The organism is Xanthomonas sp. WHRI 6106 (assembly GCF_040202405.1).
Taxonomy (GTDB): domain Bacteria; phylum Pseudomonadota; class Gammaproteobacteria; order Xanthomonadales; family Xanthomonadaceae; genus Xanthomonas; species Xanthomonas cannabis.
In genome coordinates, this window is sequence record NZ_JBEGFC010000014.1 from 57,672 (window position 1) to 115,342 (window position 57,671).

A 57,671-nucleotide genomic window follows, 5' to 3' on the forward strand; every position below is an offset into this window, starting at 1 on the left:
GCGCGTGCGGTGTAGGTGACCTCCTCCAGACGGTCGCGGAAAGCGATCACGTCGGTGGACGGGCGCTCGTTGGTGCGGCCTTCGAAGATCATCCGTGGGGTGGCACCCCCGCCATAGGCGTTGAGGTCGGCGGCATCGTCGATCTGCAGCACCGCGCCGTCCAGCGCCACGCCGGCAAACAGCCCGCGTGCGCGCGACCACGACCAGATCTCGGCCTTGAGCTGGCCGTCGGTGGCGGCCGCGGCGTTCCGGCCGACCGGACCTGCAGCCACGCCGGCATCCGCGCCGAGGGTGAACTTGCCGTTGACGATGTTGTCCAGGCTGCGGTCGTTGCGGAACACCAGCACCACGTCAGACGACTGCACGCCGGCCTGGAAGCCGATGCTGCCGCCGGTGAGCTTGACGAATACCGGCTGCGACCAGCTGCCGTCGGCGTTCTTCATCGACATCAGGCCGTGGCCGCGACGGCCGCCGATCACCAGCCCGGCCTTGAGCGTGTCGGGGATGACCACGATGGCGCGCGCCTCGTCGAGCAGTTTGTCCGGAATGGACTGCTCGGGAATCTTCATGATCTCGTTGAGCACCCGCACCGCATTACGTGCGCGCTGGTCTTCTTCCGGGCCGGCCACGGCATGGCCGGCGGCGAAGGTCAGCGACAACAACAGGGCCAGGCGCGACAAACGAGGCATGACAAGCTCCAGGGGACGATGCGTCAAAGATAGCAATGCCGCGACGTTAGTGGTGGCGCAATGAATCGGTGGTGAGCGCAACCGGCTGCAAGACGCGGCCGATCGCCGTCATTGGTGCAGTGTTCTCGGCAGTGCTGCCCGGCTCTGCCAGAATGGCCCGCATGAACACCACTCCCGATACCGCCCTGCTGGTCGTCAACCTCGGCACCCCCGAATCGCCGACCGCCCCGGCCGTGCGCCGCTACCTGGCCGAGTTCCTCAGCGACCGCCGCGTGGTCGCCATTCCGCCGCTGTTCTGGAAACCGCTGCTGTACGGAGTGATCCTGCCCGTCCGCGGGCCCAAGTCGGCCGAAAAATACGCCAAGGTGTGGTTACCCGATGGCTCGCCGCTGGCGGTGTATACCCGCCGCCTGGCCGATGGCCTGAAACAGGCGCTGCCCGACTGGCACGTCGAGTGGGCGATGCGCTACGGCGAGCCGGCATTGCGCAAGACGCTCGATGCCCTGCGCGCGCGCGGCATCCGGCGCATCGTGGTGTTGCCGCTGTATCCGCAGTACTCCACCACCACCACCGCCTCGATCCAGGACGTGGTGGATGCGTGGCGCCCGAGCGCGCCGGAGATCGCGGTCGAGGTGATCCAGGACTATTGCGAGGACGCCGGCTGGGTGGCGGCGATCGCCGACTCCATCCGCGCGCACTGGCAGGTCCATGGGCGCAGCGAGAAGCTGATGTTCTCCTTCCACGGCCTGCCGCAACGGGTGGCCAATGCCGGCGACCCGTACCCGCAGCAATGCGAGCGCAGTGCGCAGGCGATCGTGGCGGCGCTGGGCCTGGGCGCGGACGAATGGCAGATGGGCTACCAGTCGCGCTTCGGCGCCGAACGCTGGTTGCAGCCGTATGCCGAACCGACCTTGTGGGCATTGGCCGAGAGCGGCGTGCGCAGCTTCGATCTGGTGTGCCCGGGCTTTGCCACCGACTGCCTGGAAACGCTGGAGGAAGTGGCATTGGGCTTTGCCGAAACGCTGGCCGAACGCGGCGCCACGCTCAGCTATATCCCCTGCCTCAATGCCAGCGATGCGCACGCGCAGGCACTGGCTGCACTGGCGCGTCGCGCGTGAGGTTGGAGCCGTTTGCGTGCGAGCTGGCCATCGGTCGTATCACCGGGTTGCGCAGCACCGAGCGCGGGCCGCGCCGGGTGCTGGCCCTGCATGGCTGGCTCGATAACGCGGCCAGCTTCGTACCGCTGAGCACGCATCTGCACGCGCAGGCGCTGGATCTGGTGGTGCTGGATCTGCCCGGCCATGGTCATAGCACGTGGCTGCCGGTGGGCGCCGAGTACACGCTCAGCAGCGCGATCCACAACCTGTTGCAGGTGGCCGATGCGCTGGGCTGGGACCGCTTCACGTTGTTGGGCCATTCGCTCGGTGGCGGCGTTGCCAGCCTGATGGCCGCTGCCGCGCCGGAGCGCATCGAGGCGCTGCTGGTCATCGAGGCGCTGGGCGCCCTGGCCGAGCCGGTGGAGAGCACGGCCGAACGATTGCGCGACTCGGTGCGTTCGACGCGCACCCTGGCGCAGCGGCCGCTGCGGGTGTTCGCCTCGATGGAGGCCCCGGTGCGCGCACGCATGATGGCCAACCAGCTCACCGAGCCGGCTGCACGGTTGCTGGTAGAGCGCGGCCTGCGCGCGGTGGAAGGCGGCTACAGCTGGTGCACCGACCCGCGCCTGACCCTGCCCACCGCCATCCGCATGACCGAGGCGCAGATCGACGCGGTGCTGGCCTCCATCGCGTGCCCCACCCAGGCCATCTTCGCCACGCCGGCGCAGCCGTATTTTTCCGATGCGCTGCGCGATCACCGCGTGGCGATGGTGCCCGACGCGCGTCTGACGCTGCTGCCGGGCACGCACCATCTGCATATGGAAACCCCGGCACCGGTGGCGGCGGTGATCAATGGGTTTCTTGCGGATCTGCCGCAACCGCAGAGGTGATGCAGGCAGCTGCAAGGAGCGTGATGCGTCATGCGGCGCGTGGGGATTGCAATTGAGTGCTTCGACCGGTGGGATGCGCCCTGGACGTTTGGCGGTGCGGTTCGTGCCGACCCAACGCTTGGGGCGGACGATCGTGCGTTGTTCGAACAGGTCTGGTCGACAGCTTGCAACGCACGTCATTGGACAACGGCCCGCTCCTCGGACGCAGGCGTTGCCATGGCCGAGCGCGCCCTGGCGCAGCAGTTTGCCTGGCTATCACCGCTGGCCCGAAGGCACCTCGCCTGGGCTGCAGCGTACGAATGGCGCTAGCGGCCTTGCCGCGCGCCAAGGCAGACCGCGCAGTGGCTTTGCATCGCTGTTGATTGGACTTAGCGCGAACGGATCAGCGCGAGCGCTGCGCACCTGGCAGACGGGCATCGCTGCGGCCTTGCATCAGGCGACCTGCAACAACCGCCGCAGCTGCGCCTTGAGCTGGCGGCCGTGTTCGTGAAAGTAGCTGCGTTCGTCGCGCCAGGTGGGGAAGCGCCGTTCCACTTCGGCCCAGAAGGCCGGCGAATGATTGGCCTGCAGCAGGTGGCAGAGCTCGTGCACCAGCACGTATTCGAACGCGGACGGGCGGCCGAGCACCAGTGCCAGGTCCAGTGCCATCGAGCCATCCGGGGCGAGCGAGCCCCACTGCGAGGACATCACCTTCAAACGCAACCGTGCCGGTGCGCGCGGCAGGCCGGGGAGATAGGTGGGCAACCAGCGGCCGACATCGGCGCGGGCCTGCGCTTCGTAGAATTCCTTCAGTGTGCGACGTAGACCGGCATCGCCCAGGCGGGTGGGCACATAGAACTGCGCACCTGCATCGGTGATGTCGATGCGCGCGTAGCGGCCGTCGTGCCAGCTCAACGGCAGCAGCGCCCCGCGCAAGGGCAGCAGCCCCGGCACCCCGCGCTCCAGCGCAGGAAAGGCATCGACCTGCTGGTAGCGCGACAGCTGCGTGCTCAGCCAATCCAGGTGCGCATGCAGGAAGCGCTCGCCGGACACCAGGCTTGCACGCAGCGGCAAGGTCAACCGCGCGCCGCGCTCGTCGACGCTGAGTTTGATGCGGCGCGCGCGCGGATCGCGGACGCGCAGCACGTCGATGTCGCGGCCGTCCAGCTGCACGCGCACGCAGTCGCGTTCGACAACCTGCGACGGCGGCGCAATCAGGCGGCGGACGGGTTTGAACATGGGCACAGGATAGCGCTGCGATGTGTCAGGTGGTGAGACGGCGCACGTGATGCATTCGATGTTGGCGCGACTTAGAGCGACTCACCAGACGACCATGCCCACTGGCAGATGGGCGCAGCCGAATTGGGTGGACATGCGGCCTGGCTGCATGGCCCTGCCCTCGACCTCCGCAGGACGCACCGACGATACGTCTTCAAGAAAGCAGCCGACCAACGCTCCGGTGCGGTGTCCTCGCCGCTTGCGGGAGCATTGGCGGCGTGGATGCGATCAACGAGCCGTCATGGACGGGTTTTACGGCGTTTCCCGTGAGCGGTAAGGCGCCGCGCCCTCGACGTCTTTGCGTTTGCTGCAAGGCCCTTGCCCGCCCACCATCGCAGGACACGCCGTGAATCCGTCCCTGGAGGCTCTGGCGCGGCATCCATGCCGCTCAAGGTCCCGCGACGGTGAGCGCGCAAGGACCAGTCGAGTTGGTCGGTGCGCAGAGTCTTCAAAAAGCGATTAAATAACTGGCGACGCGGTGTCTTTGCTCTTCAACAAACCACTAGCCAACTGTCTGGTGCGGTGTCCTCGCCGCTTGCGGGACCGTTGGCGGCATGGATGCCGCCACCGAGCCCCCATGGACGGGTTAACGGCGTGTCCCGCGAGCGGTGACGGCACCGCGCACTCGACCGAGGCTGCGCGTTTGCTGCAGGGTCCTTGCCCGCCCACCATCGCGGGACACGCTGCAAGTACGTCCTTGTAAGCTCTGGCGCGGCATCCATGCCGCTCAAGGTCCCGCGACGGTGGGCGGGCAAGGACCAGTGGAGATGGTCGGTGCGCATGGATATGAACCAGCGGCCAGCAAGCTGCGACGCGGTGTCTTTGCTTTTCAACAAAACCACCAGCCAACTGTCTGGCGTGGTGTTCTCGCCGATTGCGGGACCGTTGGCGGCATGGATGCCGCCACCGAGCCCCATGGACGGGTTGAAGGCGTGTCCCGCGAGCGGTGAGGGCGCCGCGCACTCGACTCACCGCGCTTTTGACGCACGCATCGACTCGCGCCTGCCAATGCCGCCACAGGTCGAAACCCGGTTACTCCGCCTTGCTGAGCTTCAGCGCGGTTTCCAGCAAGAGGAACAGCCGGCGGATTTCGGCGCTCATCAGCGCAAAGCGTGCGTCGAGTTCGGCGCGCGCGCCGTCGTCTTCGCTGTGCTCGAGCTGATCCAGCGCGCCGTCGAGGAACTTGAGCTTGCGGATCACCAGGTCGTCGCCGAGCACGAAGGAGAGGTTGTCATCCAGCACCAGCGCCAGCTTGGTGACCTGCTTGCCGGCTTCCAGGTGCTTGTCGATCTCGTCGCCGCGCAGTTCCTGATGCTGGCACTTGACCACCGCGCCGCCTTCGATCGGGTCCTTCATTTCGCATTCTTCGCCCAGGCTCAGGCCTTCGGGCAAGGGCTCGCCGGCGATCCAGCCGGTGAGGATGGCGCGCGGGGCGACTTCGGCGTTGAGCGGCAGCGCCGGGAAGCTGCCGAGCGCGCCGCGGATCTCGCTCATCACGTTCTCGCCGCTCTTGCGGCTGGAGGTGTTGACCGCGATGTAGCCATGCTGCAGATCCAGGATGGCGTCGGTGCGCGAGCTCTTGACGAAGGCGCGCGGCAGCAGCTCATGGATCAGGTCGTCCTTGAGGCGCTTGCGGGCCTTGCCGCCGGGGCGACGGCCTTCCTTTTCCTCGATCTCGGCGACCTTGCGCTCGAGCAGATCGTTGACCACGGCGCCGGGCAGGATCTTGTCCTCGCCACCGACGGTGAGCCACAGGAAGTCTTCCAGGCGGTGCGAAAGCACTTCCTGCTCATCGCGGCCGAACGGCGAGATGAAACCGCGCGAGTTCATTTCCAGTGGGCCGACCGGCTTGAGCTGCACTGGCGGCAGCAGCGTTTCGATTTCGGAAAAATCCAGCGTGGTCGGGAAACGGAATAAAGTGAGATTGCGAAAGAACATGCGTAAGACCGAAGAAGACAAACGTGGAGGTGGGAGACCGACGGCGACCGGGCGGGCGCGTCAGTCGCTGTTGTGTGGGCCGTCGCCGGCGGCCAGCCAAGCGCCGCTGGCGTCGGGCACGGCCGCGGCGGCCCCGGGCGCGCGGCCCAGGCTCAGGAAATCGAACAGGCGATGGTCGGCCAGTTGCTCGGGGCGCACATCGCCCAGCGCGCGCGCGATCTGATCGACCCGCCCGGGTTGCTCGCGATCCCATTGTTGCAACATGCGGCCGACCTGCTGGCGCTGCAGGTTTTCCTGGCTGCCGCACAGGTTGCAGGGAATGATCGGAAACTGCCGCGCCTGCGCGTAGTCGGCGATGTCGGCCTCGCGCGCATAGGCCAACGGGCGGATCACCACATGCGCGCCGTCGTCGCTGCGCAACTTGGGCGCCATCGCCGCCAGGCGTGCGTGGTGGAACAGGTTCATGAAAAACGTGGCGACGATGTCGTCGCGGTGATGGCCGAGCGCAATCTTGGTCACGCCATGTGCCTGCGCGTAGGCATACAGCGCGCCACGGCGCAGCCGCGAGCACAGCGAACACATGGTCTTGCCGGCCGGAATCACCCGGCTGACCACCGAGTAGGTGTCCTGCTCAATGATGTCGAACGGCACCCCTAGCGCGCGCAGATAGGTGGGCAGCACGTGGGCAGGGAAATCCGGCTGTTTCTGGTCCAGGTTGACTGCCACCAGCGTGAACGGCACCGGCGCCTTGCGCTGCAGGTGCAGCAGCATGTCCAGCAGGGTGTAGCTGTCCTTGCCGCCGGACAGGCACACCATGACCCTGTCGCCGGCTTCGATCATGCCGAAGTCGGCAATCGCCTGGCCCACCTGGCGTTGCAGGCGCTTGCCCAGGCGCAGCTGTTCGGACATCGGCCGCTGGCGCGGGTTGCGCGGCGCGGGGTCGGCCAGGGGTTGCGGCAGCGGCAGGACAGCGGTCATAAGCCCGCCATTGTAGCTGCCGGGGGGATTGGGATTGGGTCGTGAGGCCAGGGTGGCTGCCCCCATCCGCCCTTCGGGCACCTTCCCCCGTAAACGGGGGAAGGGAGCAAGCCCTTGTTTGTGGCGAGCGCCTCCCACCCAGCGCTCTCCTGCCGGCCCTCTCCCAGCAGCTCCCTACACCCCGGCGCATCCCTCACCCCGGCGCCTCCCTCTCGTGGCCATTCCCTCTCGTGGCAGCTCCCTCTCCTGGCAACTCCCTCGCCCCCCGGCAGCTCCCTCTCCTGGTGATCCCTCGCCCGGCGGTTCCTTCTCCTGGCGATTCCCTTTCGTGGCAGCTTCCTCTCCCCCCAGCAGCTCCCTCGCCCGGCAGTTCCCTCTCCCGCATGCGGGAGAGGGTGCCCGAAGGGCGGGTGAGGGCCGCACGCCCCCGGCCCGCCCACTACCGGCCATCACCACACCTGGCCGCCACGCCACACTGCGTATCTCGCAGCGCAGCAAGCCTTTCGGCGCCGGGCTGGGTAAAGTCGGGCAGACCGCTTCACTCGGAATCGGCATGGAATCTCCAGCTTCGCTCCATCGCGCGGCTTTTTTCGGTCGCAATTGTGGTAGCGCTAACATTTTGCGTGGTGTGGGTCAGATCTTGCGCGCGCAGTCCCCGTTGGTGCCGACCGCGCGCGCTGTTGGCGCAGCGGCGGTGCACATGGGCGTCCCCCGCGCTGCGCGACTGGCCACTCGTTTGCAACACCCTTGCCTTCCCTCGCCTCCTTGCAGGAGTTCCACCCCATGAGCAACACCGTTTTCATCGGCGCCAAAGAGTATTTCCCCGGCATCGGCAAGATCGGCTTCGAAGGCCGCGACTCCGACAACCCGCTCGCGTTCAAGGTCTATGACGCCAACAAGAAGATCGGCGACAAGACCATGGCCGAGCACCTGCGCTTTGCCGTGGCCTACTGGCACAGTTTCTGCGGCAACGGCGCCGATCCGTTCGGCCCGGGCACGCGTGCGTATCCGTGGGATATCGGCAACAGCGCGCTCGATCGTGCCGAGGCCAAGGCCGATGCCGCGTTCGAATTCTTCACCAAGCTCGGCGTGCCGTATTACTGCTTCCACGATATCGACCTGTCGCCGGACGCCGACGATATCGGCGAGTACGAAAGCAACCTCAAGCACATGGTGGGCATCGCCAAGCAGCGCCAGGCCGACACCGGCATCAAGCTGCTGTGGGGCACCGCCAACCTGTTCTCGCACCCGCGCTACATGAATGGTGCATCCACTAACCCAGACTTCAACGTGGTGGCGCGTGCCGCGGTGCAGGTCAAGGCGGCGATCGATGCCACGGTGGAGCTGGGCGGCGAAAACTACGTGTTCTGGGGCGGCCGCGAAGGCTATGCCTGCCTGCACAACACGCAGATGAAGCGCGAGCAGGACAACATGGCGCGCTTCCTCACCCTGGCACGCGACTACGGCCGCGCGATCGGCTTCACCGGCAACTTCCTGATCGAGCCCAAGCCCATGGAGCCGATGAAGCACCAGTACGACTTCGACAGCGCCACGGTGATCGGCTTCCTGCGTCAGCATGGCCTGGACCAGGATTTCAAGCTCAATATCGAGGCCAACCACGCCACCCTGTCCGGTCACAGCTTCGAGCACGATCTGCAGGTTGCCAGTGACGCCGGCCTGCTCGGCAGCATCGATGCCAACCGCGGCAACCCGCAGAACGGCTGGGACACCGACCAGTTCCCGACCGACCTGTACGACACCGTCGGCGCGATGCTGGTGGTGCTGCGCCAGGGCGGGCTGGCACCGGGTGGCCTGAATTTCGACGCCAAAGTGCGCCGCGAGTCGTCCGACCCGCAAGATCTGTTCCTGGCGCACATCGGTGGCATGGACGCGTTTGCACGCGGGCTGGAAGTGGCCAATGCGCTGCTGACGTCTTCGCCGCTGGAGACCTGGCGCGCCGAGCGTTACGCCAGCTTCGACAGCGGCGCCGGTGCCGACTTTGCCAACGGCACCAGCACGCTGGCAGATCTGGCCAAGTACGCCGCCGGCAATGCGCCCAAGCAGATCAGCGGCCGTCAGGAAGCCTACGAAAACCTGATCAATCAGTATCTGATCCGGTGAACGTTGCCACGCGCGCGGCGTGGGACGCGGCGTGGATGGGACACCCCGCCTGCATTGCCCTGGCGGCAATGCAGGCGATGCAGCCACGCATCCAGATCGACGCCAGCGTGGCGCGTACTACGCAGGGGACATCACGCCGGCCACCGCAGGGACGCACAGGACATGCACAACCCGTCGGCGACTGCGCCCGTACTGCGGCCGCGCCGTCGCTCCTCTTACTCGGCCGGATCGAAAGGTGTCGGTGCGGCCACCGAATCCCGCTTGACCAGCAGGTGCGCGACCACATGATCGACCATCTTCGCCGTGCGCTCCTTGGCACGTATCGTCTTCAACAGGATGTCCAGCGCGGCATCGGCCATGGCGGCGATGGGTTGCTGCACGGTGGTGAGTTCGGGCCATACCGCCGTGGCGGCAGAGGTGTCGTCGAAGCCCACTACCGACAGGTCGCGCGGCACATCCAGCCCACGGCGGTGCGCGACCGAGATGGCCGCGGCTGCCATGTCGTCGTTGCTGGCGAAGATGGCACTGGGGCGGCGTTTGCGTGCCAGCAGTTTTTCGGCGGCGACCAGGCCGGATTTGTAGGTGTAGTCGCCCGGTTGCACCAGATGTCGATCCAGGCGCAAACCGGCATCGGACAACGCGGCCTGAAACCCTTCGAAGCGTCGCGTGCTGGCCGACAGATTCGGATGCCCGGCGATATAGCCGATGCGCGTATGCCCCTGTGCGATGAGATGCTCGGTGATCTCCTTGGCGGCGGCGAATTCATCGATCCGCACGCAGGCCACATCGGGGCTGAAGTGATTGGAGGCGATCGCTACCACCGGCACCTTGGCGCGCACCAGCTCCAGCACCGCGGCCCTGGACTCGCACAACGGCGGCGGCAGGATCACGCCGGCCACGCCCTTGGCAAGCTTGCGTGCGGCACGGCGCTCGGCATCGGCATCCAGGTCGTCCCAGCAGTCGATCACCAGCTGGATCGAGGTCCGCGAGGCCACGCGCAACACACCCAGCAACAGCTCGCGCAAATACGCGCCGCTGGGATCGCTGTAGATCAACGCGATGCGGGTGCTCTGTGCAGCGGCCAGCGCACTGGCAGCGAGATTGGGCGTGTAACCGAGCTTGTCGACCGCGCGCATCACCCGCTCGCGGGTGGCATCGCGGACACTGCCGTTGTTGTTGACCACACGCGAGACCGTCATCGGCGACACCTTCGCCAGCGCCGCCACCTCGTCGATGGTGGTCGCGCGACTGGTGCGGCGGACCGACTTCCTGATCTTCTCCAAGCGTGGCCTCTTCAGGTGACTGCGACAGCGGGCGGATGCTCGCGTGCTGCTGCCGGTACACGCGCGGCAGCCCGACATGGCGCGATGCAAGCCATGGTACCGGGAAGCAGACAGAGCGGCGAGATGCACTCACGCGCCTGCAGCCTGCAGGAGCGCGCCGCATGAGCGCATGCCGGATGGGCCGCGCGCGCGCGCGCGGGCATGCGCTGGCGCTGCTGTGGCTGGCACTGCTGGGTGCCGTGTTGGTACCGGTCGCCCCCGTGCATGCCGAAGATGGCTACGAGTTATGGTTGCGCTACCACACCCTGGGCAATGCCGCGCAGCTACGCCAGCACGCAAACACCCTGGTGGTGGCCGGTGATTCGCCTACGCTACGGGCCGCGCGGGAAGAACTGCAACGCGGTGTACAGGGGCTACTGGGCACCGCGCTACCCACCACCGCGACCGTCACCGCCGATGGCAGCATCCTGCTGGGCGCCGCGACCGCCCCGCAGCTGACGGCATTGAAGCTGAAAACCGATGGCCTGGGCCGCGAGGGCTATCTGATCCGCACGGTCAGCGTCGATGGGCGTCGCAGCACGGCCATCGTGGGCGGCAGCGATGTCGGCGCGTTATATGGCGCGTTTCACTTCCTGCGCCTGCTGCAGACCGGCCAACCGCTCAGTGCGCTGGATGTGCGCGAGGCGCCGCGCCTGCAGCTGCGCATGCTCAATCATTGGGACAATCTCGATGGCGTGGTGGAGCGTGGCTATGCCGGCGCCTCGTTGTGGAACTGGCAAACCTTGCCCGGCTATCTGGACCCGCGTTACACCGACTATGCGCGCGCCAATGCCTCGTTGGGCATCAATGGAACCGTGCTCAACAATGTCAACGCCAAGGCGTGGAGTCTCACGCCGCAGTACCTGGACAAGGCCGCGGCACTGGCGCAGGTGTTTCGTCCCTATGGCATTCGGGTGTTTCTCAGTGCGCGCTTCAGTGCGCCGATCGAGATCGGTGGTCTGAAAACTGCCGACCCACTGGACCCGCAAGTGCAGCGCTGGTGGCGCAACAAGGCCGACGAAATCTATGCGCGCATCCCGGATTTTGGCGGGTTTCTGGTCAAGGCCAATTCCGAAGGCCAGCCCGGCCCGCAGGATTACGGACGCAGCCATGCCGATGGCGCAAACCTGCTGGCCGATGCGCTGGCGCCGCATGGCGGGGTGGTGATGTGGCGGGCCTTCGTCTATTCGCATGAGCAGCCGGACGACCGCGCCAAACAGGCGTACAGCGAATTCGTGCCGCTGGATGGCGCCTTCCGCGACAACGTGATCGTGCAGGTGAAAAACGGCGCCATCGACTTCCAGCCACGTGAGCCGTTTCACCCGTTGTTCGGTGCGATGCGCAAGACACCATTGATGCCGGAGTTTCAGATCACCAAGGAATACCTTGGCTTTTCCACGCATCTGGCCTATCTGGGCCCGCTATTTTCCGAGACCTTGCAAGCCGACACCTATGCGCGCGGCAAGGGCTCGACCGTTGCAAAGACCGTGGATGGCAGCTTGTTCGTCGATGGCAAACGCACGCGGCTGACCGGCATTGCCGGCGTGGCCAATATCGGTGCCGACCGCAACTGGAGCGGCTCGATCTTCGATCAGGCCAACTGGTACGCATACGGGCGGTTGGCGTGGGACCCGCAGCTGTCGCCGCAGGCCATTGCGCAGGAATGGGCGCGCATGACGTTTTCCAACGATCCGGCCGTGGTCGAACCGGTGGTCGGCATGCTGCTGCGCTCGCGCGAGGCGGTGGTGGACTACATGACCCCGCTCGGGCTGCATCACCTGATGGGGCGCGGCCACCATTACGGCCCGGCACCGTGGGATGCCGGCAGCGAGCGTCCGGATTGGGACCCGGTGTATTACCACCGCGCCGACCGCAACGGGATCGGCTTCGATCGCAGCGCCAGCGGCAGCAATGCCGTTGCGCAATATGCGCCGCCAGTCGCACGCGTGTTCGGCGATGTGCAGCGCGTGCCCGAGGCCTTGCTGCTGTGGTTCCATCATGTGCCGTGGGATCACCGCATGGCCTCCGGCAGGCCACTGTGGGACGAGCTGGTCTGGCGTTACGACCATGGCGTGGCCGAGGTGGCTGCGATGCGCACGACCTGGCGAGGCCTCGCCGGCAAGATCGATGCACAGCGCTACCAGCAGGTCGCCGATTTCTTGGCGATCCAGCAGGGTGAGGCGCAGTGGTGGCGCGATGCCAGCATTGCCTATTTCCAGAGCGTGTCCGGCCGCCCGCTGCCTGCCGGCGTGGCGCCGCCAGCGCATCCGTTGGCGTATTACCAGGCACTGACATTTCCGTACGCACCGGGGAATCCGAAGTGAGCGCATGCCGGCTGAAGGTGTTGGTCGCCGCGCTATCGGCGTTGCTGCTGCCGCGGTTGGTAAGCGCTGCAGATGCATCGCTGCTGCATCCGGTGTTCCAGGACCATGCGGTGCTACAGCGCGATGCGCCGATCCGCGTGTGGGGCGATGCGGCGCCGGGCGCACGTGTCACGGTGCAACTGGAGACGGCGCAGGTGCAGGTTCGCGCAGACCGGCAAGGGCATTGGCAGGCACGCCTGCCCGCGCATGCGGCCGGCGGCCCGTATCGCCTGACAGCCAGCACTGCCGACGGTGCGATGCAGCAGATCGATGATGTACTGATCGGCGATGTGTGGCTGTGTTCGGGGCAATCGAACATGGAGCTGCAGGTGCACCGCACGCTGGATGCACGCAGCGAGATTGCCGACGCCGACCACCCCAGCATCCGCATGTTCAAGGTGCCCGCGCAATCCAGCCCAACCCCGCAACGCGGCTTCGGTGGCGTCGCAACGTGGCAGCGCACCACGCCGGAGACGGTGAAGGAGTTTTCGGCCGCGTGTTACTACTTCGCGCGTGAGTTGCAGAAGACCGTGGACGTGCCGATGGGCTTGATCAACGCCTCATGGGGCGGCTCGCAACTGCAGGCCTGGATCGGCGACGCGCCGCTGCGTGCGGCCGGCGACGATGGCCCGGCACTGGATGTGCTGGCGCGTTACGCAACCGACCCGGTGGCGGCCGCGCCGCAGTGGGCCGCGCTGTGGGAAGCCTGGTGGCATGCGCATGGCGAAGGCGAACCGTGGCAGCCGGATGCGCCCGGCGACTGGCAGGGCGCACCGCCGGCACTGGGCGCATGGGACGACTGGGGCGTGCCGCAGCTGGTCGGCTTCAACGGCATGGTGTGGTACCGCACCAGCATCGAACTGACACCGGCACAGGCCGCGCAGGACGCGACGTTGTTGCTGGGGCCGGTGGACGAACTGGACCAGACCTGGGTCAACGGGCGCGGCGTGGGCAGCAGCTACGGTGCGGACCAGCCGCGTCGCTACCCGCTGCCGCGCGGGCGGTTGCATGCCGGGCGCAACAGCATCGTGCTCAATGTGCTCAACACCTATCGACGCGGCGGCTTGTTGGGCGATGCGCACTCGCGCGCACTGCAGTTTGCCGATGGCAGCATGCTGGCGTTGGATGCGCCATGGCAGTACCGCATCGTGCCGCCTGCGCTGGGCTCGCCACCGCGGGCGCCGTGGTCGTCGGCTGCCGGGCTCACCACCTTGTACAACGGCATGATCGCCCCGCTCGGGCACCTGGGCCTGCGTGGGGTGCTGTGGTACCAGGGCGAATCCAATGCCGGCGACGCGGTGCATTACCCGGCCTTGCTCAACGCATGGCAGCGCGATTGGCGACAGCGCTTCGGTGCGCAATTGCCGCTGCTGGTCGTGCAGCTGGCCAATTACGGCACGCCGCCCACCCAACCGACCGAAAGCGGTTGGGCGCAATTGCGCGAGGCGCAGCGGCGCTTCGTTGCCGACGATGCACACGCCGGGTTGGCAGTGGCGATCGATATCGGCGACCGCTACGACATCCATCCGGCCAACAAGCAGGAGCTGGGCCGGCGCCTGGCGCGTGCAGCGCGGCATGTGGTGTATGGCGAGGCGATCGCCCCGTCCGGCCCGGTGCCGCGCAGCCTGCAGCGCGAGCGCGACAGCGTGCGTATCCGCTTCGATGACGTGGACACCACCTTGCTGAGCTATGGCAACGACGCACCGATCGGCTTCGAGCTGTGCGGCGAGACTGCCGGCACTTGCCGCTATGCCAGCGCCACGCTGCAGGGTCACGATGTCAGCGTGCGCATCCCTTCCGGCATGACCGCAACGCGCGTGCGCTACTGCTGGGCCGACAGCCCGGTGTGCACGCTGTACGACCGCAGCGGCCTGCCGGCCGGCCCGTTCGAACGTCCCATTACCGCCACCCCTTCCCCCTGAGCGAGATCACGATGTCACAGACTCCCGACTCCCCTGCACCGCTGCAAGGTTCTGCCCGCGATCGCGAGATCGTCGAGGCGCGCGTCATCGTCACCTGCCCCGGGCGCAATTTCGTCACCTTGAAGATCCGCACCCGCTCGGGCATCACCGGGCTGGGCGATGCCACGCTCAACGGCCGTGAGCTGGCGGTGGCGGCATACCTGCAGGAACACCTGGTACCCAACCTGATCGGCCGCGATGCCGGGCGCATCGAGGACATCTGGCAGTTCTTCTACCGCGGCGCGTATTGGCGGCGTGGCCCGGTGACCATGAGCGCGATTGCCGCAGTCGATGTCGCGTTGTGGGACATCCTGGGCAAGATGGCCGGCATGCCGTTGTATCAACTGCTCGGCGGGCGCTCGCGCGAAGGCGCGCTGGTGTACGGCCACGCCAACGGCCGCGATATCGCCGAAACCAGCGATGAAGTGGGCCGCTTCCGCGAGATGGGCTTTATCGCCATCCGCGCGCAATGCGGCGTGCCGGGCATCAAGAAGACCTACGGTATTTCAGTCGGCGGCAAGCCTTACGAGCCGGCCGAAAGCGAGCTACCTACCGAAACCGTGTGGTCCACGCCGCGCTATCTCGGTGTGGTGCCCAAGTTGTTCGAGCAATTGCGCAGCGACCATGGCGATGAGATCGAGCTGCTGCACGATGCGCACCACCGGCTCACCCCGATCGAAGCCGCGCGCCTGGGCCGCGACCTGGAGCCGTACCGGCTGTTCTGGCTGGAAGACGCCACCCCGGCGGAAAACCAGCGGGCGTTCGAGATCATTCGCCAGCACACCGTGACACCGCTGGCAGTGGGCGAGGTGTTCAACTCGATCTGGGACTGCAAGCACCTGATCGAGCAGCAGCTGATCGACTACATCCGCACCACCATTGTGCATGCCGGTGGTATCACCCACGTGCGCCGGCTGGCGGACTTCGCCGCGCTGCACCAGGTGCGCACCGGCTTCCACGGCGCCACCGATCTGTCGCCGGTGTGCATGGGCGCAGCATTGCACTTCGACACCTGGGTGCCCAACTTCGGCATCCAGGAATACATGTTCCACTCCGACGAAGCCAACGCGGTATTCCCGCATGACTACACCTTCCGCGACGGCCGCCTGCACTGCGGCGAAACCCCCGGGCATGGCGTGGACATCGATGAAGACTTGGCCGCAAAGTATCCGTACGTGCCCAAGCAGTTACCCATCGCACGCCTGGAAGACGGCGCGATGTGGGACTGGTGATGCGCCTGCTGCCGGCAGCACTGGTCCTGCTGATGGCTGCGCCGGCGCCTGCTGCGGTGCAGGCAACGGCAACGGCAGCGGCACCCACCGGCGTGGATGTCGCCTTTGATTGGTTCGACTACCGTGGCGACGATGCGGTGTTCGCAACTCCGCTGCCGGCCGGCCACTACCGCAACCCGATCCTGGCCGGCTTCTATCCGGACCCCAGCATCACCCGCGTGGGCGAGCGCTATTACCTGGTCAATTCCACGTTTGCGTACTTCCCGGCGATTCCGGTGTTCGAGAGCCGCGATCTGGTGCACTGGACGCAGATCGGCAATGTGGTCGAGCGCCGCGAGCAACTGGATTACGACGGGTTGGGCGTGTCGCGCGGCATGTTCGCCGCCAGCATCCGCCACCACGCCGGGCGCTTTTACGTGGTGGGTACGTCGGTCGATAGCGGGGGCAACTTCATCGCCAGTGCCAGCGACCCTGCGGGCCCGTGGTCGGCGCTGACCTGGCTGCCGGGTATCGACGGCATCGACCCCTCATTGTTCTTCGACACCGATGGCAGCGCCTACCTGCTCAACAATGGCCCACCGCAGGGCACGCCGTTATACGAGGGCCATCGCGCGATCTGGATGCAGCGTTTCGACCTCGCCACCAAGCAACCGGTTGGCCCGCGCAAGGTGTTGCTCAATGGCGGCGTGGATCTGGCCAGCAAGCCGATCTGGATCGAAGGCCCGCACCTGTATCAACGCGACGGGTGGTACTACCTCTCCTGCGCCGAAGGCGGCACCGGGCCGCAGCATTCGCAGGTGGTCTTGCGTAGCCGCAACGTGTGGGGGCCGTATGCGCCCGCACCGAACAACCCCATCCTGACCCAACGCGATCTGCCGGCCGCGCGCGCGCACCCGATCAGCAATGCCGGCCACGTGGACCTGGTAGACACGCCCGATGGGCAGTGGTGGGCGGTGTTTCTCGCAAGCCGCCCGTATAGCGGCGACCGCTACAACACCGGGCGCGAAACGTTCTTGCTGCCGGTGCAGTGGCGCGATGGCTGGCCATCGATCTTGCAGGCGGGTCAGCCGATTCCCTACATCGCCAAGGCGCCCACCGGCGCGAAGACGGCACGTGCCACGCAGGCGCCGTTGGCGGGCAACTTCACCTGGCATGACGACTTCGACCACGCCACGCTGCAGCGCGAGTGGCTGAGCATGCGCGTGCCCAAGGGCGAGGTGGCCGATCTGCGCACGCGTGCAGGCTGGCTGACGCTGCATGCCGGCACGCAGGGGCTGGACAGCGCCGGCACACCGGCCTTTCTCGCACGCCGCCAGCAACACACACGCTTTACGGCAAGCACCGCGCTGGATGTGCCCGTGCGGGCAGGCGTCAGTGCGGGGCTGGCCGCGTTTCAGAGTTCCAACGCGTGGTATGCACTCGGCGTCCGTCGCGATGGCGATGCGCTGCAGGTGTTCCTGCACAAGCGCGATGGCGCCACCACCACCGCGCTTGCGCAGACCCGCATTCCGGCAACCGCACAGCTGCGCCTGCAGATCAGCGGCGATGGCGGCGCGTACAGCTTCGCCTTCGATGCCGATGGCCGCGGCTGGCAATCGCTCCGCCGCAACGACGATGCCGGCTTTCTCAGTACCGAACAGGCCGGCGGCTTCGTCGGCAGCATGATCGGGCCGTTCGCCCAATCGCACCCCGACCGCCAACAGGACTGACCATGCCCTCCTACCCGCCCGCCCGTTTCCGCTTGCTCGCGCACGGCGTCCTGCTCGTACTGGGGTGCGCCGCAGGTGCTGCCCAGGCCGCCACACCACCGCCGTATCTGGACACGCAACGCAGCTTCGACGCGCGCGCCGCCGATCTGGTGGCGCGCATGACGCTGGAAGAAAAAGCCGCGCAGATGCAGAACGCTGCGCCCGCCATCGCGCGCCTGCAGGTGCCGGCCTACGATTGGTGGAACGAGGCGCTGCATGGCGTGGCGCGCGCCGGCGGTGCCACGGTGTTTCCGCAGGCGATCGGGTTGGCGGCCACCTTCGACACGCCGCTGATGGCCGAGGTGGCTACCGCCATCGGCGACGAAGCGCGCGCCAAGCATCACGCATTCCTGGCGCGTGGCGAACACAAGCGCTATCAGGGGCTCACGTTCTGGTCGCCGAACATCAACATCTTCCGCGACCCGCGCTGGGGCCGCGGGCAGGAAACCTACGGCGAAGACCCATTCCTGACCGCGCGCATGGGCGTGACCTTCGTGCAGGGCCTGCAGGCACAGCAGGGGCCGTACCGCAAGCTCGATGCCACCGCCAAGCACTTCGCCGTACACAGCGGCCCGGAGGCCGATCGCCATCATTTCGATGTAAACCCCAGCGAGCGCGATCTCTACGAGACCTATCTGCCGGCGTTTCAGGCCTTGGTGCAGGAAGGCAAGGTCGCTGCGGTGATGGGCGCCTACAACCGCGTCAATGGCGAATCCGCCTCGGCCAGCACGCGGCTGGAAGGCATCCTGCGCCGCGATTGGGGTTTCGACGGGTACATCGTCAGCGATTGCGCCGCCATCCGCGACATCTGGCAGAACCACAAGATCGTGCCCACGCCCGAAGCGGCGGCCGCACTCGGCGTCAAGCACGGCACCGACCTGGATTGCGGCGACACCTACGCCGCGTTGCCGGCGGCGGTGCGTGCCGGCTTGATCGACGAGGCCAGCATCGATACCTCGCTCAAGCGCCTGATGACCACGCGCATGCGCTTGGGCATGTTCGACCCACCGGCCAGCGTGCCGTGGGCGCAGATTCCCGCCTCGATGAATCAATCGCCGCAGCACGATGCGCTGGCGCGCCGCACCGCACGCGAATCGCTGGTGTTGCTGAAAAACGACGGCGTGTTGCCGCTCAAGCCCACGCTCAAGCGCATTGCCGTGGTCGGCCCCACCGCCGACGACCCGATGTCGCTGCTGGGTAACTACTACGGCACGCCCGCCGCACCGGTCACCATCCTGCAAGGCATCCGCGATGCCGCACCGCAAGCCGATGTGGTCTATGCGCGCGGCAGCGACCTGGTGGAAGGACGCGAAGACCCCAACGCTGCCGCACCGATCGAATCGCGCTATTTGCGCCCGGCGGCCGGCGCCACGCAAAACGGCCTGACCGGCGACTATTTCAATGGCCGCACGCTTGCCGGCCAGCCGGTGCTGACCCGCATCGACCCGCGCATCGCCTTCCGCTGGGACCGCAACGCGCCCACGGACGATGCAGTGGGCCGTGGCGAACTGCAGCCCGACCGTGCGCTCGGCAAGGACGATTTCAGCGTGCGTTGGCATGGCCAGTTGCTGCCGCCGGTCTCGGGCACGTACGACCTGCAGATTGCCGCCGACGATGGCGTGCGCCTGTACCTGGACGGCAAGTTGCTCATCGATCAATGGAGCGATGCACCGCGCATGCGCGGCGGCACTGCCAGCGTGGCGCTGGAAGGCGGCAAGGCCTACGACCTACGCGTGGAGTATTACGAAGCCACCCGCGATGCCGGGGTGCGCCTGGCCTGGCGCATGCCCGGCGCCAAACCGCCGCTGCAGGAAGCGGTGGACGCCGCACGCAATGCCGAAGTAGTGGTGTTTGTCGGCGGCCTCACCGGCGATGTCGAGGGCGAAGAAATGGACGTCAATTATCCCGGCTTTGCCGGTGGCGACCGCACCGACACGCGCTTGCCCAAGCCGCAGCGCGAGCTGCTGCAGGCGCTGCAGGCCACCGGCACGCCGGTGGTGGTGGTGCTGACCACCGGCTCGGCGCTGGCCATCGACTGGGCCCAGCAACACGTGCCCGCCATCCTGCTGGCCTGGTACCCCGGCCAGCGCGGCGGCAGTGCGGTGGGCGATGTGCTGTTCGGCCAGGCCAGCCCCGGTGGCCGCCTGCCGATCACCTTCTACAAGGAAGACGAGCGCCTGCCGGCCTTCGACGACTACGCCATGCGCGGGCGCACCTATCGTTACTTCGCCGGCAAGCCGCTGTATCCATTTGGGCATGGCTTGTCGTATACGCAGTTCGCTTATTCCACCGTGCAGCTTGATCGCAAAACCGTGGCCGCCGACGGCACGCTCACGGCAACGGTCACATTGAAGAACACCGGCCAACGCACAGGCGACGAAGTGGTGCAGCTGTATCTGCAGCCGTTGAAGCCACAACGCGAACGCGCCATCAAGGAACTCCGGGGTTTCCAACGCATCAGCCTGCAGCCGGGCGAACAACGCGAGGTGCGCTTCACCATCAAGGCGCGGGACGCGCTGCGCATCTATGACGACCAGCGCAAGGCGTACGCCGTGGATCCGGGCGCCTACGAGGTGCAGATCGGCGCCTCCAGCAGCGACATCCGCAGCAAGCAACGCTTCACCGTCACCGACAAGTAATGGCGCCCCCAGAAGCCGCCGTGCAAAGCCCCTTTCCCTCCGGGAGAGGGGTTGGGCTGAGGTTACGGCCACTAGGCGAACTTGCAGCACCCCACGATTAAAAGAAACCCCATGCCAATCCCCACGCTCTCCATCGCAGCGCTCGCTCACCTACCCACCCCCGTTCTCACCCCAAGCTACGACCTAAAAAAAACCACCGTCGGCATCGTGCATCTGGGCGCAGGCGCCTTCCATCGCGCGCACCAGGCCGTCTATATCGACGACCTACTCGCCGAAGACCCCACCTGGGCCATCTGCGCCGTCTCCTTGCATAGCCCGCACGTGCGCGATGCGCTGCGTCCACAAGATGGGCTCTACACCCTGGCCTTGCTCGACGAACACCCGCAACGACGCGTCATCGGCGCCATCCGCGAAGTCCTCTGCGCCGCCGACGAACAATCTGCCGTGCTCGCACGCCTGGCCGACCCTGCCGTCCGCCTGGTCACGCTCACCGTCACCGAGAAGGGTTATTGCCTGGCCGGCGACACGCTCGACCTGACCCATCCCGACATCGTCCACGATATCGCCCACCCCGCAGCGCCACGCAGCGCCATCGGCTATCTCGTCGCGGGGCTGCGGCAACGCATGCACGACGGCACTGCGCCATTCACCGTGCTCAGCTGCGATAACCTGGCCGATAACGGCGTGCTGCTGCAGCGCGCCGTGGTGCGACTTGCGGAACAGCATGACCGCGCGCTTGCGGCGTGGATCGCGCAACACGCAACCTTCCCGCGCTCGATGGTGGACAGCATCACGCCCGCCACCGATGATGCGCTGCGCGCGCACGTGCAAGACCACCTGGGTGTGCACGACGCCTGGCCGATCCAGCGCGAGCGTTATAGCCAATGGGTGATCGAAGATCGTTTCTGCAGCGGCCGCCCTGCATTAGAACGCGCAGGCGTCACCCTGAGCGAGGACATCGCCGGCTACGCGCGCGCAAAGCTGCGCCTGCTCAACGGCCCGCACTCCGCACTCGCCTACCTCGGCAGCCTGCTTGAATTGGAAACCGTCGCCGACGCCATGCGCCACCGGCAACTGGCTACATTTGTCGAAGCCCTGATGCGCGAAGACATCGCCCCCACGCTACAACCGATGCAAGGCTTCGATGCGCAGCAGTACGTCGACGCCATCCTGGCCCGCTTCCGCAACCCCGCCATCCGCCACCTGCTCGCCCAGATCGCCTGGGACGGCTCGCAGAAGATTCCGGTGCGGCTGCTGGGCACGATCGGCGACGCGCTGGCCGCCGGGCGCCCGATCGACCGTGTATGCCTTCCGGTCGCCGCCTGGTTGCATTTCGTGCGCGGGCAGGCATGCATTGGCGTGGCGCTAGTCGACCCCTTGAACGATGCCCTGGGCGCGCTTGGACGCGCAGCCACTGGCGATGCCGCCGCTGATGTCGCGCGTTTTCTCACGCTGGATGCGGTATTTGGCACGCTGGCTGCAGATTCGCGCTTCGCCGATGCGCTGGGGAAAGCCTATCTCGCCTTGGGTGATGCCACACCGGGCCAAGTGGCGACCGTGCTTGCCTCGCTGGAGGCCGGTTGAGCGACGTTGCATCCTGGCAACGGTGGCTGATGTGTGTGCTGCGCACCGCACATGCCGCGCCGCGCAGGAGCGGCCCACCTGCCATCGGTGCGCCTCTCGACCACGTGTAGAGGCGCCCGATGGTTCCTGCGTGCCGCTGCGCGCTCGACATGCGTGCTGCCGCAGACCTGGCTCACACAGCCCTGCGATTGCGGCGCGTGTCAGCGACGGGCAATGACCTGGCCGATCCGCAGCAGGTTGCCGCTCTCGTCCACGATCGCAAATTCGCGCATGCCCCAGGGCTTGTCGGCAAGCGGGTCGATGCGCGGGATGCCTTGCGCCGGGAGCCCTGCCGCCTGCAGTGCGGCGTAGACGTCATCCACGTTGCCCACCCGCAGGTAACAGCCCGCATAGCACGCGGCCGGGTCGAGATCCGGGTGCGCAAAGAAATGCAGCTCCACCGCGCCACGTCGCAAGATCGCATAGCCCGCATCATGCGGATGCGCATCGCCTTCAAAGCCCAGTCGGCGATAGAAGGCCAGGGTCTGCGCAATCGCGCGGCTGGGCAGGATCGGAATGGTCTGGTCGGCGGCGTTGGCCTGGGCGTTCATCATCGACTCGTCGGCAGCGGGATCGGGGCACACGCCGCTACGGTACTCCCTGGACACACGAGCCGCTTGGATCCGCGTGCATCGCAGACCTCAGCAGCCCGGGCAACGGCTTGTGCCCGATCACGCTGCGCCGCCGCCATGCAGCGCGGAGGGTTTGTTGAACAGACGGATCAACACCACGACGAGCAGGACCACAAAGCTCAACTCCCAGACATAGAACGCGGCGCCCACGTGGTCGATCATGACCTGATGGCCCGCCTCGTTCTTGTCGAACCGGGTTGCGCGAAAGGTATCCAGTCCGATCAGGCAGGCCGCCACCAACAGGGCCGCCGCCATCTTGTCCACCTTGAGGCCATAGCAGAGCCACGCCAGCCAATACAGCGGGTTACTCATCCAGGCGATGCACTGGCCGTCGACCACCTGCATCCAGCCGAGCAGCAGGATGACAAAGCCCCCCAGGTGTTCATCGCCGCCATGCAATGCAGGAAGGCAAAGCGCAACAACGTATAGCAGGGCCGACGACGCGAGCAGAAAACGCTTCACAAGCATCCTTGTTTGAGTCTGGCCTGTGTGCGCTCGCGCGTCTGTCACTTCAGACGGCGTCCGCAACAGCCACGGGTGTCCACTATAGACACTCGCTGCAGACTTTTGCGCGGTGCGCCGCTGCTTCCGACGGCATCAGCGGCAGATTGGAATGGCAGGGGCTTCGACCGGGCGCGTCGCCATGACATGCTTGAGCCCCAACCATCCAGCCCCCAGAATCCGGCCTCGACATGGCAACTCCCAAGAAGCAGAACCTGCCGGAAAAGGTCTGCGTGCAATGCGGACGGCCGTTCTGTTGGCGCAAGAAGTGGGAGAAGGTCTGGGATGAGGTGAAATATTGTTCGGATCGATGCCGCGGCGATCGCAAGCGGCAACGCACCTCGTATTAGCGGGCCTGCCAGCATGCGTGCCTGGCCTGCACGGGACGGTCGACGCAGCGATGGCGCGCACCACAGCCCTGCAGCACTGCGCCGAGGCCCTGGCCGCATGCCGGACCAAGGCTTGCTCCGTCTGCAAGATGCTTTCGCCGTGCACGATGCAGGCGCGCCGCGTCAGCATTCCCAGCGCCGACGCAGCATGACCCGATGGCGGAGTGTGCCGCCTGCGGTTATTTCTTTGTCGCCGCCTTCTTCGCGGCGCCCGATGTGCCCGCACGCTTGGTGGTTCGCTTGCTGGCAACCGCCATGTTGTCCACCAGGTTGGGATAGGGCCGGCCCGCCGCCTTGGCACGCTTCCTGGCCTGGGACTTTTGTGCGGGAGACAGCGATGTGGAGCGCGATGCGCTCTTGGGGTTGGGCGTTTTCCAGGGTGCAGACTTCCTGGCGGTGGCTTTTTTTACGGCCTTTGCGGACGTCGCGCTCTTGCTGGCAGTGCCGCGTTGCGCCGACGTCTTCCTGGCCGTTGTCCTTGCCGTGGTCGTTGAAGCACGCTTGGTGCCGGGCGCGCCCCGCGACGCCACCTTTTTGACGGCCGTCTTTCTTGCCGAAACCTTCTTGGCGCCCGACTTCCTGGCCAGCTTGTTCGCTGCTGACTTCTTGGTTGCTGACTTCTTGGTTGCTGACTTCTTGGTTGCTGACTTCTTCGTTGCTGACTTCTTGGTTGCTGACTTCTTCGTTGCTGACTTCTTCGTTGCTGACTTCTTCGTTGCTGCCTTCTTCGTTGCTGACTTTTTTGTGGCAGCTTTGCGCGCTGGCGTCTTTTTCGTCACCGACGACGTTGCGCCACGTGTCTTCGACGTCTGTTTCTTGGCAGCCGTTTTCGAGGCACCACCTGCACGTGTGGAGGCGCCGGCCTTCTTGCTCGCCCCTGCGTCCAGACGCTGGAGCAGACGTGCGGCCCAGCGCTGGCCTGCATCGCCGCCCCACAGCAGCCAGGCGATATAGCCGGCCGAGGGCGCCTTGGCATCTGCCCAGCCTTTGCCGTTCTTGTCGACGCTGTGTCGGGCGAAGTAGGAATGCATGCGGCGAATGGTCTGTGCAGACAGCGACTTCTGCGCTGAGAGATCGCGCGCACGCGCCACGCCAATCGCGGTGCCGCCGCGCCCATGCTGCTCGCGCAGGCGCAGGCCGCGCGCAGCGGCAGCGGCCACCGCCTTGGGTGGAGCGGTTTGCAGAACCTGCTTTGCTTGAGTGATGGCCACACGCATCTCCGGGTCGATTTGCCGTAGTGTTCGCAAGCGCGGTTCTGCTGCACGTGAAGAGCTCGCAGGCACCGGTCCGCATGCGGCATGCGGGCGAACGGCTTGCGGCGCAGCGCATCGCCGCTCTTCCAGGTGGAACGCTGGACCGAGCCATGTTGCTGGACGCAGTGGAACAGCTGGGCTCCGGCATCGTGGAGACTGGGCGCATCTGCCGCGATGCGTGCAACTCGCCATGCGCACGCTGCTACCGGATCAGGCTGCTTGTGCAGCTGGATCGTGCGGCCACTGTCGCTACACTGGTCTGCCATGGTCATTGGCAGAGCGCTTCATGCGACTGTTGAACATCACGCTCCGCGCGGGGCTGCTCGCCGCGACCATTGGCTGCGTGCCTGTGCTCGGCATCACGGCCGAACACGTCACGCCAGCCAAGACCGCCGCACCAACGTCGCAGTGGCACCCGGTCGCCACACATGGCAAACCGCATGCGCGCCACGAGAACAGCCTGGTCGCCATTGGTGAGCGGCTGTATCTGATCGGTGGACGTGACCAGCGCCCGCTGGAGATCTTCGATACCCGCACAGGTCGCTGGTCGCAAGGCAGCGCACCGCCGCTGATGGTCAGTCACGCGCAGGCGGTGGTATCTGCAGGCAAGCTGTATTTCGTCGGCGGCTTCACCGGCGATTACCCGGAAGAAGCGTCGCTGACCCACCTGCTGATCTACGATCCGCAAGCCGACACGTGGCAGACAGGCCCGGAAATCCCGCAGCATCGGCGTCGCGGCGCCGCAGGCGCGGTCGAGCATGCCGGCGTGCTGTACCTGGTCGGCGGCAACACGCGCGGGCACATGAGCGGGTACGTGCCATGGCTGGATGCCTTCGATACCAGAACCCAGCAGTGGACTCAGCTGGCGGACGCGCCGCGTGCGCGCGACCATTTCCATGCGGCCGTGATCGACGGAAAGCTGTATGCCGCCGGTGGACGCAGGTCGGCCCACGAGAGTGGCAATACCCTCGCGCAGACGATTGCGGAAGTGGACATCTACGACATTCAACGCGGCACCTGGTCCGTTGCGCCGGCCGCGTTGCCGACGCAGCGGGCGGGCGCCAGTGCCATTGCGCGCAACGGCAAGCTGCTGATCATCGGCGGCGAGAGCCTGCGGCAGGTCAAGGCGCATGACGAGGTGGAAGCCTACGACCCGCAGCGCGCCGCCTGGACAACGCTGGCAGCGCTACCGCAGGGGCGCCATGGCACGCAGGCCGCAGCCATCGATGGCAGCCTGTATCTGGCTGCCGGCAGCGCCAACCGCGGCGGCGGACCGGAGCTAGATGATGTGTTGGTGTTGAGCAACAAGGACACCGAATAGCAGAGATCTAGACGTAGTCGACTCAGATAGCGACTCTGGAATTCATGAGCCTTAAAACACTATTAAGTTATGCCTCCGCGTTCGCTGCGGTTATCGCATCACTACTTTGGTATAAAGCGAGCGCCGCCGAAGTTTCCCATGACCCTGATGATCCTGATGACAAAGCCACTGTTATTTTCTTTAACGGCGATCATTGCTGGGATGTCATTGCAACGGCAGAACTACAAACAAAATGGAACAAACGGGCGGCGTTAGCCGCTTCTATAGCTGCAATAATTCAATCCGTTTCTTTGGTTTATCCCGACTAATTGGTCGGGCAAGTTCCTAACGCACAAACTGCAGCCCCAACGCCTTGACGCGCACGCGCGCCAACATCGCATGCGAGGTCATGTAGAGCGTGTGGCCGTCGTTGCCGAAGGCGCAGTTGGAGATGGCTTCGCCGGTCTCGATGCGCCCCAGGCGCTGGCCGGCCGGGTTGAATACGATGACCCCGCCCGGGCCGGTGGCGAACAGGTGGCCGTCGGCAGAGACCGCCATGCCGTCAGGCAGGCCGGGCGCGTCCTTGGCCACCAGATCCGAGGCATCGGCGAACACGCGCTTGCCGGTGACGGCGCCCTGGGTGTCGAGTGCATACGCCATCCAGATCGGTCGCTCCGGGTCCGAGTTGGACACGTACAAGGTGCGCTCATCGGGTGAAAGCGCAATGCCGTTGGGAAAGCTCAGGCTGTCGTCGAGCAGATGCACGCTGCCGTCGGTGTCCAGCCGGTAGACGCCGTTGAAGCGCAGCTGCTTGACCGGCGAGTTGTTTAGATCCTTCAGGCCATACGGCGGATCGGTGAAGAACACCACCCCGTCGCTGCGACGCACCACATCGTTGGGACTGTTGAAGCGCTTGCCCTCGAAGCGGGTGGCCAGCGGCGTCTTCTTGCGCGTGACCGGGTCGAGCCGGGCCACGATGCGGGTGCCGGAATCGGCCAGCAGCACGGTGCCGCTCGGCTCGGCGTAGAGCCCGTTGGCACCGGCCTCGCGCAGTGTGGCCTGCTCCGGTCCGGTATAGCCGGACGGCGACAGCAACACCGACAGGCCGGCCTGTTCGGACCAGCGATACAGCTTGTTTTCCGGCACGTCGGTAAACAGCAGGTAGCCTCCGTCGCGCACCCATGCCGGGCCTTCGGACCAGGTGAACCCCTCGGTGAGCTTTTCGATACGCGCATCGCTGGCAACCACATCGGCGAAGCTGCGGTCGAAGGTGTCCACATGTCCGATGGCCGGGAAGCGCGGCGGCGGCGGATCCTTCCTGGCGCAGGCGGCGACGATCGCCAGCAACGGAACAGCCAACAACAGATAGGGCGGCAAGCGCATCGGAGGGTCCGGACAATCAGGTGGGTCCATCATGCCATCAAGCGCGTGCAAGGTCCCTGCGCACGCTGGCAGACGCGACTAGGGAGCGGCGGAGGCCGGCACTGCCAGCACCGCCTCCAGTGCCGGCTTGGGCTGGTGGTTGCGGTCGAACAGCAATGGGTAATTGGTGCGGCCAGGCACGGGGTAATCGTTCTTCCACGACATGCCGTCGCTCACGCCCCAGACGCTGACACGGGCGAGCTTGTCGCGCTTGCGCCAGAACAGCGCGAACAGTTCGGCGTAACGATCGCGCAACTGCGCCTGCACCTGCGGCGGCAGGCCATCGCGGTAGGGGTCAAGGAAGCGCTTGAACTCCGGCAACTGGAACTGCGCGTGCGCAAGCCCGGTGCCGATGACCTGGCCCTCGCGGGTGAGCGGCAGCACGTCCACGTCGAGCTCGGTGATCATGACCTTGATGCCGAGCGCGGCGTAGGCGTCGATGGCGTCCTCGATATCGCGCAGGCTCGGGTAATTGAGCCCCCAATGCCCCTGCATGCCGACGCCATCGATACGGATGCCGGCCTGCTGCAGCATCTTGACCATGCGCACGATGCCCTCGCGCTTGGCCGGCCGCCAGGCATTGAAGTCGTTGTAGTAGAGCTCCGCATCCGGTGCGTAACGCTGCGCGAAGGCGAAGGCATTGCGCACCACCGTGTCGCCGTCGCCAACGCGCTGCACCCAGTTGGTCGAACGATAGCTGCCGTCTTCGTCGATGATTTCGTTGACCACATCCCAGGCCTGCACCTTGCCGACATAACGGCCTGCCACCTGCTCGATATGTGCGCGCATGCGCTCGATCTGCGCGGCCGGGGTGTTTGCCGCGCCGCGCGTCCCCACAAAAAACCAGGCCGGGGTCTGGTTGTGCCAGACCAGCGTGTGGCCGACCACGAACAACCCGTTGCGTTGCGCATAGTCCACAAACGCATCGGCGGCGGTGAAGTCGAGTTCGCCGCGACGCGGCGCAACGACCTCGGCCTTCATCACGTTTTCCGGCGTCACCGCGTTGAAATGACATGTCACCAACGCCGCGGAGGCGGCGTCCTTGCCGGACACGATGTCGGCATTGACGGCAGTGCCAAGCAGAAAGCCGTCGGCATACGCCAGCTTAAGCGAGGTGCCGGGCGTGTCGCAGCGCGCCAATGCCGGTGCGGCGACGAGAATGGCAGCGGTGGCGAGTGCGCGACGCAACAGGGTGATCAGGTATGCCATGGCGTTGTGCCTGGTTGGAGTTCCATTGAGGTGCTGCAGCGGTTGCCTCACAGGCTCGGCCTCACTGCACGACGATCTGGGCTTGCGCAGCATCCAGGCGCTCCGATTCCACATGCAGCGTGATCGTGCCGCGCCCGCCCGGCGTGGCGCGCACGATCGCCAGGCATAACCCGTTGAAAGCGTTGCGTTGCGCTGAGGCAAACGACTCCAGATTGGTTGCATCGCCATTGTCGGTGGCCACCAGTTCGCCCGGACCCTCGATGCGAAACCGCAGGCGGTCGCCGGCGGTGGGCGCCGGCCGCCCGTCGCGGTCCAGCAAGCGCACGGTGACAAAGCTCAGGTCCCGGCCATCACCGTCGATGCGGTTGCGGTCCGGGCTCACCTGCATGCGCGCCGCCGGCCCGGCCGTCAGCACGCGATCGTCGGCCCAGGGCTTGCCGTGCTTGTAGGCCTGCACGCGCAATTCGCCAGGCTGGTACACCACCTCGTCCCAACGCAACCGGTACTGCAGTGCGCCCTTGCGCTTGCGCCCCTGCGAGATGCCGTTGACGAACAACTCGGCCTCGTCGCCGGAGGTGAACACATGCACCGGTGTGACCTGGCCTTCGCGCCCGGGCCAGGTCCAATGCGGCAACAGATGCGCCATCGGCACCTCCGGCCGCCAGCGCGCCTGGTATAGCCAGTAGCGGTCCTTCGGAAAACCGGCCAGATCGAAAATGCCGGAGTACGCGCTGCGCGAGCTGTAGTACGGCGTGGGCTCGCCCAGGTAGTCGAAGCCGGTCCAGACGAATTCGCCGGCGACATAAGGGTGCGTGTCCAGCGCGGCAAACACCTTGTCGGCGCTGGAACCGAAGTCCACCGCATGCAGCTCGTACGCGCTGACCTGATGCACGGCCGAATCGCCACCGCGCCCATCGCGCACCGGTGCGCTGGTGTCCGGCGTGACCGGGAACAGGTACACGCCGCGGCTGCTCAGCGCCGAGGCGGTCTCGCTACTGAGGATGGCCTTGTGCGGAAACCGCGCATGAAACGCCGGATACTGCGGCGGCTTGCGAATGCGCTCGGTGCCTTCGAACTCGGGCGCATCGCGGATGCCTTCGCCCTGGTAGTTGAGGCTGATGACATCCAGCGCCGCCGGTAGCGGCATTTCGGGCGAGGCGTAGTTCATCGCCACCGTGGCCGGGCGCGTGGGGTCTTCCTCATGCACGATGGCGTGCAGCGTGCGCGAAATCGCTGCGCCCTGTTCGCCGGTGTATTGCTCGCCGACCTCGTTGCCCACGCTCCACAGCATCACCGACGGATGGTTGCGGTCGCGCCGCAGCATCGCGCGCAGATCCGGCTCGTGCCATTGCGGAAAGACCAGATGGAAATCCAGCGGGGTCTTCTTCATTTCCCAGCTGTCGAACACTTCATCCACCACCAGCAGGCCCATGCGGTCGGTGAGCTCCAGCAGCTCCGGCGCGGGCGGGTTGTGGCTCATGCGGATGGCATTGGCGCCCATCTGCTGCAGCAATTGCAGTTGGCGCTCGGCGGCGCGTACGTTGAATGCCGCACCGAGTGCGCCGAGATCATGGTGATTGTTCACGCCGCGGATCGGTACCTGTTCGCCGTTGACCAGGAGTCCCTTGTTGGCGTCGAAGACGATGGCGCGGATGCCGAAAGGCGTCTCGTAGCGATCCACCAGCTGCCCGTTCTGGCGCACCTCGGTCACTGCCACATAGCGATGCGGCTGCTGGGTGGGCGGTGGGCCCCATAGGCGTGGCGCATCGATGTGCGCGGTGCCCTGCACACGCGCGTGACCGCCGGCAGGCACCGCCACCGGCAGCGCGGCGATGTGCGCCACCGCCTCGCCGGTGCGTGTGCCGCTGGCTGCGTCGAGCACGTAGATCGCGGTGCTGACCTGCGCCTGCGCGGTGGTGGGGGCGGCGTTGTCCAGCGTCACCGCCAGCTGCACCTGTGCTGCAGCGGCCGACACCTGCGGCGTGGTCAGCTGCGTGCCCCAGTGCGCGATATGCAGCGGCGCGGTCCTGGTCAGCCACACATTGCGATACAGCCCGCCACCGGGATACCAGCGCGCCGAGTCGGGCGGGTTGTCCAGCCGGATCGCCAGCTGGTTGCGGCCCCCAGCGACAAGGCAAGGTGTCAGATCCACCCGCCAGGAGCTGTAGCCATACGGCCAGCCGCCCACCAGCTGGCCATTGCACCAGACCGTGGCGTACGCCATCGCGCCATCGAGATCGAGAAACAGCGAGCGGCCGCGGTCGCTGGCCGGAATATCCAGCGTTTTGCGGTACCAGCCGATGCCCCAGCTCGGCAGCCGCCCCATACCCCCGTACGGACCATCGACCAGAAACGGCCCGGCAATCGCCCAATCGTGCGGCAGGTCCACCAGCTGCCATGCACTGTCGTCGAACTGCGCTTTCACATAGGCCACGTTGCTGCCCGGATGGCCGGGCGGGCGTTGGTGGCGTTGTGCCGGGTCGGCGATCAGCGCATTGGCGGTCGGCAGGACCCATGGCCTGAGCACATCCTTGGCGGTGGATTGCAGCGGCTGCGCCTGATCCGGGCGCGCATCGGCCACCTTGCCGTCGTCGCTGCCGGTGACCTGGGGGCGGGCCGCATAATCGAGCACCACCGGGTTGCCTGGCGGGTCGCCACGCTGAAAGCGCCATTGCGCATTGAGCGACACCCGCTCGCGCGGGGCGCCGGTCTGCGCGAGTGCGCCGAGCGCGGGCAGTGCCAGGCAGACACAGGCGAGCACGCGTCCTGTAATGCACGCCCACCTGGCCGCGATGCGCCGCGCTGCTACAGGTGCAGGGTGTGCCACTGTCATGACGCCGGCGGCTGCCGTTGCGCGCCACGGCGTGCCGCAACGCGCGTCGGTGCCGCCGCAATGCGCTTGCAGCCGCACGCGCACCGGCCACGCAGCGGCTGCCTCACAGCTTGTACGCCTGCTTGGGCAGCCGATACGCAAGATCCATCGCCACCTCCATTGCCTCGTCTTCCTCCAGCCGATGTTCGGCCACCAGCTTGGCCAGGAACGCACTGTCCACGCGCCGTGCCACATCGTGGCGCGCGGGTATCGACAAAAAGGCGCGGGTGTCGTCATTGAAGCCCACGGTGTTGTAGAACCCGGCGCTGGCAAGGGTCTGCTCGCGAAAGCGCCACATGCCTTCCGGCGCGTCATGGAACCACCATGCCGGGCCGAGCAGCAGCGATGGGTAATGGCCGGCCAGCGGCGCCAGCTCCCGGCTGTAGCTGGTTTCGTCCAGCGTGAACACGATCAGGCGCAGACGCGGGTCGTTGCCGTAGCGATCCAGCAGCGGCTTGAGCGCATGCACGTAGTCGGTGCGCATCGGGATGTCGGCACCCTTGTCGCGCCCGTAAGTGTCGAACAACTGCCGGTTGTGATTGCGAAAACAGCCTGGGTGCAGCTGCATCACCAAGCCATCGTCCAGGCTCATCGCCGCCATTTCGGTCAGCACCTGAGCGCGGAACAACTCGGCCTCCACCGGCGTGGCTGCACCGCGCACCACCGTGTCGAATAGCCGCTGCGCCTCGGCAGGCGACAGATCTGCAGTGGCGGCGCTGGGGTGCCCGTGGTCGGTCGAGGTGGCACCGTGTGCGGCGAAGAACGCACGCCGTTGCCGGTGCGCACGCAGGTAGCCGGGCCAGCTCAGCACGTCCTCGCCGGTGAGCGCGCCGAACTGCTGCAGCGCGCCGGTGAACTGTTCGTGCTCCGGGTCCACCACCGGGTCCGGGCGATACGCAGTCACCACCCGTCCCTGCCAGCCGCTGGCGGCAATGGCCGCATGGTGCTGCAGCGAATCCAGCGGCGATTCGGTGGTGGCGATCACCTCGATGTTGAAGCGCGTAAACAGCGCGCGAGGAAGAAAGCCCGGCGTCTGCAGCGCAGCGGTGATGTGGTCGTAGTAATGATCGGCGGTGCCGGCATCCAGCCGGATGCGCAGGTCGAAGACGTTGTGGAACACATGATTGAGCCATAGCGCCGACGGGGTGCCGCGCAGCAGCGTGTAGTGCTCGGCAAACACGCGCCACGCCGCGCGCGGATCCACCGGCGCGCGCGTGCCGTCGGCACGCGGAATGCCCAGCGTATCCAGGCGGATGCCCTGGCTGTACAGCATGCGGAACACGTAGTGGTCCGGCACCAACAGCAACTCGGTGGCGTTGGCGAACGGCGCATTGCCGGCGAACCACGCCGGGTCGGTGTGGCCATGCGGGCTGATGATCGGCAGGTTGGCGATCTGCGCGTACAGCCTGCGCGCGATCGCCCGCGTGCCTGGGTCGGCCGGCAACAGGCGGTCGTCGTGCAATGCGAGGGGCAAGGAAGCAGGCATGGATCAGGACACCAGGCAGAATGGAAAACATGCAAGGCAACCGGCGCAGCGCATCATGGCGCCGGCGTGCCGGGATGGGCGGCCACGTAGTCACGCAGCCAGGTCATGGCCGGCCGCTCACTGCCGTCGCCGCGCACCAGATGCGCGGCCTCCTTGTCGCGCCACAGCCCGGGGCGAAATCCCCACAACGTGATGCCGCGCACCGCCGGGTGCTCCCAGAACACCGGAAACACGCGCTGGTAATCGGCCAGCTGCTGCGCATCGGTGGGTCCATCCAGATCGAACTCGGTGATATAGATCGGCAGGCCGGTGGCGGCCAGCGCATCGAGATTGGCGCGGTGCACCGACATCGCCACGTTGGGCGTGGTCTCGAACGCGTGCTCCTGGATGCCGATCGCATCCACCAGGCGCTCGCGCTGCAGCAGCTGCACGATGTGCAGGTACTTCTGCGTGGCCTGCGCGCTGTTGGTGATGCTGTAGTCATTGATCATCAGCCTGGTCTGCGGGAAGTGCTGGCGCGCAAGCCGGAACGACTGCAGCACCCATTCCCAGCCGCTGTCGCCATTGCCGCCGAGCGCCTGCAGATAATTGCCGCCGCCGGTATCGGCCTTGCTTGGCGGGTCGTTGAGCGGCTCATTGACCACTTCCAGCAGATCGATCTCCGGGTAGCGCTGCGCCACGGCGGCAAACCACTGCTCGATCTCGCGCCGCTGTTCGGCCGGGCGCAGGGTCTTGATCCATTCCGGCTGCTGGTTGCCCCACACCATCACATGCATCTGGAATGGCAGGCCGTTGGCCTTTGCGAACCGGTACGCGGTGTCCAGTGCACTCCAGTCCATCTGGTTGCGCACCGCTTCCACCGTGCCCCATTTACCGCCGTTCTCCGGAGTGAGCTTGTTCCAGTACTGTGCAAACCCCGCAGCCTGTTGCGGGCTATAGGCGCTGCCCAGAAACTTGGATGCACCGGCCGCCAATGGCGCGGCCTGCGCGGTCGGTGCGAGGCTTGCCGCCAACAACAGGGCCAGGGTGAACGGGCGCAGATGCATGATGATTCCTCAGGACGAAGAAGGCGTGGCAGTGGTCGCCGGCAGCTGCGCCGGGTCCAGTCGCGGCACCAGAGAGTGCACCACTGCCAGCGCCAGCAGATAGGCCGACCCTGCCATCAGGAACACCGGCACATAACTTCCGGTCGCCTGTAGCAAAAAGCCGATGAAGGTGGCAATGAGCATGCCGCCCACCGCGCCGGCAAACCCGCCGATGCCCACCACGGTGGCCACCGCATGCCGCGGAAACATGTCCGAGGGCAGCGTGAACAGATTGGCCGACCAGCCCTGGTGCGCAGCGGTTGCCAGGCCGATCAACGCTACCGCCAGCCACAGGTTGTCGGCACGTGCGGCAAACACGATCGGCACCACTGACACCGCGCAGATCAGCATGGCGGTCTTGCGCGCGCGGTTGACGCTCCAGCCGCGCGCGATGAAGCGCCCGGCCACCCAGCCGCCGGCAATGCTGCCGATATCGGCCAGCACGAAGATCACGATCAATGGCGCGCCAAGTTGCAGCAGGCTCAAACCATATTCGGCATGCAGGAACTTGGGCAGCCAGAACAGGAAGAACCACCAGATCGGGTCGGTGATGAACTTGCCCAGCACGAACGCCCAGGCCTGCCGATGCCGCAGCACCTGCAACCACGACAGCCGTGCCTGCACCGGCTCGTGGACATCGCTGCGGATATGCGCCAGTTCCGCTGGCGACAGGCCGGGCTGCTGTTCGGGCGGGTGATAGGTGAGCCACCACACCACCAGCCAGGTGGCACTCAACACGCCGGTGAACAGGAACGCCGCCTGCCAGCCCCACGCGGTGGCGACCACCGGCACCAGCAATGGCGCAACGATGGCACCGATGTTGGAGCCGGAATTGAAGATGCCGGTGGCCAGCGCGCGTTCGCGCCGGGGGAACCATTCGGCCACCGTCTTGAGCGCAGCAGGAAAATTGCCCGACTCCCCCAACCCCAGGAAAAACCGCGCAATCGCAAAGCCCACCACGCTGGTCGCCAATGCATGGCCCATTGCTGCCAGGCTCCACACCCCGATCGCCAACGCATACCCGAGCCGCGTGCCGAAACGGTCGATCACCGCGCCGCTGCACAACAGCCCCAACGCATAGGCAGCCTGGAACGCGGTGACGATGTAGCCGTACTGGATCTCGTTCCAGCCGATCTGGGTCTGCAAGAATGGCGCCAGCACGCCCAGCACCTGGCGATCCACATAGTTGATGGTGGTGGCCGCCAGCAGCAAGGCGCACACGCGCCAGCGCACCCGGCCCAGCCGTGCCGACGCAGTGACAAGCGCAACGGTGGGCAGCTCGCTCATGCGTGTGGCCTGCACCACCGCAGCGGACCGCCTGCGGCCTGCACAGGGTGCAGGGCGTTGTGCATGCGTAAGCCAGCCAGCTGCCAGCCGGGCGTATCGCTGCCGCGTTCTTCGGTTCGATTCATCGGCCACTGCACCTGCACGAAGGTGGCCTTGCGCCACGGGTGATAGCGCTACCATTACCACGGCATTGCGATAAATCCATCGCGCAGTGCAGCACTGCGCCACCGTATGCATGCGTCTGGGTGCTGGCTTTGTTGCTCGCGCGGGCTGCTTGCGGCCATGCCCCCGCAACTATGCTGCCCTGCAGCGTGATGTTCTGAATTTGGTAGCGCTAACATCCAGCGCCACTGATCGCCCGTCTCCCCACCGCACCATCGCCGCGCCGATTCCAGGCAGCGGCACTCCCTGCGCCGGGGCGATGCGTGGGACATCTGCTCACCTGTTAGGGAAGGGATTACGGTGAAGAACAGCTACGCACATACCGCGTTGTCCTGCGCGTTGGGGTCCATCCTGCTGGGCATGACCAGCGCTGCCGCCTGGGCACAATCCACCGATGCCACCGCCGCGCCACCGCCGCCGGACCCGGCAGGCAGCAACGACGCGGTGACCCAGCTCGACACCGTCACCGTCTCCGGCTACCGACGCAGCATCCAGTTTTCCACCGACGCCAAGCGCGATTCGGTCGGCTTTGCCGATACCGTGTTTGCCGAAGACATCGGCAAATTTCCGGACATGAACATCGCCGAGTCGCTCAACCGTATTCCCGGTGTGCAGCTGGCGCGCGACGTCAACGGCGAAGGCCTCAACATCGCCATCCGTGGCCTGGGCACCAGCTTCACCAAGACCACGCTCAACGGCTCCAGCATCGCCACCGCCTCGATCGGCCTGAACGCGCAGAACCAGAATCGCGAAGTCGATCTGAACCTGTTCCCCACCGAATTCTTCACCCAGCTCACGGTGAGCAAGACGCCCACCGCGAGCATGCTCGAAGGCGGCGTCTCCGGTGTGGTGGACATGCGCAGCGCGCGTCCGTTCGATCGCCCCGGTGTGCACTTCACCTACCAGGCGCAGGCCGACTGGAACAGCACCAGCGAAAAGACCACCCCGCGTGGCGCCTTCATGGGCAGCTGGACCAACGAGGCAGGCACGCTCGGCGCATTGTTCGGGGTGGCTTCGGTGCGCAGCAAGCTCGGCGTGCGCGGCTTCGAGAGCGTGGGCTGGACCAACCCCGGCCTGACCTACACCCAGTGCGGCCTCACCCCGCCGGCGGGCACGCCGGCCACCAATCAACCGGCCGCCTGCAACGTCAATGGCGGCGGCAACTGGCGCATTCCAGACCGCGTGCCGGCCACCGCCGGCAGCGGCCTCACCACCGGCGAAACCATCGATGCGGCGTGGCTGCTGGCACGCAACCCGGGCCTGAGCATCGACCAGATCAGCGATGCCTTGATTCCGCGGTTAGGCCGCCAGGTCTACATGGATGGCGATCGCGACCGCGATGCCTCGGTGATGTCGCTGGAATGGCGCCCCTCCGACAGCCTGCATTTCTACCTGGATACGCTGTATTCCGAAGCCAAGCGCACCACCGAGCGCATCAGCATGAATCTGATCGGCCGCAACGGCAACATGATTCCGCTGGGCATGCAGCTGGACCAGAACAACGTGGTCACCAGCGCCACCTTTGCCAATGCGCAGTACTTTCTGGAAGCACGCCCGTATCGCGAGAACGTCAAGTTCTGGAGCGTCAATCCCGGCGCAGAGCTGCTGTTCGGTGCCGAGCAGGACATCAAGCTCAATGTGCAGGCCAATGCCACGCGCAGCTGGCTGGACCGCGAATCGCCCAGCATCCTGGTGACCTCGCCGTTCACCACCGTGGACTATCGCAACCAGGGCGGCGACCGCCCCTCGATCAGCAGCCCGCTGGATCTCAACGACCCCAACCTGGGCTGGGGCTGGAGCGGTGGCCGGGTCAATATCCAGAACGAAAAACGCGTGACCGAAACGCGTGGCGCACGCGCCGATCTGCAGTTCGGCGAAGACAAGCGCAACATCAAGATCGGCGCCGCCTACGACCAGGCCGAGCGCACCATTCGCGGCTTCGACAACAGCGTGGCCTGGGAACAGGTGGTGTGCCGCGGCGGCGGTGGCAACGTCTGCAATGGCGGGCCTGGCTCGGCGGTGCCGAGTTCGGTGCTGGCCACGTACCTGACGCCCGGCCCGGATGGCTTCATCACCGCCGACTTCGACCGCTTCCTGCGCGACACCAACTACTACCCGCTGCGCGATTCCGCACCGGAAACCAACTCCGCCAACACCGGTGCCTCGGCCGGCGGCATCCGCGAGAAGAACCTGGGGTTCTACATCGAGACCAACGCCGAGACCGAGGTGTGGAACCGCACCCTGCGCATCAACGCCGGCGTGCGTTATGTCACCACCGACCAGACCATCACCGGCCCGGTCACCATCAACGGCATCCGCCGCATCCAGGTGCTGGATTCGGACTACAAGGAAACCCTGCCTTCGTTCAACGCAGCCTGGGATGTGGCCGACAACGTGGTGCTACGCCTGTCCAGCTCGCGCACGCTCACCCGCCCGGACCCAAGCGCGATGTTGCCCAACACCAACTTCAGCGACCCCTCCGCACAGACCGCAACGCAGGGCAATCCGAACCTGGCACCGTATCTGTCCACCAATGTGGATTTCGGCGGCGAGTGGTACACCGGTGGCGAAGGCTATGTGGGCCTCACGCTGTTCAACAAGCGCATCAGCGGCTTCACCGTCAATGGCGTGCGGCGCGTTCCGTTCAACGACCTCGGTGTGCCGTACGAGAGCCTGCTGCCGATCCAGCAGGCCGGCCTGGACCAGCGCGGTGGCCCGAGCGCTGCCACGGTCGATGTGCAGACCCAGGTCAACGCAGACGGCGTGCTCAACATCCGTGGCACCGAGGCGATCTGGGTGCAGCCGCTGGACAAGCTGGTCGATGGCATGGGCTTCAGCGTGAACTACACCCATGTCACCCAATCCTCTGAGGGCGAAGGCATCCCGGCAGTGGCGGTCGGTGTTGCGCCGAACCTGTGGAACGGCACCGTGTACTGGGAAAAGAACGCCGCCTCGGTGCGCCTGTCCTACACCTGGAACGACGACATGGTGATCTCCGGCGCCAATCAGAACGGCATCCCGTACGCGCGCCTCAACGCCGATGCACGCGGCCAGCTGGATCTGTCGGCCAGCTATGCGCTGGACTGGCTGCCCTCCAAGCCGCAGATCACCCTCAACGTCACCAACATCACCGACGAGCCGCTGCGCACCACCTACGCCTGGCCCAACGCCACCTACGATCTGTACGAGCCCGGGCGTACGGTGATGCTCGGCATCCGCGGTACGTTCTGAGCGTGCGCATCGCCATGACGACGCGGGTGCCGGGCCGGTGCGGCCGCTCCACCGCACGCGCGTGGTCTTGCCGCAGGCTCCGCGCAGCGCGCGCCGTCGCCTCCTCCCTGGCGACGGCGCGCACGGTTTTGCTGGACACTTCAGCCGCCATGCCTGTTGCCGCGATCCGGCTGGATTGCGGCAGCAGGCATGGCGCGCGCCGCGGCGTTTTCCGCAGCACTCTTCGAGCCCGCCCCACCTCATGAACGATCGGTCACAGCAGCTCTCCGTGCGCGAAAAGATCGGCTACAGCCTGGGCGACCTGGCGGCCAATCTGATCTTCCAGACGCTGGTCACCTTCCTGGCGTTCTTCTACACCGATGTGTTCCGCATCCCGGCGAGCGCGGCGGCCACGTTGATCTTCGTGGTCGGCCTGCTCGGCGCGTTCGTGTTCACGCCCATCATCGGCATCCTGGCCGATCGCACCCGTACCCGCTGGGGCAAGTTCCGCCCGTGGATCCTGTGGACGGCACTGCCCTTCGGCGCATTGTCGCTGGCGGCGTTCAACACGCCCGACCTCGGCGAGCACGGCAAGATCACCTACGCCTTCGCCACCTACACCTTGCTGATGCTGGTCTACGTGGCCAACAACCTGCCGTATTCGGCGTTGAGCGGCGTGCTCACCGGCAGCATGGAGCAGCGCAACAGCCTGTCTGCGTATCGCTTTCTGGCGGTGACCTTTGCGCAGTTCATCATCCAGGTGTTGCTGCTGCCGCTGGTGCTGATCCTGGGCAATGGCGACAAGGCGCAAGGCTTTCGCAACACCATGGCGCTGTTCGCCGCGGTCGGCACGCTGTGCTTTCTGATCACCTTTTTCACCACGCGCGAGCGCGTGCTGCCGATCACCGAACAACGCAGCAGCGTGCGCCAGGACCTGACCGACCTGGTGCGCAACAAACCCTGGCTGGTGATGCTGGCGCTCACCATCCTGGTGTTCATCAATCTCGCCATGAAGGGCGGGATGTACATCTACTACTTCAAGTACTACCTCGATGCCGGCGCGCTGGCGCAGTTTCTCGACAGCGCAGGTTTCAATCGCTTCATTGGCGGCATCAACAGCATGCTCACCGGTGCCGGCATGACGGCACTGCAGTGGCCGCAGGACGCGCCCACCTCAGCCTTCAGCGTGTTCAGTGCCGGTGGCATCCTGGCGATGATCGTGGGCATCGGGTTTTCCAAGCGCCTGGCCGATCGCTACGGCAAGCGCAACGTCTTCGGCGGCGCGCTGCTGATTTCCACGCTGTTTTTGCTGGCGTTCTACGTGTATCCGCCGGATGCGATTGGCTGGGTATTCGCCTCCTACGTGCTGCACGGCTTTTTCTACGGCATCACCATCCCGCTGCTGTGGGCGATGATCGCCGACGTGGCCGACTACTCGGAGTGGAAGAACCACCGCCGCGCCACCGCGATCATCTTTTCGGCGATGTTGTGCGGCCTGAAGATCGGCCTGAGCGTGGGCGGCGCGCTGGTCGCCGGCATCCTGGCGTTTTACGGCTATGACGCAGCACTGCCGCAGCAGGGCGCGGCCGTCACTGACGGCATTCGTCTGGCCATCAGCGTGTATGCCTCCCTCCCGTTCCTGCTCGGCACCGCGCTGCTGGCGCTGTACGAAATCGACAAACCGCTGGAAACCCGCATCGAACACGAGCTGGGCGTGCGCCGCCAGGCCGCCCCATCCGTTTCGCCATGATCTCTCTCTCCCACCTCATGCACAGGTACGCGCATGTCCGATGAACTGGAAGCCGCTGCATTGCAGGCGCTGACGCGCACCGCCATTTCCGCACCGCTGGTCACCCACCTCTATACCGCCGACCCGTCTGCGCATGTGTTCGACGGCGCGTTGTATATCTATCCCTCGCACGACATCGATGCCGGCGTGGCCTTCAGCGACGACGGCTCGCATTTCGACATGGCCGACTACCATGTGTTTCGCATGGCGCATCCGGATGCGCCTGTGGAAGACCTGGGGCAGGTCCTGCACGTACGCGACGTGCCTTGGGCACAGCGCCAGATGTGGGCACCGGATGCCGCGCAACGCAACGGCAAGACCTACCTGTATTTCCCGGCCAAGCGCGCCGACGGCATTTTCCAGATCGGCGTGGCGGTAGGCGACCAGCCGCAAGGCCCGTTTGTCGCCGAAGCCGAGCCCATCGCCGGCACCTACTCGATCGACCCCGCCGTGTTCGCCGACGACGATGGCATGCATTACCTGTATTTCGGCGGCATCTGGGGCGGCCAACTGCAGCACTACCGCAACAACGTCTATGCAGATACGCATCAGGAACCGGTCGGCGACGCGCCCGCGCTCGGCCCACGCGTGGCGCGTCTCAGTGAGGGCATGACCGAACTGGCCGAGCCCACCCGCAAGATCGTCATCCTCGACGAGCACGGCGCCCCACTTCGCGCCGACGACCACGCCCGCCGCTTCTTCGAAGGCCCCTGGGTCCATCGCCATGCCGGCCGGTATTACCTGTCGTATTCCACCGGCGACACCCACCGGATCTGCTACGCCACCAGCGATTCACCCTATGGGCCGTTCGTCTACCAAGGCGTGCTGCTCGCACCGGTGGTCGGCTGGACCACGCATCACTCCATCTGCCTGTTTGAAAAGCGGTGGTATTTGTTCTATCACGACAGCGTGCTCTCCGGCGGCCAGACGCACCTGCGCAGTATCAAGATGGCACCGCTGCAGCACGACGCCGATGGCAAAATCGCTACGATTTATCCATATGGCGCCGGTGCGCTGTCGCCTTGGTGAGGCGCCATTGGGCAACTGCCTGCCGGGTTGCATCAAGCCCCTCACCGCTCGAGCGCGGGCACTGAACGACGCGTCTTGTCACCCCTGTGATTTCAAGGCACATCGTGATTCTCACTGCGACTCATCAGACTTAGCGCTAACGGCGCGCTAAACGAGCATTTGCCGCATGCGCAACGCGTGGCTGCGGCGCTTCAACGCTGCCATGCTGTGGCGAACGCGACCGTCATGTCGCTGCCAACGCCTGCATGGTGCGCCAAAGCCGGTGCTGCAACGCATGAGGTTGCATCCGGACGCATCGCAATTACGTAAGTGCGTGCATCTGCCTCTTGAGTTGGAGATTGCCATGCCACGTCGTTCGATGCTGTTGTTGCTGACGCTCGCGATCTGGGGGAGTGCAAGCGGGCGCGAGCCGCGCCCCGCCCTGCCCCGCGCGGACAGCGTCGACGTGCCACGCTTCATGGGCGACTGGTATGTGATCGCACACATTCCCACCCGGCCGGAGCGCAAGGCCTATGACGCGGTGGAGCGCTATGCGCTGCGGCCCGATGGCCGCATCCAGACCACCTTCACCTTCCGCAAGGGCAGCTTCCAGGCGCCGCTCAAGTCCATGCATCCGGTCGGCCAGGTGGCAAAGGACGGCAATGGCGCGCTGTGGAGCATGCAGTTCCTCTGGCCGTTCAAGGCCGAGTACGTGATCGCTTGGCGCGATGCCGAGTACACGCAGACCATCGTGGCGCGCAGCAAGCGCGACTACGTCTGGTACATGGCGCGTACGCCGCAGGTCTCCGATGCCGACTATCAACAGGCGGTTCAACGAATCGCCGCGATGGGCTATGACGTGTCACAGCTGCGACGTGTGCCGCAGTCAGCACGCTGATGCGGAAGCGTTCTCCATCGCACCGGCGTTACCAACGCCATCCGTATCTCTTCTTTCGTTCTTCATGGACTGGCTTATCGTCAAGGACGTCGTACTTTCGGTAGCCTCGTCCGTAAATCCCCCAGTGGACGAAGAGATAGCCGATGGGCACCAGAGCTCCCAACCACAAGACCGACGAAAGCGGAGCTGCCTCGACGACAATTCGATAGATCAAGATGCCGCCGCCCCATAAGTAAAGCGCCATGCCGAAGCAGATGCCGCGCACCAAGCCCAGGTTGCGCACGATCCGGTAACCCGGCAGTTCCAACGCGGTGGTCACCATGGTGTCGTTGAGCGACGAGATCTATGTATGGACCGGCGAAGAATCGTATGGATCTGTCACGAACGCCTCTCTCGACAGGATGAAAACGCGCTTGCCGTCTATGCCGGAGGCATGCAGGCGTGGGGAAGCTGCAACCGCTGCGGTCTACTGCTCCGAAAATCCCCAGCCATCGTTATAGCCGCCCAACGGCGTGGCCTGTGACGCCAGCTCCTCTTCGAATGCAACGATGGCCTTGTACGTCGGCACCATGGTCGGGTACACGGTGACGTCCATGGGGAAGGCGGTGTTTTCCGGGTAATGGCGACAGCACACCTTTTGCTCACAGCGGAGCATGGCTACCGAGAACTCCAGTGCCGATTCCTTGGTGGGGAAGACCACCGAAAAATCGATCTCCCTGGGTTTTGTCAGGTCCACTCCCTGCTGGGCGATGTGCCACAGGGTGTCGCCGTTGTCGTCTTTGGGATATAGAACAGGATCTCTCTGCATGGCGCTCTCTTGAAGGTGGTGGCTAGGGCAACCCATGACGTCGGCATCTGCGCCGCGTATCGGCAAACGGGGTACGAGACGTACCAGCAGGCCCCATGATGAGACGCCAGCATGCGCTTTGCAGCTCGACACGCTGGGGCAGGGCCGACGGTGGCGAGGCTGGCGCCCACCCTGCACCGCGCGGGCGTCAACACACTGCTAATGCTCCGGGGGAATGGCTCCCTCCCGGCTACCGGTTGGATCGGCGACGCGCCGCAGGAAATCGTCCAGCATCAATGTGCGGCACTGGGCCAATGGCATACGGTCGCGCTGGGCGAACATGCGCGAGGCATGCTCAAACAGGTCGGCCAGCAGCTCACCAAAATCCTCTGCCCCGCCGCCCAGACCGCTGTCGATGCTGACGTGCAGTTGCTCGTGCGCGGCCCATAGCCGCACGATCTCGAACGCATCCGGGTCGGCCAGTGCATCAGGCGGGATGATCAACTCTGCTTTGTGCATGGCGTGCCTTCTCCCAGGCGTTGAACCGTGCGTCGAGACGCTGCCGGCAGCAACGGCGCTGCCGGGCGGCGTTTGCGCTCGTTGCGCCTCACTGTACCCAGATCAGGTTCATCAACTGCGGATCTGCGGTCACCTTGACCAGCTTGCCGCTGGGGCCGAACTGCACCTGGTACTCGGAGAAGCTGTCGCGCCAGTAGCGCCACAGCGAGGCTTCCAGGTTGGGGTTTTCGCTGCTGATCGGGTAGCCGACCGCCATCAGCACCTGCTCGCGGGTCATGCCGCCGGTGAGCTTGCCATCAACGATGGCCTGGCGGATCTTGGGCGGGAAGGTGGCGAGCTTGAGCTTGGGGTCGGCGGTGACGACGTAGCGGGCGGCGAAGGCGGTGTTGTCCAGGTCGCGGCTGTAATCGTTGCCGATGGACTGCTTTTCGCCGGCGATCTTGAGGTTGACGCGGTTGCGGCCAAAGCCGGTGACGCTGACCGGGGTGCCTACCGGGAGCACGCGCTTGCCGTCTTCGGCGTAGTTGCTGTCGCTGATCCAGCTGCCGTCGGCGCGCAGGTTGCAGCACAAAAAGCCGTCGTACTTGGCGACGTCGGCGGCGCTGGCCAGGTTGGCGGCGGTGAGCAGGCCCAGGGCCAGCAGGGAAGACTGCAAACGCATCGTAAGACTCCTTTCTCGACGGCCGTAGCCGCGCGGCAATGATGGAATGAGGTGCGCCGCCGTTTCCCCGAGGGCGCGCGGGCATTGTCGCAGCCTGCGGCCGCTTGGCAAGCACGGGTGACGCGCGTCGCCGCAGGTTGTGTATGCTCGGGGCGTGGACACCCTCTTACCCGCCGAGATCGTCGAGCAGATCGCCGAGTTGCGACGCGCCCACCGCGCGTTGGACGAGGAGATCCAGCGCATGCCTGCAAATCTGGAAGACGAGCTGCAGATGAAGCGGTTGAAGAAGCGCAAGCTGCAGATCAAGGACTGCATCATCCGGCTGGAAATGGAGCTGGTGCCCGACGAGCCGGCATAAGGCCGCCTTGCGCTTGGGTCTGGTTGCTTGCATGCGTGCGCTTGGCGGGGTGACCGTCTGACCCCGTATGGGGATGCCCGACTGGGCTGCGGCATGCAGGCGAGCGCCGTTGGCAGCGTAACGGCATGGACCCGAGGCGGGTGCTGCATGGCGGCTGTGGCGGGCTGATTGGCGCCTGGCAGGTTGGTTGGCGATGCACGACGTGCGTTTGTTTGGGCGACGCCGCGCTCCCCCATCCGCCCTTCGGGCACCTTCCCCCGCAAGCGGGAGAAGGGAGGACCATTGGACTACCGTCTGCGGGTGCGCAGCCGGCGCGCAACAGAATCTTGCCGCCGCGCCTTGGTTTGCGCCTGGCGATGCGCGACGTGCATCTGTTTGGGCGACGCCGCGTTCCCCCATCCGCCCTTCGGGCACCTTCCCCCGCAAGCGGGAGAAGGGAGGACCATTGGACTACCGTGTGCGGGTGCTCAGCCGGCGCGCAACAGGATCTTGCCGCCGCGCCTTGGTTGGCGCCTGGCAATGCGCGACGTGCATCTGTTTGGGCGACGCCGCGTTCCCCCATCCGCCCTTCGGGCACCTTCCCCCGCAGGCGGGAGAAGGGAGGACTATTGGACTAGCGTGTGCGGGTGCGCAGCCGGCGCGCATCAGGATCTTGCCGCCGCCGCCTTGGTTGGCGCCTGGCGATACACGACGTGCGTCTGTTTGGGCGACGCCGCTTTCCCCCATTCGCCCTTCGGGCACCTTCCGCCGCAAGCGGGAGAAGGGAGAACCAGTGGGCTACCGTGTGCGGCTGCTCAGCCGGCGCGCAACAGGATCTTGCCGCCGCGCCCCGGCTCGGCGCTGGCGGCCGCCGCCTTGGCCGCATCGGCCAGGTCGAACACGGCCTCCACCGGCAGTGCCAGCGTACCGTCGACAGCGGCCTTGAGCAGTTCGCCGATCATGCGGCGCTTGTCTTCGGGTTTGGTGGCCTGCATGACCTTGCTGCCCCAGAAGCCGCGGACCGTGGCCTGCTTGAAGATGACATCGCCGCTGGAAATCTGCAGCGGTTCGCCGGTCATCGAGCCGAAGGAAATCAGCTCGCCGCCTTCGGCCAGCAGGCCCATCAGCTCGCCTGCCGCCTTGCCGGCGACCGAGTCGATGGCGCGCACGATGGGCGCGTCGCCGGCCAGCGCGCGAACGGTGTCTTGCCAACCGTCCTGCGCAGTCGATACCGCGTTCCCGATGCCCAGCGCCTTCAGCTCGTTCACGCCGGCGTCGCGACGCACCAGATTGATCACGTTGATGCCGCGCGCCGCAGCAAGCATGGCGACCGTCTTGCCGACCGCGCCGTTGGCGGTGTTCTGCACGATCCAGTCGCCTTTTTCGACCTGCAAAAACTCGATCAACATCAACGCGCTCAGCGGCATGGCGATCAGCTGGCAGCCGCGATCGTCGTCGAGTGCGTCGGGCAACGGAACAACGCCGCGTGCATCGGCCAGAAAGAACTCCGCCCAGCTTTCGTGCACGCCGGCCGCGACCACGCGCTGGCCAACCTGCAGGCCTTCAACGCCTTCGCCGAGTGCGTCGACCACGCCGGCCGCTTCGCTGCCGCCGATCGCCGGGAGTTCGGGCTTGTAGCCGTAGTTGCCGCGCACCGTCCACAGGTCGTGATTGTGGATCGGCGAACGCCGCATGGCGATGCGGACCTGGCCCTTGCCAGGCTGCGGTGTGGGGCGTTCTGCGAGTTCAAGCACCTTGGCCGGGTCGCCGAACTGGGTGTGGATGGCTGCGCGCATGAAAGTCTCCTGCCGGACACGCCCATCAGTGCAACGCGCCCGATCGCTATGAAAGGTAGCGCGATGCTAGCGGCACGGCTGCAAGAGGGGGATGAAGCGGGCAGAACTGTTGTGTGAAGTTGGTGAGACTTGTGCAGCGCGCCGGCGGCGGATCTGGTTGAGGGCGGAACTGGGGCATTTGCTTGCTGACCGTCCCTCATCCGCCCTTCGGGCAGCTTCTCCCGGAGGGAGAAGGGAGCGTCGTCGGCGTCGGGCAGCGCCGCTTTGCTCCGCCGCTGCCCTGCTACCGCACCGCTGCAACGCCGTGTTACTCAGCCGGTGGCAGCACCACATCCGGCTTGACCGCTTCAGGGCTCACCCGCTCGATGGTGTGGCGCAGCTCGCGGCCCAGGATGAACTTGGCGTCCTTGGCCCAGGCATCCAGGCGCTCGTCGAACACCAGCTTGCTGTTCTCGTCCGGCCACACCAGACGCAGCTCGCGCAGTTTCTGGATGAAGCTGCGGAACAGGGTCTTGTCGAAGAATTCCGGCGCGGCCGGTGCGTACAACAGGCTCAGACGCTGTGCGGCCTGTTGGCACAGGCTTTCCAGTTCACCGGCACCGAGCACGCCGGGGCCGTTCTTCACCAGCACCGAGATGGCGATGTAATAGCGCTCGAAGGCCTGTTGCAGCGAATGACCGATCGCACGCAGACGGAATACTTCATCGGTCTGCCCGGTGTTGCGCGCCAGGATGCCGCCGTCGTCGTCGGTGACATTGAGCAGCAGGCCTTCGCGCACGAACATGTCGATGGTCTGTTCGATGCGTTCGGCAAAGCGGTCTTCGCTCCACGGCAGGAACAGCTCCGCCTGCAGGAACGGATACACCGTGCGCCCCAACCGCAACAGACCGGCGCGGCTCATGCGGCGGTTGTTCTGGAAACAGCATGCCACCCACGAGGAGGCGGTAAACAGGTGCAACACGTTGTTGCGGAAGTAGCTCAGCAACACCGCGGTGTCGCCGCTGACGCTGAGCACGTCGCCCAGCGGATGCGACACGCGCGTGAGCACGTTGATCTCTTCGGCGTGGGTGATGATGCGCGCCGGGGTGTGCGGGGTGACGGTGACACGGTCCGAGTACGGCATTTCCGCCAGCAGCTTCTTGCACAACTCGATCTGTGCGATCAGGTCGGCCTCGCCCATCGCGTGCTTGGGCGTGGACAGCAGCGCCAGCGCCAGCAGGTTGATCGGGTTGACGTCGGCGGCGCAGTTGATGCGGGTCTGGATCTGGGTGGACAGCGTGTCCACCGCCGGTGCCAGCCAGGTGGGTTTTTCGTCTTCCGGCAGCGGCTGGCCGTCCCAATCGGGCGCGTGCTTGGCCAGCACGTCGTTGAGCGCGATCGGCTCGCCGAAGTTCACCACCACCTGGCCGTAGTTCTGCTTGAGCACTTTGGGAATCGACCACAGCAGGCCCCAGATGGATTCCTTTTCCTTGGGCCGGCCGGTGAGCTCGTCCAGGTAGCTGTTGCCTTCCATCAGCTTCTCGTAGCCGATATACACCGGCTGGAACAGCACCGGCTTGCGCGGCTGGCGCAGATAGGCGCGCAGGGTCATGGCGATCATGCCGCCCTTGGGCTGCAGCAACCGCCCGGTGCGCGAGCGCCCGCCTTCGACAAAGTATTCGATCGAATAGCCGCCGGCCACCAGCTGCGCGACGTATTCGCTCAGCACCGCCGAATACAGCGCGTTGCCCTTGATCGAGCGCCGGATGAAGAACGCGCCGCCCTTGCGCAGCAGCGTGCCGACCACCGGCAGGTTGAGGTTGATGCCGGCCACGATGTGCGGCGGCACGATGCCGCGTTCGTACAGCAGGTAGCTCAGCAGCAGGTAATCCATGTGGCTGCGGTGGCTGGGCACGTAGACCACTTCATGCCCGGGCGCGGCCTGCTTGAGCTTGTCCAGGTGATGCACCAGCACGCCGGCGTAGATGCGGTTCCACACATGGGTCAGCAGGAAGCTGGCCGAGCGCACCACCGGGCTGGAATAGTCGGCGGCGATTTCCCAGGCATAGGCATGCGCCTTGCGCCAAGCATCGACCGGCTTGGAGTTGTCGCGCTTGGCCTGGGTGGCGATGGCCTCGCGCACCGAGTCGGCCGCCAGCACCTGGTCCACCAGCAGGCGGCGGGTGGACAGGTCCGGCCCGATCACCGCCTCGCGGATGCGCCGGAAGTGCGTGCGCAGCACGCGCTGCAACTTGCGCAAGGTGCGCTCGGGCGGCAGCCCTTCGGCCATGGTCTGGCGCAGCGAGATCGGCGGGGCGAAGCGCACGATGGTGGTACGGCCGTTGAGCAGCACCGACAGCAGGCGGCGGAAGCGGCCGACCAGCGCCCAGTTTTCCGAGAACAGCACCGCGAACCAGCCGCTCTGCTTGTCCGGCGCGCGGCCGACGAAGATCGACACCGGCACCAGGTGCACGTCCAAGTCGGCGCGCACGCGATGGGCCTGCAGCAGCTTGGCCAGCGAATCGGAATGGGTCTTGCCGCCGCGCTGCTCGGGAATTAGCGAATTGCTGCTGCTCCGGCGCGACAGGGCCAGATACGCACGCTTGCGCTCCAGCGGGTCGCCCGGCAGCGGCACCAGTGGCGACGGCAGGCCGACTTCGCGGCAGGCCTTGTCCAGGATCAGCGCGTTGGACAGGCCGTAGTCTTCCAGCACGTACACCACCGGGCGGCCATCGTCGTAGCGGCCGGGTTGATCCGGCTCGATGGTCAGGCTCAGCCAGGGGTCGGCCAGGCGGCCGAGCAGGCGCGCCCACCACGGGCGCTTGGCGCTACGGGCAGCAGCGGCAACGCCGGGCGCGATCGCCGGCGCGACCTCCGCAGGCAGCGGCGCGGCACCCGGCAGCGCCGCCGCCTGGGCAGCGGGGTCGGCGGCAGCGTTGGAGGGAGCGGGCTGGCCGTCAGGAAACGGCAGGGGATTCTGTTCTGGCATCACGGGCATTATCGCCCAGCCGGGCGTTGCCCGGTGTCGGCGGGCGTGGCGGGCGGGACCGCCGGGGTATCGGACGCCGGCGCGGCGCCCGGCAAGGCCGGTGCCGGTGCCGGCGCGGCACTGAGTAGGGCCTGCACCTCGTCCTGGGTCTGCTGCTGGTACCAATGGCCATCGCGCTTGATCAGCGCAACGCTCAGATCGATGTCGTGGGCGGCCAGCGGATAGCGCAGCCGGACCTGGGCGGTGTCGGCGTCCTGCTTGATCAAGCCGGTGCGCAATGCGTCCAGGCTGCTGTCGATCGACAGGCCGTAACGCTCCAGCACCTTCTTGCAGCTTTCCCAAAACGGCCCGAGCCGGCGCAGGCTTTCCTCCATGCCCAGCTGCTGCAGGTCGGCGTCGGAGGTAATGCCGGTGGCACGCGCGGCGGTCACCAGATCGGCGATGCTGGCCTTGGCACGCGGGCGGTCGGCCAGCGGCGCGGTGGCGGCCCAGGCGCTGAGCGCATCGACCAGCTGCACATAGTGGGCACGCTGCTCGGGCTGGTAGTCGTTGCGACTGCGCAGGTACTGCACCCCGAACTGGCCCAGCGATTGCGCGGCCTGGGCAATGCCCCGCGACTGCCCGGCCAGCTGCGCATCGAAGGCTTGCTGCAGGCGGCGCTCGGCATCCGGGGCCGACAGCGACCCCAGCAAGGCGCCCACCTCGTTGGGCAGCGGCAGCTCGGTCAACGGCCACCGGCTGGCACCGCTGCGCCAGGCCGCTTCCAGTTGCGTGTACTGCGTGGGGGTAACCCGGATGCGCGCATAGGCAACCAGGTCGTTACGCCGCAGCGGCACGGTCATCGACTGCATCGCGGCGGCCGGCTCGGCCTTGGCGCCGGGCAACGGCGCGGCGGTGTCGGTGCGCTGGCAGCCGGCCACGCACAGCGCCGCCAACAGCCCCCACGCGATGAACTGGAACCGGCCGGCGCGGACGGTAGATGGCGACATGCGCACGCTGTTCCCCTGATCGATCGGCGCATCTTGCTGTCTGAATGCACCGGCGGCAAGGCGCGCTTCACACCGTGCGCCACGGTATGGGCCAAAGATGTTACGTTTTCGTCGCTACCCAGGCATTGTCAGTCGGTGTCTGCCGTTGACGCGCGTTGTCTCGCCGGACAAATTTGTCCACTCACCAGGTCGCAGCCCTTGTCCCAGCGATGTTTGGCCCGATGCTGCATCGCATCATGTAAGCGCTTGCAGATCCTGCTAGCGTGCGCGCCATCTCGCTTCGAGGTCGCCATCGGATGGGGCCGATGACCTTCATGTGCCTGTGCGACACGAACGTTCTGCGCCCGCAGGCCGTGCGCCCTGCCCGGGCGCGTGGTCGCCACTGCCTTGTTTTGGAGAAAGCGCCATGAGTCGGCCACGTTCGGAAGGCGGCAGCGTCACCATCAAGGATGTCGCGCGCCAGGCGCAGGTGTCGGTGGCCACGGTGTCGCGCACCATGAACGGCCATCAGCACGTGGCCGAGTCGGTGCGCGAGCGCGTGCTGCAGGTGGCGCGTGCGCTCAATTACATCCCGCACCACGCTGCGCGCAGCCTCAGCAGCCGGCGCACCCACACCATCGGGGTGGTGCTGCCGGACCTGCATGGCGAATTCTTTTCCGAATTGATCCGCGGCATCGATCAGGTGGCGCGCGACCAGGGGTATCACCTGCTGGTGTCCAGCTCGCACGGCGACCCGCAGGCGCAGCGGCGGGCGCTGGAGCGCCTGCCCGGGCGCGTGGACGGGGTGGTGGTGATGTCGCCCTCGCTGGGCGACACCGGCGTGCACGAGGACGCGCTGCCCGGCGGGCTGCCGGCGGTGCTGCTCAACTGCGCCGGCAGCGCCAGCCAGCGGCCGGTGCTCAATGTGGACAACTACGGCGGCGCGCGGGTGATGACGCGGCATCTGCGCGACAGCGGCCACCGCCGCATCGCCTTCATCGCCGGGCCGGCCGACAACTTCGATGCGCACGAGCGCCTGCGCGGCTACCGCGACGAGCTGGCGCTGGAGGCGGACGCGCAGCCGTGGGTGTTGCCAGGCAACTTCGATGAGGAGTCCGGCTACCGCGCCGGCCAGGCGCTGGCGCAGGACGCGCGCCCGGATGCGGTGTTTGCCGCCAACGACATGATGGCGCTGGGCTGCCTGTTCGCGCTGGGCCATGCCGGGCTGAAGGTGCCGCAGGACATCGCGCTGGCCGGGTTCGACGATGTGCCGATGGCGCGCTACGTGTTGCCGGCGTTGACCACCATGCGGGTGGACATCGCCGGCCTGGGTGCACGTGCCTTGCGCCTGCTGCTGGGCCAGCAGTTGGTGGATGCGCCCGCGCCGCCTGCCGACGCCGCACCGCCGGCGTTTTCGGAAATGGTGCCGGAGCTGATCGTGCGCGCGTCCAGCGCCGCGCCCGGCTCGCCCGGCGGCTGATTCGGTACTCCATCGCATCTTCACGAAATCTTTGCGCTTTCTTATGCTTTTTATAACACCTGCACGTTGCCTGCCGCTGTTCTGCCGTCGTTGAAACAACGCACCATCCGCGCCACGCCGACCATCTCCGCCGGTACGCGCCTGACCCCTGGGAGGGGGACGTCATGAAGACCTACCGTACCGTTTCCACCCTGCCGGCGCGCAGCCTGCTGTGCTGCGCCCTGGCCGCTTCGTTGCTGGCCGCCGCTCCGGCCATGGCCCAGTCCAGCAATGCCACGTTGCGCGGGCAGGTTGCCGCGTCGCAGGCCGGCACCACCGTGACCGCCACCAACGTCGCCAGCGGCGCGGTGCGACGGGTGACCACCGGCGCGGACGGTAGCTATGCGTTGGTCGGCCTGCCGCCGGGCACCTACAAGGTCGATGCCGGTCCCGGCACCGAGCAGACGGTGACCCTGTCGGTGGCCTCATCGGTCAGCCTGAACCTGGGCAGCGGCGGTGAAGCGGCTGCACCGGCCGCCGATGGCACGGCCACCACCCTGGACACGGTCAAGGTCACCGCCACCACGCTGCAGGAGGTCAAGACCTCCGAAGTCGGCACCACTATCTCGCTCAAGCAGATCAACACGGTGCCGCAGCTGACGCGCAACTTCCTGGAGTTTGCCGACACCGTCCCGGGCATGCAGTTCGAGACCGACTCCAACGGCAACAGCCGGGTGCGCGGCGGCGCGCAGGCCAGTTCGGCGGTCAATGTGTACATCGACGGCGTGGGCCAGAAGAGCTATCTGTTCGGTGGCGTCTCCGGCCAGCAGCAGAGCGCGGGCAACCCGTTCCCGCAGCTGGCGATCGGCGAGTACAAGGTCATCACCTCCAACTACAAGGCCGAGTTCGACCAGGTGGGGTCGGCGGCGATCGTGGCGTCCACCAAGTCCGGTGGCAACGAATTCCATGGCGAGATCTTCGGGCGCACCACCAATACCGATTTTCGCGCGCGCCAGGCCGACGAACGCGCCGGCGCGCCCAATGCCGATGGCAACAAGCGCCAGACGCACCAGGACGAATACGGTGCGGCTTTCAGCGGGCCGATCGTCAAGGACAAGGCGCACTTCTTCGTCAGCTACGAAGGCAAGGGCTTTGAGGTGTCGGCCAACCCGGTCGCGGTGCCGGACCGTTTCAGCGCACTGAGCGACGATCTGCCGGCCGGCGTGCAGAGCCGCCTGGGCTCGGTCACCCGTCCGTTCAAGGAAGACCTGTACTTCGGCAAGATCGATTGGGACATCGGCGACAACGACCGCCTGGAGCTCACCGCCAAGGTCCGCGACGAAGAAAGCCGCGACAGCGTGGGCGACCAGAACACCGCCATCGCCGCCAAGATCAACCTCAATTCCGAAGAGCGCTACGACCTGCGTTGGCAGCACTTCGGCGAGCGCTACATCAACGAGGCACGGCTGTCGTACGAAGACGTGCTGTTCAACCCCACCGCCTACACCATCGGCAGCCAGACCGTGTATACGCGCGGCATCGCCGAAGACGACGTGCTGCTCAACGACGACGCCACCAGTGGCCTGGCGATCCAGCGCAAGGGGCAGAAGGGCCCCAGCTTCCAGAACGACCTGACCTTCAACAACATCGAGTGGCATGGCAACCACGTCATCAAGATGGGCGTGAAGTACAAGGAAGTGGAGCTGACCCAGAGCGAGAACTCTGCGGCCAATCCGTCGTTCTACTACGCGGTGAACGATGGCGTGGGGACCGCGCCCATTCCGTACCAGGTCCGCTTCAATCTGCCGTTTGCCGGCGCCACGCCGTCGGTGACCACTACCAGCAAGCAGCTGGGCCTGTACATCCAGGACGATTGGGACGTCAACGACAAGCTGCAGTTGAATCTGGGCGTGCGCTGGGATGGCGAAAAGATTCCGTCTTACCTGGACAACGTGACCCCGCCGGAAGTGATCGCCGCCTTGAACGGCCCCGGCACCGACCCGGCGGTCAGCGCCACCTATGCCGAGCAGCTGGCCAAGGGCGGCGTCAACATCAACGACTACATCAGCAACGGCCGCAATCGCAAACAGGACAACAACAACTTCGCACCGCGGCTGGGGTTCTCCTATGACTTCCGCGGCGACGAATCGCTGGTGCTGTTCGGCGGTGCCGGGCGCAGCTACGACCGCAACCTGTTCGACATCATGGGCCTGGAACAGGTCAAGTCGGCGCTGTCGCAGTACACCATCCGCTTTGTCGAATCCTCCGGCTGCACGCCGGCGCCGGGTACCTGCACCAACTTCAATCCGGCCTTTGTCAGCAACCCGGACAGCCTGGGCGGCCTGGTCAATGCGCGCGTGCGCAATGGCGAGATCGACCTGCTCAACAACGATTTGAAGACGCCGTATTCGGACCAGTATTCCATCGGCTTGCGCACGCGCGTGGGCGAGTGGAGCAACTCGGGCACGGTGTCGTATATCCACAGCAAGGACGGTTTGATCCTGACCCTGGGCAACCGCTATCCCAATGGCGATTTCTTCCAGAATGGCGGACAGCCGTGGACCCAGTCACCGGCGGGGTTCGGCAACCTGATCATCGGCAACAACGGTGTGGAGACCAAGACCGCACAGCTGTTGCTGTCCACCGACAAGGCCTACACCAAGGAAAGCGGCTGGGGCCTGAGCGCGGCATACACGTTCTCGCGCGCACGCGGCAATCGCGGCAACGACGAGCAGTACGGATTCGATGCGGCCACCATCGCCAGCTATCCGTTCCTGGATCTGAACTCGGTGCCGCGCCATCGCCTGGTGGTCACCGGTATCTACGACCTGTTCTGGGGCATCAGCGCCTCGGCCAAGCTGACCCTGGCCACGGTGCCGCCGCGTAACGAAGCGGTCTCCTTCGATCAATACGGTGGCCCGCCGTCGGACAATATCCGCATCGTCTCGGTGGACGCACCCGGGGGCAAGTTCCTGGCCGGTGGCGACATCTTCGGCACGCGCCAGCTGGATCTGTCGCTGTCCAAGGACATGCATGTCACCGATGCGCTCACCGTGCAGGTGCGCGGGGATCTGATCAATGCGCTGAACTTCCGCAACTATGATCAGTACGCCATCGACTGGGGCAACGGCGGAGTGTTCAATCCGCGCGCCAGCATCAACCAGTACGGCGCGCTGTCCACGCCGCCGCGCACGCTGTTCCTGAGCGCGCGCATCATCTGGTAATTCGATAAACGCCAGCTCGGCCTGCGACGCCAGCAACCGGCGAGCGCCCGTGCTGGCAACCCCGCATGGACGCACGCCAGCGCATCGCCAGCGTGCGCATTGCCCGTTGAACGCCGATGCGCTGCATCGGCCACGCGCCGCCAGTGTTTACCCGTCTCGACCCGTGCCTGAAGGAGCAGCCGCCCGTCACCGCAGACCTTTGTCGTTCTTGCAGCCCTTGCGGCTGTTGTTGCCTGCCGTTCCGTGTTTCAACCCAAAAGCACCAACCCAACGCGCCAGTCACTCCACTGCGTCGCGCTTTACCCCTGGGAGGGGGAAAGTCATGAAGACCCACCGTACCGTCTCCACCCTGCCGGCGCGCAGCCTGTTGTGCTGCGCCCTGGCCGCCTCGTTGTTCGCCACCACCCCGGCCATGGCCCAGTCCAGCAACGCCACCTTGCGCGGCCAGGTCGCCTCCGCGCAGAGCGGCAGCGAAGTGGTCGTCACCAATGTCGCCACCGGCTCGGTGCGACGCGCACCGGTCAATGCGAACGGCAACTACACCATCGTCGGGCTGCAGCCGGGCACCTACAAAGTCGAATCCAACGGCATCAGCCGCACGGTGACCTTGTCGGTGGCCTCCAGTGCCACCGTCGATCTGGGCAACGAGCCAGCGGCAGCGCCGGCCGGCAATGCGACCACGCTGGACACGGTGACGGTCAGCGCGCCGATGATTCGCGACGTCAAGACCTCGGAAGTGGGCAATACCATCAGCGCGCGGCAGATTCAGCAGCTGCCGCAGGCCACGCGCAACTTCCTGGAGTTTGCCGACACCGTGCCGGGCATGGTGTTTCAGGTCGATGGCAATGGCAACACCAAGCTACGCGGCGGTGCATCCAACGCCAGCGCCGGCAATCTGTACATCGATGGCGTGGGCCAGAAGAGCTACGTGCGCAGCGGCGGGGTTGCCGGCCAGAGCGACACCCAGGGCAATCCGTTCCCGCAGCTCGCCATCGGCGAGTACAAGGTGATCACCTCCAACTACAAGGCCGAATACGGCCAGATCAGTGGCGCGGCGATCACTGCGGCCACCAAGTCCGGCACCAACGAGTTGCACGGCGAAGTGTTCTACCGCTACACCGATCAGGATCTACGCGACAAGCGGCCCGACGAGGAAGAAAACGGCAAGATCGATTCGCAGACCAAGGAATACGGCTTCGCGTTGGGCGGGCCGATCATCCAGGACCGCATGCATTTCTTTGTCGCCTACGAGGGCAAGGAAAACGTGGCACCCAAGAGCGTGCAGCCGAGCGCGGAGGCAGCTGGCTTCGTCAACCAATTGCCGTCCGACCTGGCCAGCCAGTACGGCCCGGCCAACATGCCGTTCGAAGAGGACCTGTTCTTCGGCAAGATCGATTTCGAGCCCACCGACCGCGATCGCATCGAGCTGAGCACGATTTATCGCGATGAAACCCAGACCGCGAACGTGGGCGGCACCAACACGCTGGCGCAGGCCACCGACAAGATCAACAAGGACAAGCGCACCAACCTGCGCTGGCAGCACAGCGCCGACAACTGGTTCAACGAGGTCATCGTTGGCACCGAGAACTCGGAGAACAACCCGACTCCGCGCACGCTGGGCAACGGCATCGTCTACAAGTATTTCCAGCCACGCGCCGGCTCGGCCGATATCGATGAGCGCACCTTCCTGACCACCGGCTCTGCTGGCGGTGCCAACGCCCAACGCAAGAGCCAGAAAGGCTGGTTCCTCCAGAACGATCTGACCTTCACCAGCTTCCAGTGGCATGGCGAACACACCATCAAGATGGGTGTGAACTACAAGGACATCGAGCTGACCTCGCAGGACGCAGCGGCGTTGAACCCGCAGTTCAGCTATCGGGTCAACGGTGGCAGCGTGGAAGCGACGCCGTACCGCGTGGATTTCGTTGCGCCGTACAACACGCCCGGCCAGCGCGCCACGGTGGTCTCGCCGTCCAAGCAGTACGGCATCTATCTGCAGGACGACTGGGCCGCCACCGACAAGCTGATGATCAACATCGGCGTGCGTTGGGACTACGAAGACACCCCGGCCTACACCGACTTCGTCACCTCGCCCGCGTTTGTCGATGCGCTGTACGCCAACGATCCGGACAACCCCGGCCAGCCGTGGGCCAACCGCCTGCTGCCCAGCGGCATCAACGTGGCCGATTACATCAGCACCGGCAACAACCGCAAGAACTTCAAGGATGCGTGGGCGCCGCGCTTCGGTTTCTCGTATGACTTCTTCGGCGACGAAGCCGCCATCCTGCACGGTGGTGCGGCGCGTTCGTACGACCGCAACCTGTTCGAGCAGCTGGCGCTGGAAACCAGCAAGGCGGCGTTGTCGCCGGTGGCGGTGTATTTCGAAAATCCCGCAACCCAACGGTGCTATCGCGCCGACCGCACCTGCGTTGCGTTCGACCCGCGCTATCTCAACGGCATCGATCAGCTCAATACCATTCCCGGTGTCAGCGGCAGCGCCGAGCTGTTCATGTTCAACAACAAGCTCAAGACGCCCTACAGTGACCAGTACAGCATCGGTATCACCAACCAGGTGGGCGAGTGGCTGACCG

Annotated in this window: 41 protein-coding genes (2 of these 41 cut by a window edge); 20 read left to right on the top strand and 21 right to left on the bottom strand. The window is 66.0% G+C overall.

Features of this window, described 5'->3' with window-relative positions; all coding sequences use genetic code 11:
• On the bottom strand, nucleotides 1-689 hold the 5' portion of the coding sequence (locus ABQZ09_RS18000) for a lipid-binding SYLF domain-containing protein (protein WP_047694171.1). It extends 211 nt beyond the left edge of the window; only the first 689 of its 900 coding nucleotides appear in the window; its start codon is at nucleotides 687-689; its stop codon lies off the left edge, out of view.
• Nucleotides 690-841: 152 nt separating this feature from the next.
• Between ABQZ09_RS18000 and hemH the strand changes: the two genes are divergently transcribed.
• Nucleotides 842-1,807, top strand: a complete 966-nt coding sequence (gene hemH / locus ABQZ09_RS18005; protein ID WP_184558219.1) for a ferrochelatase — start codon at nucleotides 842-844, stop codon at nucleotides 1,805-1,807.
• Nucleotides 1,804-2,676 (top strand): alpha/beta fold hydrolase, encoded by an 873-nt coding sequence (locus ABQZ09_RS18010; protein ID WP_184558102.1) that lies wholly within the window; start codon nucleotides 1,804-1,806, stop codon nucleotides 2,674-2,676. Before hemH ends, ABQZ09_RS18010 begins: the two co-directional genes overlap by 4 nt.
• A 432-nt stretch (nucleotides 2,677-3,108) precedes the next feature.
• Here ABQZ09_RS18010 and ABQZ09_RS18015 read toward each other — a convergent pair whose 3' ends face one another.
• The 3 genes from ABQZ09_RS18015 to ttcA form a co-directional block, all read right to left on the bottom strand.
• Nucleotides 3,109-3,894, bottom strand: coding sequence for a YgjP family zinc-dependent metalloprotease (locus ABQZ09_RS18015; protein ID WP_166744519.1), 786 nt, complete (start codon nucleotides 3,892-3,894; stop codon nucleotides 3,109-3,111).
• A gap of 1,071 nt (nucleotides 3,895-4,965) precedes the next feature.
• Complete coding sequence (locus tag ABQZ09_RS18020; protein WP_039408990.1) at nucleotides 4,966-5,871, bottom strand: recombination-associated protein RdgC; 906 nt, start codon at nucleotides 5,869-5,871, stop codon at nucleotides 4,966-4,968.
• A gap of 60 nt (nucleotides 5,872-5,931) precedes the next feature.
• On the bottom strand, nucleotides 5,932-6,849 hold the full coding sequence (gene ttcA / locus ABQZ09_RS18025) for a tRNA 2-thiocytidine(32) synthetase TtcA (RefSeq protein WP_184558105.1): 918 nt from the start codon (nucleotides 6,847-6,849) through the stop codon (nucleotides 5,932-5,934).
• A 783-nt stretch (nucleotides 6,850-7,632) separates the two neighbouring features.
• On the opposite strand from ttcA, the gene xylA reads away from it, so the two are divergent.
• Nucleotides 7,633-8,970 carry a xylose isomerase gene (gene xylA, locus ABQZ09_RS18030; RefSeq protein WP_228315031.1) on the top strand — a complete coding sequence of 446 codons (1,338 nt, stop codon included), beginning with the start codon at nucleotides 7,633-7,635 and terminating at the stop codon, nucleotides 8,968-8,970.
• A 215-nt stretch (nucleotides 8,971-9,185) separates the two neighbouring features.
• Here xylA and ABQZ09_RS18035 read toward each other — a convergent pair whose 3' ends face one another.
• Entirely contained in the window at nucleotides 9,186-10,253 is a 1,068-nt protein-coding gene (locus tag ABQZ09_RS18035) for a LacI family DNA-binding transcriptional regulator (protein WP_349777546.1), read from the bottom strand.
• Between the two features lie 176 nt (nucleotides 10,254-10,429).
• On the opposite strand from ABQZ09_RS18035, the gene ABQZ09_RS18040 reads away from it, so the two are divergent.
• From ABQZ09_RS18040 to ABQZ09_RS18065, 6 genes are all read left to right on the top strand, one after another.
• The gene (locus ABQZ09_RS18040; RefSeq protein ID WP_349777575.1) at nucleotides 10,430-12,616 is read left to right on the top strand and encodes an alpha-glucuronidase family glycosyl hydrolase; all 2,187 of its coding nucleotides are present in this window, start codon (nucleotides 10,430-10,432) and stop codon (nucleotides 12,614-12,616) included.
• Nucleotides 12,613-14,577, top strand: a complete 1,965-nt coding sequence (locus ABQZ09_RS18045; protein ID WP_349777547.1) for a sialate O-acetylesterase — start codon at nucleotides 12,613-12,615, stop codon at nucleotides 14,575-14,577. The genes ABQZ09_RS18040 and ABQZ09_RS18045 overlap by 4 nt, the downstream gene beginning before the upstream one ends.
• Before the next feature lie 11 nt (nucleotides 14,578-14,588).
• Nucleotides 14,589-15,848 carry a D-mannonate dehydratase ManD gene (gene manD / locus ABQZ09_RS18050; RefSeq protein ID WP_166744513.1) on the top strand — a complete coding sequence of 420 codons (1,260 nt, stop codon included), beginning with the start codon at nucleotides 14,589-14,591 and terminating at the stop codon, nucleotides 15,846-15,848.
• Entirely contained in the window at nucleotides 15,848-17,557 is a 1,710-nt protein-coding gene (locus tag ABQZ09_RS18055) for a glycoside hydrolase family 43 protein (protein ID WP_349777548.1), read from the top strand. Before manD ends, ABQZ09_RS18055 begins: the two co-directional genes overlap by 1 nt.
• 2 nt (nucleotides 17,558-17,559) lie before the next feature.
• The gene (locus tag ABQZ09_RS18060) at nucleotides 17,560-20,235 is read left to right on the top strand and encodes a glycoside hydrolase family 3 protein (protein ID WP_349777549.1); all 2,676 of its coding nucleotides are present in this window, start codon (nucleotides 17,560-17,562) and stop codon (nucleotides 20,233-20,235) included.
• A gap of 111 nt (nucleotides 20,236-20,346) precedes the next feature.
• Nucleotides 20,347-21,819: a mannitol dehydrogenase family protein gene (locus ABQZ09_RS18065; protein ID WP_349777550.1), complete on the top strand. Its 1,473-nt coding sequence runs from the start codon at nucleotides 20,347-20,349 to the stop codon at nucleotides 21,817-21,819.
• A 200-nt stretch (nucleotides 21,820-22,019) separates the two neighbouring features.
• Here ABQZ09_RS18065 and ABQZ09_RS18070 read toward each other — a convergent pair whose 3' ends face one another.
• Both ABQZ09_RS18070 and ABQZ09_RS18075 read right to left on the bottom strand, forming a co-directional pair.
• Entirely contained in the window at nucleotides 22,020-22,409 is a 390-nt protein-coding gene (locus ABQZ09_RS18070) for a bleomycin resistance protein (protein ID WP_349777551.1), read from the bottom strand.
• A 120-nt stretch (nucleotides 22,410-22,529) separates the two neighbouring features.
• Complete coding sequence (locus tag ABQZ09_RS18075; protein ID WP_349777552.1) at nucleotides 22,530-22,952, bottom strand: hypothetical protein; 423 nt, start codon at nucleotides 22,950-22,952, stop codon at nucleotides 22,530-22,532.
• Nucleotides 22,953-23,182: 230 nt separating this feature from the next.
• On the opposite strand from ABQZ09_RS18075, the gene ABQZ09_RS18080 reads away from it, so the two are divergent.
• A complete protein-coding gene (locus ABQZ09_RS18080; RefSeq protein ID WP_081419226.1) occupies nucleotides 23,183-23,341 on the top strand; it encodes a DUF2256 domain-containing protein in 159 nt (52 codons plus the stop codon).
• 218 nt (nucleotides 23,342-23,559) lie between these two features.
• Here the strand turns inward: ABQZ09_RS18080 and ABQZ09_RS19930 are convergent, their stop codons facing one another.
• Nucleotides 23,560-24,591: a DNA-binding protein gene (locus ABQZ09_RS19930; RefSeq protein ID WP_503019422.1), complete on the bottom strand. Its 1,032-nt coding sequence runs from the start codon at nucleotides 24,589-24,591 to the stop codon at nucleotides 23,560-23,562.
• 328 nt (nucleotides 24,592-24,919) lie between these two features.
• Between ABQZ09_RS19930 and ABQZ09_RS18090 the strand changes: the two genes are divergently transcribed.
• Both ABQZ09_RS18090 and ABQZ09_RS18095 read left to right on the top strand, forming a co-directional pair.
• Entirely contained in the window at nucleotides 24,920-25,954 is a 1,035-nt protein-coding gene (locus ABQZ09_RS18090; protein WP_349777553.1) for a Kelch repeat-containing protein, read from the top strand.
• 44 nt (nucleotides 25,955-25,998) lie between these two features.
• The gene (locus tag ABQZ09_RS18095) at nucleotides 25,999-26,262 is read left to right on the top strand and encodes a hypothetical protein (protein WP_184558131.1); all 264 of its coding nucleotides are present in this window, start codon (nucleotides 25,999-26,001) and stop codon (nucleotides 26,260-26,262) included.
• A gap of 16 nt (nucleotides 26,263-26,278) precedes the next feature.
• Here the strand turns inward: ABQZ09_RS18095 and ABQZ09_RS18100 are convergent, their stop codons facing one another.
• The 6 genes from ABQZ09_RS18100 to ABQZ09_RS18125 form a co-directional block, all read right to left on the bottom strand.
• Nucleotides 26,279-27,316: an SMP-30/gluconolactonase/LRE family protein gene (locus ABQZ09_RS18100; RefSeq protein ID WP_228315023.1), complete on the bottom strand. Its 1,038-nt coding sequence runs from the start codon at nucleotides 27,314-27,316 to the stop codon at nucleotides 26,279-26,281.
• Between the two features lie 78 nt (nucleotides 27,317-27,394).
• The gene (locus ABQZ09_RS18105) at nucleotides 27,395-28,564 is read right to left on the bottom strand and encodes an endo-1,4-beta-xylanase (RefSeq protein ID WP_349777554.1); all 1,170 of its coding nucleotides are present in this window, start codon (nucleotides 28,562-28,564) and stop codon (nucleotides 27,395-27,397) included.
• A gap of 61 nt (nucleotides 28,565-28,625) precedes the next feature.
• Nucleotides 28,626-31,397, bottom strand: coding sequence for a beta-galactosidase GalB (gene galB, locus ABQZ09_RS18110; protein ID WP_503019424.1), 2,772 nt, complete (start codon nucleotides 31,395-31,397; stop codon nucleotides 28,626-28,628).
• 103 nt (nucleotides 31,398-31,500) lie between these two features.
• Nucleotides 31,501-32,922, bottom strand: a complete 1,422-nt coding sequence (gene uxaC / locus ABQZ09_RS18115; RefSeq protein WP_349777556.1) for a glucuronate isomerase — start codon at nucleotides 32,920-32,922, stop codon at nucleotides 31,501-31,503.
• 53 nt (nucleotides 32,923-32,975) lie between these two features.
• Nucleotides 32,976-33,968 carry an endo-1,4-beta-xylanase gene (locus tag ABQZ09_RS18120; RefSeq protein ID WP_349777557.1) on the bottom strand — a complete coding sequence of 331 codons (993 nt, stop codon included), beginning with the start codon at nucleotides 33,966-33,968 and terminating at the stop codon, nucleotides 32,976-32,978.
• A gap of 9 nt (nucleotides 33,969-33,977) precedes the next feature.
• Complete coding sequence (locus tag ABQZ09_RS18125; protein ID WP_349777558.1) at nucleotides 33,978-35,294, bottom strand: MFS transporter; 1,317 nt, start codon at nucleotides 35,292-35,294, stop codon at nucleotides 33,978-33,980.
• A gap of 462 nt (nucleotides 35,295-35,756) precedes the next feature.
• On the opposite strand from ABQZ09_RS18125, the gene ABQZ09_RS18130 reads away from it, so the two are divergent.
• The 4 genes from ABQZ09_RS18130 to ABQZ09_RS18145 all read left to right on the top strand — a co-directional run bounded on the left by ABQZ09_RS18130 (nucleotide 35,757) and on the right by ABQZ09_RS18145 (nucleotide 42,361).
• Nucleotides 35,757-38,687, top strand: coding sequence for a TonB-dependent receptor (locus ABQZ09_RS18130; protein ID WP_349777559.1), 2,931 nt, complete (start codon nucleotides 35,757-35,759; stop codon nucleotides 38,685-38,687).
• A gap of 241 nt (nucleotides 38,688-38,928) precedes the next feature.
• A complete protein-coding gene (locus ABQZ09_RS18135) occupies nucleotides 38,929-40,416 on the top strand; it encodes an MFS transporter (protein ID WP_349777560.1) in 1,488 nt (495 codons plus the stop codon).
• 33 nt (nucleotides 40,417-40,449) lie between these two features.
• A complete protein-coding gene (locus tag ABQZ09_RS18140) occupies nucleotides 40,450-41,484 on the top strand; it encodes a glycoside hydrolase family 43 protein (protein ID WP_349777561.1) in 1,035 nt (344 codons plus the stop codon).
• 343 nt (nucleotides 41,485-41,827) lie between these two features.
• Nucleotides 41,828-42,361 (top strand): lipocalin family protein, encoded by a 534-nt coding sequence (locus ABQZ09_RS18145; protein WP_228315014.1) that lies wholly within the window; start codon nucleotides 41,828-41,830, stop codon nucleotides 42,359-42,361.
• Between the two features lie 28 nt (nucleotides 42,362-42,389).
• Here the strand turns inward: ABQZ09_RS18145 and ABQZ09_RS19935 are convergent, their stop codons facing one another.
• The 4 genes from ABQZ09_RS19935 to ABQZ09_RS18165 all read right to left on the bottom strand — a co-directional run bounded on the left by ABQZ09_RS19935 (nucleotide 42,390) and on the right by ABQZ09_RS18165 (nucleotide 44,328).
• Nucleotides 42,390-42,680, bottom strand: coding sequence for a YbjQ family protein (locus ABQZ09_RS19935; protein ID WP_228315013.1), 291 nt, complete (start codon nucleotides 42,678-42,680; stop codon nucleotides 42,390-42,392).
• A 147-nt stretch (nucleotides 42,681-42,827) separates the two neighbouring features.
• Nucleotides 42,828-43,169: a ribonuclease E inhibitor RraB gene (locus ABQZ09_RS18155; RefSeq protein WP_047694057.1), complete on the bottom strand. Its 342-nt coding sequence runs from the start codon at nucleotides 43,167-43,169 to the stop codon at nucleotides 42,828-42,830.
• Nucleotides 43,170-43,367: 198 nt separating this feature from the next.
• Nucleotides 43,368-43,667 (bottom strand): DUF5076 domain-containing protein, encoded by a 300-nt coding sequence (locus ABQZ09_RS18160; RefSeq protein ID WP_228315012.1) that lies wholly within the window; start codon nucleotides 43,665-43,667, stop codon nucleotides 43,368-43,370.
• An 88-nt stretch (nucleotides 43,668-43,755) separates the two neighbouring features.
• Nucleotides 43,756-44,328, bottom strand: a complete 573-nt coding sequence (locus tag ABQZ09_RS18165; protein WP_349777562.1) for a hypothetical protein — start codon at nucleotides 44,326-44,328, stop codon at nucleotides 43,756-43,758.
• A gap of 154 nt (nucleotides 44,329-44,482) precedes the next feature.
• On the opposite strand from ABQZ09_RS18165, the gene ABQZ09_RS18170 reads away from it, so the two are divergent.
• A complete protein-coding gene (locus ABQZ09_RS18170) occupies nucleotides 44,483-44,686 on the top strand; it encodes a YdcH family protein (RefSeq protein ID WP_039408929.1) in 204 nt (67 codons plus the stop codon).
• A gap of 794 nt (nucleotides 44,687-45,480) precedes the next feature.
• Here the strand turns inward: ABQZ09_RS18170 and ABQZ09_RS18175 are convergent.
• The 3 genes from ABQZ09_RS18175 to ABQZ09_RS18185 form a co-directional block, all read right to left on the bottom strand.
• On the bottom strand, nucleotides 45,481-46,461 hold the full coding sequence (locus tag ABQZ09_RS18175) for a zinc-binding dehydrogenase (protein ID WP_349777563.1): 981 nt from the start codon (nucleotides 46,459-46,461) through the stop codon (nucleotides 45,481-45,483).
• 307 nt (nucleotides 46,462-46,768) lie between these two features.
• Nucleotides 46,769-49,438 (bottom strand): glycerol-3-phosphate 1-O-acyltransferase PlsB, encoded by a 2,670-nt coding sequence (gene plsB / locus ABQZ09_RS18180; RefSeq protein WP_349777564.1) that lies wholly within the window; start codon nucleotides 49,436-49,438, stop codon nucleotides 46,769-46,771.
• On the bottom strand, nucleotides 49,438-50,418 hold the full coding sequence (locus tag ABQZ09_RS18185) for a hypothetical protein (protein ID WP_349777565.1): 981 nt from the start codon (nucleotides 50,416-50,418) through the stop codon (nucleotides 49,438-49,440). The genes plsB and ABQZ09_RS18185 overlap by 1 nt, the downstream gene beginning before the upstream one ends.
• A gap of 406 nt (nucleotides 50,419-50,824) precedes the next feature.
• On the opposite strand from ABQZ09_RS18185, the gene ABQZ09_RS18190 reads away from it, so the two are divergent.
• The 3 genes from ABQZ09_RS18190 to ABQZ09_RS18200 form a co-directional block, all read left to right on the top strand.
• Nucleotides 50,825-51,877, top strand: a complete 1,053-nt coding sequence (locus ABQZ09_RS18190; RefSeq protein WP_349777566.1) for a LacI family DNA-binding transcriptional regulator — start codon at nucleotides 50,825-50,827, stop codon at nucleotides 51,875-51,877.
• A gap of 164 nt (nucleotides 51,878-52,041) precedes the next feature.
• On the top strand, nucleotides 52,042-55,080 hold the full coding sequence (locus ABQZ09_RS18195) for a TonB-dependent receptor (protein WP_349777567.1): 3,039 nt from the start codon (nucleotides 52,042-52,044) through the stop codon (nucleotides 55,078-55,080).
• A 322-nt stretch (nucleotides 55,081-55,402) separates the two neighbouring features.
• Nucleotides 55,403-57,671: the 5' portion of a TonB-dependent receptor gene (locus ABQZ09_RS18200; RefSeq protein WP_349777568.1), read on the top strand. The gene runs 767 nt beyond the window's last position; only the first 2,269 of its 3,036 coding nucleotides appear in the window; the start codon lies at nucleotides 55,403-55,405; its stop codon lies off the right edge, out of view.

Bases quoted from the DNA above. Each gene is read 5' to 3' on its own strand.
- hemH (WP_184558219.1), top strand. From the start codon at position 842: ATGGCCCGCATGAACACCACTCCCGATACCGCCCTGCTGGTCGTCAAC.
- ABQZ09_RS18015 (WP_166744519.1), bottom strand. From the start codon at position 3,894: ATGTTCAAACCCGTCCGCCGCCTGATTGCGCCGCCGTCGCAGGTTGTC.
- ABQZ09_RS18020 (WP_039408990.1), bottom strand. From the start codon at position 5,871: ATGTTCTTTCGCAATCTCACTTTATTCCGTTTCCCGACCACGCTGGAT.
- ttcA (WP_184558105.1), bottom strand. From the start codon at position 6,849: ATGACCGCTGTCCTGCCGCTGCCGCAACCCCTGGCCGACCCCGCGCCG.
- xylA (WP_228315031.1), top strand. From the start codon at position 7,633: ATGAGCAACACCGTTTTCATCGGCGCCAAAGAGTATTTCCCCGGCATC.
- ABQZ09_RS18040 (WP_349777575.1), top strand. From the start codon at position 10,430: ATGGGCCGCGCGCGCGCGCGCGGGCATGCGCTGGCGCTGCTGTGGCTG.
- manD (WP_166744513.1), top strand. From the start codon at position 14,589: ATGTCACAGACTCCCGACTCCCCTGCACCGCTGCAAGGTTCTGCCCGC.
- ABQZ09_RS18055 (WP_349777548.1), top strand. From the start codon at position 15,848: ATGCGCCTGCTGCCGGCAGCACTGGTCCTGCTGATGGCTGCGCCGGCG.
- ABQZ09_RS18060 (WP_349777549.1), top strand. From the start codon at position 17,560: ATGCCCTCCTACCCGCCCGCCCGTTTCCGCTTGCTCGCGCACGGCGTC.
- ABQZ09_RS18065 (WP_349777550.1), top strand. From the start codon at position 20,347: ATGCCAATCCCCACGCTCTCCATCGCAGCGCTCGCTCACCTACCCACC.
- ABQZ09_RS18070 (WP_349777551.1), bottom strand. From the start codon at position 22,409: ATGAACGCCCAGGCCAACGCCGCCGACCAGACCATTCCGATCCTGCCC.
- ABQZ09_RS18080 (WP_081419226.1), top strand. From the start codon at position 23,183: ATGGCAACTCCCAAGAAGCAGAACCTGCCGGAAAAGGTCTGCGTGCAA.
- ABQZ09_RS18090 (WP_349777553.1), top strand. From the start codon at position 24,920: ATGCGACTGTTGAACATCACGCTCCGCGCGGGGCTGCTCGCCGCGACC.
- ABQZ09_RS18095 (WP_184558131.1), top strand. From the start codon at position 25,999: ATGAGCCTTAAAACACTATTAAGTTATGCCTCCGCGTTCGCTGCGGTT.
- ABQZ09_RS18100 (WP_228315023.1), bottom strand. From the start codon at position 27,316: ATGCGCTTGCCGCCCTATCTGTTGTTGGCTGTTCCGTTGCTGGCGATC.
- ABQZ09_RS18105 (WP_349777554.1), bottom strand. From the start codon at position 28,564: ATGGCATACCTGATCACCCTGTTGCGTCGCGCACTCGCCACCGCTGCC.
- galB (WP_503019424.1), bottom strand. From the start codon at position 31,397: ATGACAGTGGCACACCCTGCACCTGTAGCAGCGCGGCGCATCGCGGCC.
- uxaC (WP_349777556.1), bottom strand. From the start codon at position 32,922: ATGCCTGCTTCCTTGCCCCTCGCATTGCACGACGACCGCCTGTTGCCG.
- ABQZ09_RS18120 (WP_349777557.1), bottom strand. From the start codon at position 33,968: ATGCATCTGCGCCCGTTCACCCTGGCCCTGTTGTTGGCGGCAAGCCTC.
- ABQZ09_RS18125 (WP_349777558.1), bottom strand. From the start codon at position 35,294: ATGAGCGAGCTGCCCACCGTTGCGCTTGTCACTGCGTCGGCACGGCTG.
- ABQZ09_RS18135 (WP_349777560.1), top strand. From the start codon at position 38,929: ATGAACGATCGGTCACAGCAGCTCTCCGTGCGCGAAAAGATCGGCTAC.
- ABQZ09_RS18140 (WP_349777561.1), top strand. From the start codon at position 40,450: ATGTCCGATGAACTGGAAGCCGCTGCATTGCAGGCGCTGACGCGCACC.
- ABQZ09_RS18145 (WP_228315014.1), top strand. From the start codon at position 41,828: ATGCCACGTCGTTCGATGCTGTTGTTGCTGACGCTCGCGATCTGGGGG.
- ABQZ09_RS18155 (WP_047694057.1), bottom strand. From the start codon at position 43,169: ATGCAGAGAGATCCTGTTCTATATCCCAAAGACGACAACGGCGACACC.
- ABQZ09_RS18160 (WP_228315012.1), bottom strand. From the start codon at position 43,667: ATGCACAAAGCAGAGTTGATCATCCCGCCTGATGCACTGGCCGACCCG.
- ABQZ09_RS18165 (WP_349777562.1), bottom strand. From the start codon at position 44,328: ATGCGTTTGCAGTCTTCCCTGCTGGCCCTGGGCCTGCTCACCGCCGCC.
- ABQZ09_RS18175 (WP_349777563.1), bottom strand. From the start codon at position 46,461: ATGCGCGCAGCCATCCACACCCAGTTCGGCGACCCGGCCAAGGTGCTT.
- plsB (WP_349777564.1), bottom strand. From the start codon at position 49,438: ATGCCCGTGATGCCAGAACAGAATCCCCTGCCGTTTCCTGACGGCCAG.
- ABQZ09_RS18185 (WP_349777565.1), bottom strand. From the start codon at position 50,418: ATGTCGCCATCTACCGTCCGCGCCGGCCGGTTCCAGTTCATCGCGTGG.
- ABQZ09_RS18190 (WP_349777566.1), top strand. From the start codon at position 50,825: ATGAGTCGGCCACGTTCGGAAGGCGGCAGCGTCACCATCAAGGATGTC.
- ABQZ09_RS18195 (WP_349777567.1), top strand. From the start codon at position 52,042: ATGAAGACCTACCGTACCGTTTCCACCCTGCCGGCGCGCAGCCTGCTG.